Source organism: Streptomyces aurantiogriseus, assembly GCF_014649375.1.
GTDB lineage: Bacteria > Actinomycetota > Actinomycetes > Streptomycetales > Streptomycetaceae > Streptomyces > Streptomyces aurantiogriseus.
In genome coordinates this window covers 1-57,146 of the sequence record NZ_BMSX01000018.1, presented here as the reverse complement: position 1 = coordinate 57,146, position 57,146 = coordinate 1, and the positions used below count along the sequence as shown (strand labels likewise).

Below are 57,146 nucleotides of genomic sequence, written 5' to 3'. Positions count from 1 at the left end.
GTGACGGCGGCGGACGCCGTATCCATCGCCCACTACATCGGCGGCGTGGCGCTGTTCGTCGCCGGTCTCTTCGCCTTCCGGGACCGTGACACGGCCACCGGTACCGCCTACGCGGCCCTCGGCGCCCTCTGGTTCACCTGGGCGGTCTCCGCCGGTTCCCAGGTCTCCGACAACGCCGCCGGGCTCTTCCTGCTCCTGTTCGCCCTCGTGGCGCTCTCCTTGACCCTCGCCGGCGGCGACCAGCTCGGTCAGGGGACCTACGGACTCTTCACCGTCGCGCTGGTCCTGCTCGCCGTCGGCCGCTTCGCCGACAGCGACGGACTCGCCAAGGCCGGCGGCTGGTTCGCCGTCGCCGCGGGCGCGGTGGCCTGGTACGCGGCGACCGCGGCCCTGGCCCACTGGCCCACGGCCCTTCCACGACGCGCTGCCGGCCGGGGGGTGACGGCCACCGGCTGACGCAGCGGCGGGCCGGGGTGATCGGGCGGCCCCGACCCCTGAGAGAGCGACCCCCTGTGCTGGTGGCGCACAGGGGGTCGTTCATGCCCGACGGGCAGTGGAAACAGGGGAATTACTCCACCGTCACCGACTTCGCGAGGTTCCTCGGCTTGTCGATGTCGCGGCCCAGCGCCTTCGCCGTGTAGTACGCGAGCAGCTGGAGCGGGATGCCCATGAGGATCGGGTCGAGCTCGTCCTCGTTCTTCGGGACGACGATCGTCTGGTCGGCCTTCTCCTGCTCCTGGTGGGCGACCGCGAGGATCTTGCCGCTGCGGGCCTTGATCTCCTCCAGGGCGGCGCGGTTCTTCTCCAGCAGGTCGTCGTCGGGGACGATCGCGACCGTCGGCAGGGCCGGCTCGATCAGGGCCAGCGGGCCGTGCTTGAGCTCGGAGGCCGGGTAGGCCTCGGCGTGGATGTAGGAGACCTCCTTGAGCTTCAGGGAGGCCTCACGGGCCACCGGGTAGCCCCGGACACGGCCGATGAAGAGCATCGAGCGGGCCTCGGCGAACTGCTCGGCCAGCTTCTTGATCTCCTCCTCGCCCTTCATGATCTCGGCGATCTGGGCGGGCAGCCGGCGCAGACCCTCGATGATCCGCTTGCCGTCGCGCACGGACAGGTCGCGGGTGCGGCCCAGGTGCAGCGCGAGCAGCGCGAAGGCGACCGTGGTGTTGGTGAAGCACTTGGTCGAGACGACGCAGACCTCGGGGCCGGCGTGCACGTAGATGCCGCCGTCGGCCTCGCGGGCGATCGCCGAGCCGACCACGTTGACCACGCCGAGGACCCGCGCGCCCTTGCGCTTCAGCTCCTGCACGGCGGCCAGCACGTCGTAGGTCTCACCGGACTGGGAGACGGCGATGTACAGGGTGTCGGGGTCGACGACCGCGTTGCGGTAGCGGAACTCGGAGGCGGGCTCGGCGTCGGCGGGGATGCGGGCCAGCTCCTCGATCATCTGGGCGCCGATCATGCCCGCGTGGTACGAGGTGCCGCAGCCGAGGATCTTCACGCGGCGGATCTGGCGCGCCTCGCGGGCGTCCAGGTTGAGGCCGCCGAGGTGCACGGTGGAGAAGCGGTCGTCGATGCGGCCGCGCAGCACGCGGTCCACGGCGTCGGCCTGCTCGTGGATCTCCTTGTGCATGTAGGTGTCGTGGCCGCCCATGTCGTAGGAGGCGGCCTCCCACTCCACGGTGGTGGGCTCGGCGGTGGTGCGGGTGCCCTCGGTGGTGTAGGTGCGGAAGTCGTCGGCCTTGAGGGTGGCCATCTCGCCGTCGTCGAGCGTGACGATCTGGCGGGTGTGGGCGACCAGGGCGGCGATGTCCGAGGCGACGAACATCTCCTTCTCGCCGATGCCGAGGACGACCGGGGAGCCGTTGCGGGCCACGACGATGCGGTCGTTGAAGTCGGCGTGCATGACGGCGATGCCGTAGGTGCCCTCGACGACGCGCAGCGCGTCGCGGACCTTGTCCTCGAGCTTCTCGGCCTGGGAGCGGGCGATGAGGTGGACGAGGACCTCGGTGTCCGTCTCGGACAGGAACTCGACGCCGTCCGCCTCCAGCTTGCGGCGAAGGTCGGAGGCGTTGTCGATGATGCCGTTGTGGACGACGGCGACCTTGAGGTCGGCCGACATGTGCGGGTGGGCGTTGACGTCGGACGGGGCGCCGTGGGTGGCCCAGCGGGTGTGGGCGATGCCCGTGGTGCCCTTGAAGCGGGCCGGGACCTTGGCCTCCAGGTCGCGGACCCGCCCCTTGGCCTTGACCATCTTCAGGCCGGCCGTCTTCGGGGAGGTGACGACGATGCCCGCGGAGTCGTAGCCGCGGTACTCCAGGCGCTGCAGGCCTTCCAGGAGCAGGGGGGCGACGTCACGCTTCCCGATGTATCCGACGATTCCGCACATATACAGGTATCCCTCAGTAGTTCTCGGCGGTCCCCGGCCGGTTTCTCAGCCGTAGACCATGCGGCGCAGTTGCCGGAGCGTGAGCTCCGGCGGGGCCACCGTCCGGTATTTCAGGTCCGCCTCGATCCGTTCGAAGATCTCCGCGTTGACCAGGCCCTGGGCCTGGAGTTCGCGGTGGCGGCGACGGACGTACTCGTCGGTCGTCTCGTCGAAATAGGCGAGCACGTCCTGGATCACCCGCAGCGCCTCGCCCCGGTTCAGGGGCGTGGAGCGCGTCAGATGATCGACAAGTTCCTCGTGCACCCGGTAGATCCTGGGGTACAGGCGCCTGTTTCGCAAGATTGCTGCCCGATTTCGGGCAGAGGTCTGTAAAGACTCTTTGGGCGAACGTTGAATCACTCATGAGTGCCTGTTCGTGAGCCGTCCACTCCTCCGCCCGCGGTTCGTCGCCCGAGGAGACGAGTTTCAGACGCCATGGACACTCCTCGCATGGGCGTACCCGAGAAGCTCGCCGAGCGCATGAGCATGGCCGAGCGGCACGAGTACCTGCGCACCAGATTCTCCCGGCGGACGATGATCAGGGGCGGCGCGGTCACGCTGGGCGCCGTCACCGGTGGCGCGTTCGTGACGGGCGCCACCGCACAGGCCGCGACCGCACCGGCCACGACCAGCACTCTTCCGAGCACCGAGAAGGTCGACGGGGCCCTCGTCGCCCCCTTCGGCCGTCACCTCGCCTTCGGCGCCGACCCGCGCACCGAGATGACGATCTCCTGGCAGGTCCCGGTCGCCGTCGAGAAGCCGTTCGTGCGCATCGGCGCCCACCCCTGGGACCTCTCCCACAGGATTCCGGCCGAGGTCCGTACGCTCCACACCCCCGCCGGTGTCGGCGCGAGCGCCGACCACACCCAGTACTACGTCCACGCCCAGCTCACGCACCTGCGCCCCGGCCGTACGTACTACTACGGCGTCGGCCACGCCGGATTCGACCCGGCCGCCCCGCACCTGCTCGGCACCCTCGGCACCTTCACCACCGCGCCCGCGCACAAGGCGCCGTTCACCTTCACCGCCTTCGGCGACGAGGGCGTCAGCTACCACGGTCTGGCCAACAACAGCCTGCTGCTCGGGCAGAACCCCGCCTTCCACCTCCACGCCGGCGACATCGCGTACGCCGACCCGTCCGGCGCGGGCAAGACCACCGACACCGGCTTCGACTCGCGGGTGTGGGACCAGTTCCTGTACCAGACGGAGTCGGTCGCCAAGCAGGTCCCGTGGATGCCGGCCTACGGCAACCACGACATGGAGGCCTGGTACTCGCCCAACGGCTACGGCGGCGAAGAGGCCCGCTGGAACCTCCCGGACAACGGGCCCGACAAGAAGAACCTGCCGGGCGTGTACTCCTTCGTCTACGGCAACGCGGCGGTCATCTCCCTCGACGCCAACGACGTCTCCTTCGAGATCCCGGCGAACCTGGGCATCTCCGGAGGAACCCAGACCAAGTGGCTGGAGGCGCAGCTCAAGAAGTACCGGGCCGCCCAGGACGTCGACTTCATCGTCGTCTTCTTCCACCACTGCGCCTACTGCACCTCCACCGCCCACGCCTCCGAGGGCGGCGTGCGTCAGGAGTGGGTGCCGCTGTTCGAGAAGTACACCGTTGACCTGGTGATCAACGGCCACAACCACCAGTACGAGCGCACCGATGTGATCAAGGGCAACACGGTCACCAGGAAGCTCCCGATCGGCGGCACGGCGTATCCCGAGAGCGACGGCGTGGTGTACGTCACGGCGGGCGCGGCCGGCCGCAGCCTGTACGCCTTCAGCGCTCCGCTGTCGTACGAGGGCCATGAGAACGAGGTCGAGTCCGTCGCCTCGTTCATCAACACCAAGGACGGCAAGCAGGACGAGACCGTCGCCTGGTCGCGGGTGCGCTACCTCGACTACTCGTTCCTGCGCGTCGACGTCACGCCCGCGCCGAAGGGGCGGCTCGCCACCCTGACGGTGCGGGGCATCGCCGAGACGGGAGAGCAGGTGGACCACTTCACGGTGGCCCGCAGGGCGCGGTGATCCTCACATCCGTTTGAGGACCGCCTGCTTGGCCAAAATGAACTCCTCCTCGGTGAGCACCCCTTCGCGGTGCAGCTCGCCCAGCTCCCGCAGCCGCCGCAGCAGCGCGTCGTGGTCGTCCTCGGCGGGCGGCGCGGCGGTGAGGGGGCGCGCGGTGGCCTCCGGCGGCCGTACGGCGTCCTCGGGGGCCGCGGCCGGGTGCGGGAGGCGGGCCTGGACGGCGGCCGCGACCAGCGCCATCAGGGGGTCCTTCTTGAAGCCCCACAGCTCCACGGCGTTGGGGTCGTACTTCGGCGGGGCCTTGGTGGGCGCGCCCCGCACGGTGAAGCGCAGATGGCCGTTCTCCAGGCCGACCGCCGGGTGCCACTCCACGGCCGTGATCTCGGCGAGGGGGATGGTGCGGGCACCGGCGGCGGCCTTGGCGTCCTCCGTCTTCCAGTTCCACTCCAGCCGGACGTGGTCACCGTCGAAGCTCGCCGTGCCGTCCCCGGCGGACACCGACAGGGGCACGGACGGGCCGGGCAGCAGATAGGCGTCCACCGGGTCGGAGGGGACCTGGTCGAGCAGCAGCGCGTTGCGGACCTCGTCCACGACGTACTCGGCGACGCCGTAGCGGTCGGACTCGACCAGCATCTGGTAGGGGTCGTGCGGCTCGGTCAGCCGGCCGCCGGTCGCGTGCAGCAGCGGGTCCGCACCGTCCCGCAGCCGCAGCCTGAGCCGCCCGGCCTTCTTGCCCTGCTCGAACGAGACCCCCGCCAACGCGCCCAGCGGGACGACGAGTTCGCCGAGGGTCTTGCGGAGCAGGCTGACGTTCTTGTCCCTTCCCGGAGTCAGCCGCAGGGCGTCGCCGTCGAAGACCCAGGTGCCGTCCTTCTGGATGATTTCCGCCATGAGGGGATTGTTCCATCAGCCCTTCGGCCCGGGGTCATGATCAAGACGACGGGCGCCCCCGAGGACCGTACTCGGGGGCGCCCGTCCGTGGAGGATCAGAATCCCGCGAGGGGGTTCTTCAGGGTGCCGATCAGCTGGAGGGCGCCCGACGGGTCCGCCAGGTCGACCATCTGCTTGTTGTTGCGCAACTGGAGCCGGTTGAGGCAGGACAGCGCGAACTCGGGGGCGAACATGTCGTACTGCCGGAACCTGTCGGCGAGTTGGGGTGTCGCCTCCTGGTACTCGCGGGTGACCTCGGCGACCGTGCGCCAGAAGTCGTCCTCCTCCAGGATCCCCTCGGTGGCCAGGTCGGCCGCGAGGAAGCGGAAGAAGCAGTCGAAGACGTCCGTGAAGATCGACAGGAGCTTCGTGTCCTCGGGGACCTCCACGCGGATCCGCTGCACCTCGGGCGGCAGCACCGCGTCCGGGTCCATCACCGCGATCTCCTCGGCGATGTCCTTGTAGATCGCCCGCTGCACGACCCCGTCCTTCAGGACCAGGACGGTGTTCTCGCCGTGCGGCATGAAGACCAGGTCGTAGGCGTAGAAGCTGTGCAGGAGGGGCGTGTAGTAGGCCTGGAGGTAGCGCCGGAGCCAGGCCGTGGGGGCGAGGCCCGACCGCTCGATCAGGGCGCCTGCCACCGACCTGCCCTCGTGGTCCACATGGATCAGGGAGGCCATCGTCGCGAGCGACTCGCCGTCCTGGAGGGAGGGGACCGGGCTCTCCCGCCACAGCGCGGCCAGCATCTTGCGGTACGGCGAGTAGCGGTCCGTGGCCGCCTCGTACTCCAGGTGCCGGTAGCCCACGGCCGCCCGCTCGCGGATGATCGACAGGCCCGTCGACTTCAGCACCGGGTCGTTGTCGATGAGCTGGGCCAGCCAGTCGTTGATCGCCGGGGTCGCCTCCATGTACGCGGCCGAAAGTCCGCGCATGAAGCCCATGTTGAGGACGGACAGGGCCGTCTTCACGTAGTGCTTCCCGGGGTTCGACAGGTTGAAGAACGTCCGGATGGACTGCTGGGCCAGGTACTCGTCGTCGCCTTCGCCCAGGCACACCAGGTTCTGGCGGGCGACCTCGGCGGCGAAGGTGACGGTGAGCTTGTTCCACCACTGCCAGGGGTGGACGGGGATGAGGAGGTAGTCGGCGGGGTCGAGGCCCCGGTCGCGCAGGATCCCGTCGAACCGGTCGACCGTCTCCGCGCCCAGCTCCTGCCGTACGAACGTCTCGTACTCGATCCCGACGCCCGCCGTGAACGCCGCCCGCGACCTGTGCGCGGCCAGCCACACCAGGCGGACCGGGCTCGCGGTCTCCGGCGCGTACGACAGGTACTCGTGGACGCCGAAGCCGAGCCGCCCGTTGTTGGCGACGAAGCAGGGGTGGCCCTCGGTCATGCCGGTCTCGATGGCCTGGAAGCCGCTCCTCGCGAGCTCGGCAGCCGGGACCTGCGGCTTGGCGAGCTTGTAGCAGGTGCCGGAGAGGGTGGAGGAGATCTCCTCCAGGTAGACCGGCAGGATCTCGTCGCTCAGGCCCAGCGCCTTCTTCAGCTCGATGAAGAAGTCCAGGGCGGCGAGCGGGAGCTCGGCCCCGTCACGGGTGCGGGTGATCGAGTCGGCGTCGACCTGCCAGTGGTCGAGGGCGCGGCGGACGGCGGTGAAGCGGTAGGACGTCAGGCCGTCGTCGCTGCGGACGACGTACTGGTCGCCCTGCCGCTCCGGGGTGATCAGCCGCTCGTGGGCGAACTCGGCGAGTGCCTTGCGGACCAGAAGGCGGTTGGCCTGCTCCCAGCGCTCGGGGGAGAGGTGGGCCACGGCGTCGGCGAGGCTCATGCGGCCACCCCCGTCGCGGCGACGAACTGCTCCCGCGTGCAGAAGCTCAGCAACGCCTTCTTCTCCGGCTTCTGGATCTCCCGCTCCGGGACGAAGCCGACGGCCTCGTTGAGGGCGTGGACGGCCTGGTTGGAGACGTCCGGCTCGACGACCACGCGGACGGTGGCGGGGTCGGTGAAGAGGTGCGCCATCACGGCGGTGATGACGGCGCGGGTGAAGCCGTGCACGGGCCGGTCGGTGGGGGCGACCAGGAAGTGCATGCCGACGTCACCGGGCTGCGGCTCGTACAGGCCGACCAGCTCGCGGTGGGCCGGGTCGTAGTACTCCATCAGGAAGGCCGGCTCGCCGTCGTGCAGACCGAGCAGGGCGTGGTGGTGCTCGTCGGCCGCGATCTCCATGTACGCGCGCTCGACGTCCTCCAGTTTCGCTTCCTGCATCATCCAGAAGGCCGCCTTGGGGTGCGTGACCCAGGTGTGCAGCAGCTCGGCGTCCTTGAGGGGGTCGAGGGGGCGCAGGGTGAGGGGGCCGACGGTGGTGGTGGTGCTCATACTGCGAACTCCTGGAACGCGATGGTCTTCTCGACCGGGTAGTACTCGCTGCCGAGCAGCTCACGGATGATGTAGCTGTTGCGGTAGGGGCCCATGCCGAGGTCCGGGCTGGTGATGCTGTGCGTGTGCACGCCGGCGTTCTGCAGGAAGACGCCGCGGCCCGTGGTGTCGATGGCGTAGTTGCGGGCCACGTCGAAGCGGCCGTGCCCGTCGAAGCGGAGGCGGTCGCGGACCGGCTCGAGGAAGGCCGGCGGCTCGTAGTGGTAGCCGGTGGCCAGCACCAGGCCCTCGGTGTCGATCTCGTAGTCCTTGCCCTGCTCGTCCTGGCGGAAGCCGAGCGTGTACTGCCCGTTCTCGTACCGCGCGCTGTGCAGCGTGGAGTTGGTGAGCAGACGGGTGGGCACCGGCCGGTCGCCGCTCTCGACGTTCTTCTGGTAGAGCAGGTCGAAGATCGAGTCGATGAGGTCCGAGTTGATGCCCTTGAACAGGCCCTTCTGCTGCTTCTCCAGCCGGTAGCGGGTCTCCTCGGGCAGGGCGCGGAAGTAGTCGATGTAGTCCGGGGACGTCATCTCCAGGGTCAGTTTGGTGTACTCCAGCGGGAAGAACCGCGGGGAGCGGGTGACCCAGTTGAGCTGGTAGCCGTGGACGTCGATCTCGGCGAGCAGCTCGTGGTAGATCTCGGCGGCGCTCTGGCCGCTGCCGACGATCGTGATGGACTTCTTCGTCCGCAGCTCCGCCTTGCGCTGCATGTACTGCGCGTTGTGGAAGAGGTCGCCGTCCAGGCCCCGGCAGGGCTCCGGGACGAAGGGGACGGTGCCGGTGCCGAGGACCAGGCGAGGGGCGCGGAACTCCTCACCGGCCGCGGTCCTCACGACGTACAGCTCGTCCTCGTACGTCACCTCGGTGACCGTCGTGTTGAACCGGACGCTGCTCAGCTTGTTCGCGGCCCAGCGGCAGTAGTCGTCGTACTCGACCCGCAGCGGGTAGAAGTTCTCGCGGATGTAGAACGAGTACAGCCGGCCCTTCTCCTTCAGGTAGTTGAGGAAGGAGTACGGCGAGGTCGGGTCGGCGAGGGTGACCAGGTCCGACATGAACGGCGTCTGCAGGTGGGCGCCGTCGAGGAACATGCCGGCGTGCCACTCGAAGTCGGGCTTGGAGTCGAGGAAGACGCCGTCGAGTTCGTCGATGGGCTCGGTCAGACAGGCCAGGCCGAGGTTGAAGGGGCCGAGCCCGATGCCCACGAAGTCGTAGGTCTTGTTCGTGGGGTCAGGAAGCGCGGTCAAGGGACTCTCCCAGGTACTGCTCGGCGTGGCCGGCGATCAGGTCGAGGACGGCGGCGATGTCGGCCGTCGTGGTCTCGGGGTTGAGCAGGGTGAACTTCAGGTAGTGGCGGCCGCCCACCTTGGTACCGGCGACCACGGCGTCGCCGGAGGCGAACAGGGCCTTGCGGGCGTAGAGGTTGGCGCGGTCGATCTCGGCCGGATCGGTGACGGCCTGCGGGATGTAGCGGAAGACCAGGGTGGACAGCGACGGCTGCACGACGACGTCGAAGCGCGGGTCGGCGGCCAGCAGCTTCCAGCCCTCGACGGCCAGGTCGCAGACCTCGTCGAAGAGCTGGCCGATGCCGTCGGCGCCCATCACGCGCAGGGTCATCCACAGCTTGAGCGCGTCGAAGCGGCGCGTGGTCTGCAGGGACTTGTCCACCTGGTTGGGGATACGTTCCTGCACCATCCGACGCGGGTTCAGGTACTCGGCGTGGTAGGTGGCGTGGCGCAGCGTGGCCGCGTCCTTGACCAGCACCGCGGACGAACTCACCGGCTGGAAGAAGGACTTGTGGTAGTCGACGGTGACGGAGTCGGCGCGCTCGATGCCGTCGATGCGGTCGCGGTACTTCACCGAGGCGAGCAGGCCGCAGCCGTAGGCGGCGTCGACATGCATCCACGCCCCGAACTGCTCGCACAGCTCGGCGATCTCGGGCAGCGGGTCGATGGAGCCGAAGTCGGTGGTGCCGGCGGTGGCGACGACGGCCATGGGGACCAGGCCGTCCTTCGCGCAGCGCTCCAGCTCGTGGGCGAGGGCGACGGTCTGCATGCGCTTGTCGTGGTCGACGGGGATGGAGACCACGGCGTCCTGGCCCAGCCCCAGCAGTTTCGCCGACTTCTTCACGCTGAAGTGGCTGACCTCGGAGGCGAAGATGCGCAGTTTCGCCAGGGAGTTGCTCTTGGCCTCTTCCCGGGCCAGCAGCAGCGCCTGGAGGTTGGACTGCGAGCCGCCCGAGGTGAACACGCCGTCGGCGGCCGGCCCGAGGCCGATGCGGGCGGCCGTCCAGTCGATCAGTTTGCGCTCGATGAGGGTGCCGCCGGCCGACTGGTCCCAGGTGTCGAGGGAGGAGTTGACGGCGGAGAGGACCGCTTCGCCCAGCACGGCCGGGATGACGACCGGGCAGTTGAGGTGGGCGAGGTAGCGGGGGTGGTGGAAGTAGATCGCGTCGCGGAGGTAGACCTCCTCCAGCTCGTCCAGGACCGCCGTCGTGTCGTGCAGGGGCTTGTCGAGGTCGATCTGCTCGATGCGGGGAGCGAGGGCGTCGACCGTGACGCCGGTGAACGGACGGTCGGTGGCGGCGAGTTTGGCGGCCACCCGCTCGACTCCTTCGGTCACGGAGCGGCGGTACTGCTCCGCGGTCGTGTCATTGAGCAGGTGCGAGCGCATGGTGGGGGTCCTCCGGGGTGGGGACGGGTCCGCTGCGGGACGGACTCAGGGGCGGAACCTCAGATTCAACTTAGGTAAGCCTAACCTAAGCTGCGCGGCTGAAACCCGGCCCCTGCCGTGACTGTGATCACGTCTCAACGGGCTTTGCCTCAGCGGGAATCACTCCTGCTCGCGGAGCTGCTCCTCGCTCAGACCCTGACGCCAGTACCCGACGAAGGTGACCCGGCGTCGATCGATGCCGCGCTCCTGCACGAAGTGCCGGCGCAGCGACTTCACGCACCCCGACTCACCCGCGATCCAGACGTACGGCTGCCGGCCGGCCGGGACCCGGGCTTCGCGCAGGGCGTCGAGAGAGGCCCCCGCATCCAGCCAGGTCACCTCGGCGTCCGCCGCGGTCACCAGGTCCTGCACGTTCCCGGGGTCGTGCACTTCCAGCCACGCCCGGACGCGCTGCCCGGCCGGAAGCGACTCCAGGATCGAGGCGATCGCCGGGAGAGCCGTCTCGTCGCCCCACAGCAGCACCAGGTCGGTGTCCTGCGGCGGGCGGAAACGTATCGCCCGGTTGTCGGCGACGGCCGGCCCGAGGAGCACGACCTGGTCCCCGGCGGCCGCGCGTGAGGCCCATGCGGAGGCGGGCCCGGCGGGGGTGTGCAGCACGAAGTCGATGTCGATCTCCGTGGTGCGCCCGAGGCCGTCCCGCCGCAGCGACCGCAGCGTGTACGACCGCATCACGGCCCGTACGTCGTCCGGGAGTTCACGCCAGGCCTGCCACCAGCCGTCCCCGAGTTCGTACGGAACCTGCGGCTCGGTCTGGCCCGGGTGCGGCAGGAACAGCGACAGGGACTGGTCGTACCCGTCGGAGAAGAAGTGCCGCAGATCCTCCCCGGCGAAGGAGACCCGGACGAGAGACGACCCGAGCCGCCGAGTCCGTACGACCTGAAGGGAGAAGAAACGGAAGGGGGCGTCGACGGCCGTGCTCATGGGTGCTCCTGGAAACGTGGGGAGGGGTGACTCACCTGGGGGCGCGGGGCTGCGTCGATATGCGGCTCCGCCTGTCGGCGCGACCAGCCACAACCGGCCCGCAGCCGCCCACGCACCTCAACCACCCAGGTCGTCAGGCGACCTTCTTCGCCGTCTCCAGAGCCTTCGCGAGGTTCTCGAGAAGCGGCACGCACTTGTCGTACGACAGGATCGGCTCCGGCGACCGGGCGATGACCTGCCCAGCCTTGACGGCGGGCAGCTGCTTCCACGTCGGCTTCGTGATCGCCGCAGGCTGCAGCGCCTGGGACCGGTCGTCCAGCATGATGATGTCCGCCGGGTACTTGTCGACGTTCTCCCAGCTCAGGGACTCGAACCAGCCGCCGCCGGCCTTCTTCGCGCTCTCCGGCGGCTCGACGAAGTTCACGCCGAGGGCCTTGAAGTACTCCAGGTCGATGGAGAGGTTGGTGCCGGAGACGTAGAAGAGCTGGTCGGCCGCGGAACCGGCCAGGACCTTGATGTCGGGCTTGGCCTTGGCGGCCGCGCGCAGCCGGGTGGCCGCGGCCTCGAACCGCTTCTTGGCGTCGGTGACCTTGGTGGCGGCCATGTCGGCACCGAGGGACTCGGCGAGCTCCCACATGCGCTCCAGGGGCGCGGTGAGCTGACGGTCGTAGACGGAGATGCCGACGCTCGGGGCGAGCTTGGCGATCTTGTCCTTGGAGGCCTCGGGGACGTACCAGAGGGCGCCGGCGTTGTCGAACATCGTGGAGATGAGGACGTCGGGGGCGAGCGCCGCGTACTTCTCGACGTTGAACTCGTCCCAGACGTTGCCCAGGATCTCGACCTTGGTGATGTCCATGTCGCCGGCCTGGACGTCGGCCTTGCCGTCGGTGGTCTTGGTCGGGCCGAAAACACCCTTGACCTGGATGCCGTAGTCGTAAAGGGCGGCGGCGACGCCGGTGAACGCGACGATGTTCGCGGGGATCTTGTCGAGCTTCACCGTGGTGCCGCGGTCGTCCTTGAACGTCCACGGGCCGGACTTGGCGGAGGCGCTCGACGTCGATTCCGAGCCACTGCTTTTCGCGTCGTCGTCCCCGCAGGCCGCGAGGACGGCACCGAGACCGAGGGCGCCACCAGCGGCGATGATGCCACGGCGGGTGAGGTGGGTGGCTCTGGTGTGGGACATGAGTGTGGCTGCTTTCGAACGTGCGGATACCGCAGGACAATTCGAAGGTAGGTTAGCCTAACCTCAGATCCTGTCCAGGGGTGGGGGGTGTGATCCACATCCTGTGGGATGTCTGTGACCGTCCCGCTTCGGTCAACTTGCCGGAAGTAAAAGGGAGTTGGCCGTAAATCGCCTCTTGTTCAACCGGCTTCGAGCGCTTAATGGTCCTCACGCGGTCACGGGTGTATGTGCTGACGGGGGGACTTGTGGAGACCAAGGGAACTCTCGGCGGAGCGCTGCCGATGCCGACGCCTCCGAGACGTGCGGTCGGTGTCGACCTCAAGGTGAGCAAGCGGCTGCTGTGGGTCGGAGAGGCGGCCTATCCGCTGCACAACGTCACGCGGGTGCACACCCTCGTGCTCCGGCCGAAGCGGATGGAGGCCCTCACCGACTTCCTGAAGTGGACGGCCCTCACCGTCGTGGCGTCGGTCGTCATCCAGGTGGTCGCCGACGACGACAGCGTGCAGGTAATGCTGTTGCTTCTGGGGGGCGCGCTGGTGGTCTGGCTGTTCGTGCGGATGCTGAAGCTGTGGAGCGCGCCGGACGAACACGTCCTGGCCGTGGAGACGAACAGCGCCTCCACGGCCCTGGTGACGCTGCCCAACCCGGAGCAGCTGCGGCAGCTCGTCCAGTACATCGTCAACGCCATCGAGAACCCGGAGGCCGAGTTCCAGGTCCGGGTGGAGAGCCTGCAGATCAATCCGAAGAACTACCAGTACGGGGACACGGTCAACATGTACGGCGGGCTGGCCAACACGGGGGTCGTGAAGAAGTAGAGGGCGTCGGCCTCAGACGCTGAGGACGGCCCCGTTCTTCAGGAGGCGGTTGCCGCCGCCGTCGCGCCAGTCGGTCTCCACACCGTCCACGAACCCCGAACCGACCACTGTGAAGGCGGAGTTCGCGACGGAGACGCCGTACGCCGGGGAGGCCTGCTGGGCGCCGTCGTCGTCGTTGCCGGCGGTGACGAGGAGGCCGTCGGCGAGAACCTTGGCGGTGGAGTTCACCACCTTCAGCCCGGCGTAACCACCCCCGCCCTGGCCGCCGTTGCGGCCGTCGCGGGTCAGGCGGCAACCGCTGAGCTGGAGGATGCCCCGGCCGTCCTTGTTCTCCACCTTGATGCCGTCGTAGGTGTTGCGGTCGGTGGAGCAGCCGGTGAACTGCATGACCCCCGACCAGTCCTTGAGCAGGAAACCCTCCTTGCCCGACCACTCGGCCCGGCAGTTGGTGAAGGTGGAGTTGCCCGTGCCGGCGATCCACCAGCCGGCGCCGTTGCAGCCGAGGACGTACACGTCCTGGAGGACGGAGTCGGTGCAGTTGTTCAGCGCGATGCCGAAGCTGCCCGTCCACAGTACGGAGACCCGCTCGAAGTGCAGGCAGAACGGCGCCTGCGGCCCCTTCGGGACGGCCGTGTTGTAGGTGGTGTTGATGCCGATGCCGGTGACCTTGCGGACCTGTACGTCCCGCAGCTGGACGTGCTGGATCTGACCGACCGCCCGGATGCCGTCCACCTCCGCGCCCGCGCGGGGCAACGCGCTGCCGTCGATGGTCAGCTGGAAGATCCTCGGCTCCAGCGCCGGACGGGAGTAGCCGCCCTTCAGCTGGTCGAGGATCAGTACGACGGCCTCCCCGGTGAACCCGGGCAGAGGCTTCAGCCCGAACTCGGGATCGGGAGTGCCCCATTCGTTCTCGCCGCCGCCGTGGGTGCCCTGCAGGGTGACGGCCGGTGGTATCCGGATCGGCGCGCTCGTGCGGTACTGGCCGACCGGCAGGTACACGGTGTTGCCCGGCTCGCACGCGTCCAGGGCCTTCTGGATGGCCGCCGTGTCGTCGGTGGTTCCGTCGCCCTTGGCGCCGTAGGCGCGGACGTCGTGCCACCCCAGGTCCGTGGGCGTGGGTGCGGCCTCCTCGGCCGCCGACGCGGTGCCCGCCCCCGAGGCCGCGGCGAGGACGCCCGCCGCGGCCGAGCCCATGAACAGTCTTCGTGTGTGTCCCATGTGTGGAACAACCCCCCTCGTGATGGACGAGGGTTCACTTAAACATGCGTTCGAGCTCTACGTCATCATCCGTCTCGGCTCAGCCCGCAAGCCCCAACTCCCGTGCGATCAACATCCGTTGCACCTCGCTCGTCCCCTCCCCGATCTCCAGGATCTTGGAGTCGCGCCACATACGGGCCACCGGATACTCGTTCATGAAGCCGTAGCCGCCGTGGATCTGGGTGGCGTCGCGGGCGTTGTCGACGGCGATCGTCGACGAGTACAGCTTGGCCAGCGCCGCCTCTTTCTTGAAGGGCTCGCCGGCCACCAGCCGGGAGGCCGCGTCCCGCCAGGCGAGACGGGCGGTGTGGGCCTTCATCTCCATGTCGGCGATCTTGAACTGGATCGCCTGGTTGGCGCCGATCGGCCGGCCGAAGGCGTGGCGCTCGCGCGCGTACTTCACCGACTCGTCGACGCAGCCCTGGGCGAGCCCGGTGGCGAGTGCGGCGATGGCGATACGGCCCTCGTCGAGGATGCGCAGGAACTGGGCGTAGCCGCGGCCCTTCTCGCCGAGCAGGTTCGCCGCCGGCACGCGGACGTCGGCGAACGACAACTCACGGGTGTCCGAGGCGTTCCAGCCCACCTTCGAGTACGGCGCCGCGACCGTGAAGCCCGGGGTGCCCGACGGGACGATGATCGCCGAGATCAGCGGTTTGCCGTCCGGCTTGCGGCCCGTCACCGCCGTGACCGTCACCAGGCCCGTGATGTCCGTGCCCGAGTTGGTGATGAAGCACTTGGTGCCGTTGATCACCCACTCGTTCGTCGTCTCGTCCAGCCGGGCCGTCGTCCGCGTCGCGCCCGCGTCCGAGCCGCCGTCGGGTTCCGTGAGCCCGAAGGCGCCCAGGATCTCGCCGGAACACAGACGGGGAAGCCATTCCCGCTTCTGCTCCGCGGTGCCGAACAGATGGATCGGCATGGCGCCCAGGGAGACGCCGGCCTCCAGGGTGATGGCGACGGAGGAGTCCACCCGGGCCAGCTCCTCCAGCGCGATGCCCAGGGCGAGGTAGTCGCCGCCCATGCCGCCGTACTCCTCCGGGAACGGCAGCCCGAACAGGCCCATGCGGCCCATCTCGCGGACGATCTCGTAGGGGAACTCGTGCCGCTCGTAGAAGTCGCCGATCTTCGGCGCGACGACGTCGTGCGCGAACTCCTCCACCGTGCGGCGGAGTTCCTCCAGCTCAGGGGAGAGTCGGTGGTCCATGACGGTCACTGCTCCTTGTGGGCCTCACGGCCCTCTTGGCCCTCTGGGTCCTCGTGGGACAGGGCACGGACGGTGCGGGACGGGCTGGGCCGGCCCAGCTGACCGGCCATCCACGCGCTGGTGGCGACGAGACGGCCGAGGTCGACCCCGGTGTCGATACCGAGGCCCTGAAGCATCCACACGAGATCCTCGGTGGCGAGGTTGCCGGTGGCGGACTTCGCGAACGGGCAGCCACCGAGGCCGCCCGCGGAGGCGTCGACGGTGGTGACGCCGTGCTGGAGGGCGGCCAGGGTGTTGGCGAGGGCCTGGCCGTAGGTGTCGTGGAAGTGCACGCCGAGCACGGAGGTCGGGACGTGTTCCTCGTTGAGCGCGGCGAGGAGCTGGAGCACATGACCCGGGGTGGCGACCCCGATCGTGTCGCCCAGGCTCAGCTCGTCGCAGCCCATGTCGAGCAGGGCCCGGCACACCCGTACGACCTGGGGGACCGGGACCGCGCCCTCCCAGGGGTCGCCGAAGCACATCGAGAGATAGCCGCGTACGTGCACACCGTCGCCGTCGGCCTTCGCCCGCTCCACCACCGGCTCGAACATGGCCAGCGCCTCGTCCACCGTGCGGTTGAGGTTGGCCTTGGCGAAGGACTCGGTGGCGCTGGCGAACACGGCGACCCGGCGCGCCCCCAGCGCCAGGGCCCGGTCCAGGCCGCGCTCGTTCGGCACGAGCACCGGCAGCTCCACCGGCAGGCCGGAGACGAGCGGGAACAGCTGCTCGGCATCGGCGAGTTGGGGCACCCACTTGGGGTGGACGAAGCTGGTCGCCTCGATCGTCGTCAGGCCGGTGCCGGCGAGCCGGCGGACGAACTCCGCCTTCACCTGCGTCGGCACGGTCACCTTCTCGTTCTGCAGGCCGTCGCGCGCGCCGACCTCGTGGATCCTGACCCGCGTGGGCAGGCCGGCGGCCGGCACGGCCATGGGGAGTCCTCGTCCGGTCATGCCTCCACCTCCTCGTGCGGGGTGACGACGGCCAGGACCTGGTCCATGGCGACCGTCGTGCCCGGCGTGACGTCCAGTTCGGCGACCGTGCCGGCGTGCGGGGCGGAGATGACGTGCTCCATCTTCATCGCCTCCACCACCAGCAGGCTCTGTCCGGCGGCCACCTCGTCACCGACGGCGACCTTCACCACCGTCACCGTCCCCGGCATGGGCGCCGTCAGCGAGTCGGCGCCGGAGTGCGCTGCCCCCGTCAGGGACGCGGCCACCGGGTCGTGGTCGCGCACATGCCAGGCGTCGCCGTCGCGGCCCAGCCAGTCACCGGCCCGCCGGAAGGTGTGGCGGACGCCGTCGAGGGTGACGCAGACACGGTCGTCGGTGACGGTGTGGGCGCCGCGCACCGGGTGAGTGACGGGTTCGAGTCCAGGCACGCGCAGGGGGAAGTCCACCGGCCGGTGCTCCCCGCCCAGCCGCCAGCCGCTCGGCACGGAGAAGGGATCCGTCCAGCCGTCCCCGCGGGGCCTGAGCCCCTCCAGCCGTACGGCGGCGGCGGCCTCGTAGACCTCCTCCGGCACGTCGGTGGGGACCAGCTCGTCCACCACCCGCTCGACCAGCCCCGTGTCCAACTCGCCCGCCACGACCGCCGGATGGGCCAGCAGCCGACGCAGGAACCCGGCGTTGGTCTGCACACCCAGCGTGACCGTCTCCGCGAGGGCGGCCCGGAGTTTCCTGAGCGCGGTCGCCCGGTCGGGGCCGTACGCGATCACCTTGGACAGCATCGGGTCGTACAGGCTGCCGACCTCGGTGCCCTCGCTCAGCCCCGAGTCGGTGCGCACGCCGTCGCCCTGCGGCTCGTCCAGCCTGAGCACGGTCCCGCCGGAGGGCAGGAACCCGCGCGCGGGGTCTTCGGCACAGATGCGCGCCTCGACGGCGTGCCCGGTGAGGGCGATGTCGTCCTGCGTGTACGGCAGCGGCTCACCGGCCGCCACCCGCAGCTGCCACTCCACCAGGTCCAGGCCGGTGACGAGCTCGGTGACCGGGTGCTCCACCTGCAGGCGGGTGTTCATCTCCATGAAGAAGTACGACGTCGGGTCGCCGCCCGGGACGATGAACTCCACCGTGCCCGCGCCCCGGTACCCGCAGGAGCGGGCCGCCTGGACCGCCGCCTCGCCCATCGCGGCCCGGGTGGCCTCGTCGAGGAGCACGCTGGGCGCCTCCTCGATGATCTTCTGGTGCCGGCGCTGGAGGGAGCACTCACGCTCGCCCAGGTGGACCACATGGCCGTGGCCGTCGGCCAGGACCTGGATCTCGATGTGCCGGGGCCGGTCGATCCACCGCTCGACGAGGAGCGTGTCGTCGCCGAAGGAGGCGCGGGCCTCGCGGCGGGCGGCGGCGATCTCGTCCGCCAGCACGGCGGGGTCGCGGACCAGCCGCATGCCCTTGCCGCCGCCGCCGGCGCTCGGCTTGAGCAGCACCGGTGTGCCGATCTCGCGGGCGGCGTCCACGAGTTGGGAGTCGCTGAGCCCACTGCCGCTCGACCCGGGGACGACCGGCACGCCGGCCGTCCGCACGGTCTCCTTGGCGCGGATCTTGTCGCCCATGAGGGAGATCGCCTCGGCCGGCGGCCCGATGAAGACGAGCCCCGCGTCGGCGCACGCGCGCGCGAAGCCGGCGTTCTCCGCGAGGAAGCCATATCCCGGGTGGACGGCCTGGGCGCCGGTGCGGGCGGCGGCCTCCAGCAGCCGCTCGACGGACAGATAGCTCTCGGCGGCCGGCGCGGGGCCGATCCGTACGGCCGTGTCGGCCTCGCGGACATGCCGGGCGTCGGCGTCCGCGTCGGAGAAGACGGCCACCGAGCGCACGCCCAGCGAGCGCAGTGTGCGGATGACACGGACGGCGATCTCGCCCCGGTTGGCCACGAGCACGGTGTCGAACAAGGGTCCCCTCCTCACATCCGGAAGACGCCGAACTGGGGGTCACCCAGAGGCGCGTTGGCACAGGCGGTCAGCGCGAGACCCAGTACCTGGCGGGTCTCCAACGGGTCGATGACGCCGTCGTCCCAGAGGCGGGCGGTGGCGTAGTAGGCGTTCCCCTGGCGCTCGTACTGCGCCCGGATCGGGTCCTTGAAGGTCTCCTCGTCCTCCATGGACCACTCCTGGCCCCGCGCCTCCATCTGGTCCCGCTTGACGGTGGCGAGCACGGAGGCGGCCTGCTCGCCGCCCATGACCGAGATCTTGGCGTTGGGCCACATCCACAGGAAACGCGGCGCGTAGGCCCGCCCGCACATCGAGTAGTTCCCGGCGCCGTACGACCCGCCGACGACGACGGTCAGCTTCGGCACGCGGGTGCAGGCCACGGCGGTCACCATCTTGGCGCCGTGCTTGGCGATGCCACCGGCCTCGTAGTCCTTGCCGACCATGAACCCGGAGATGTTCTGGAGGAAGAGCAGTGGGATCCCGCGCTGGTCGCACAGCTCGATGAAGTGGGCGCCCTTCTGGGCGGACTCGGAGAACAGGATGCCGTTGTTGGCGACGATCCCGACCGGGTGGCCGTGGATCCGGGCGAACCCGGTGACCAGGGTCTGCCCGAACTCGGCCTTGAACTCGGCGAAACGGGAGCCGTCGGTGATGCGGGCGATGATCTCCCGTACGTCGTAGGGGGTACGGGAGTCGACGGGGACGGCGCCGTAGAGCCCGTAGGGGTCGACCTTCGGCTCGACGGCGGGCCGCACCTCCCAGGGAAGCGACGGGCGGGCCGGAAGGGTGGAGACGATGGTCCGCACGATCCGCAGGGCGTGCGCGTCGTCCTCGGCGAGGTGGTCGGTGACACCGGACACGCGCGCGTGGACGTCTCCGCCGCCGAGCTCCTCGGCGGTGACGACCTCGCCGGTGGCGGCCTTCACGAGGGGAGGGCCGCCGAGAAAGATCGTCCCCTGGTTCCGGACGATGACGGCTTCGTCGCTCATGGCCGGCACATACGCCCCGCCGGCGGTGCAGGACCCGAGCACGGCCGCGATCTGCGGGATCCCGGCCCCGGACATCCGGGCCTGGTTGTAGAAGATCCGCCCGAAGTGCTCCCGGTCCGGGAACACCTCGTCCTGCATGGGCAGGAAGGCGCCGCCGGAGTCCACCAGGTAGAGGCACGGCAGCCGGTTCTCGAGGGCGACCTCCTGCGCGCGCAGATGCTTCTTCACGGTCATCGGGTAGTACGTCCCACCCTTGACGGTGGCGTCGTTGGCGACGACGACGCACTCCCGCCCGCCGACCCGCCCGACCCCGGCGATGACGCCGGCGGCCGGGGCCTGCCCGTCGTACATCCCGTCGGCCGCGAGGGGCGCGAGCTCCAGGAAGGGCGACCCGGGGTCGAGGAGGGTGTCCACCCGGTCCCTCGGCAGCAGCTTCCCGCGCGCGGTGTGCCGGGCCCGCGCCTTCTCACCCCCGCCGAGCCGGGCGGCGGCGAGCTTTCCGCGCAGCTCCTCGACGAGCGCGAGGTGGGCTTGCTCGTTGGCCCGCCAGGCCTCCGACGCGGGGTCTGCCGCGCTCGTCAGCTCCGGTGCCTGATCCATCCTTGCGGTCCCCTCGCCCAGTGATCGACTGTTAATGAGCGTTAACCATTTCCTCCAGGTTAACGACCGCTAACCTCCCTGTCTAGAATTGCCTTCATGGCCACCAGAACCGACGCCCTCACCCGCCGCGAACAGATCCTCAAGGAGGCCGCGCGGCTGTTCGCCGAGCGCGGTTTCCACGGCGTCGGCGTGGACGAGATAGGCGCCGCCGTCGGCATCAGCGGCCCCGGTCTCTACCGGCACTTCCCCGGCAAGGACGCGATGCTCGCCGAGCTGCTGGTCGGGATCAGCGGCCAGCTGCTGAACGGCGCGCGGCGTCGCGTGCAGGAGTCCGACGGGGGTGGCCCCGAGGCGCTCCTCGACTCCCTCATCGAGGGCCACATCGACTTCGCCCTCGACGACCGTCCCCTCATCACCCTGCACGACCGCGAGCTGGACCGCCTCCGCGACAGCGACCGCAAGCTGGTGCGGCAGCTGCAGCGGCAGTACGTCGAGCTGTGGGTGGAGGTCGTCCGCGAGGTCTACCCCGACCTGACCGAGCCGACCGCCCGATCGGCGGTGCACTCGGTGTTCGGGCTCCTGAACTCGACGCCGCATCTGGGGCGGGCGGGGGTGTTGCCGGGCCGGGGGGCGACGGCGGAGCTGCTGCACCGGATGGCGCGGGGGGCCTTCGGCTCTGCGGCGGGGGTGTAGGGCCGGCCTGCGGCCGGGCCGGTGTCTCCCATCCGCACCGCCCGTGCGGGTGGCCTTTGTGTGTGTGGGGGGATCGGCGTTGGCGGCTGCGGGCGGTGGGTGTGGCACCCGGCCTGCGGCCGGGTCTGTGTTTCCCATCCGCACCGCCCGTGCGGGTTTCGTTGCCGGGTGCGGGTGGCCCTTGTGGGGGCTCAGCGCCGTTGGCGGCGGAAGGTTCGTCGTGGGGCGGGACTGTGGGCCTCCGGGTGTAGGGCCGTGGTGTCTCGGGGCGGAACTGCGGTCTCTCGGGGCGGGACTGTGGTGCGCCAGGAGGTGCGGGCTGTGGTGCCCCGGAGGCGCAGAGCCGCTGCGATGCCTGGGTATGTGGGGCTGTGGTGCCTTGGGCGCGGGGCTGCGGAGCCCCGGGGGTGCAGGGGGCGGAGGCCCCGCGGGGTCTGGGGTGGAGCCCCAGGGGTGCAGGGGACGGAGCCCCCGCCGGGGTCTGGGACGGAGTTCCCGCCGGGGTCTGGGTGGAGTTCCAGGGGGCGGGCCACTTCTTGTCCGAGTGAGTCGGGCGGGTGGTGGGCGAGTGCCCGGGTTTGGGGCGGAGCCCGGGTGGGGGTCGCTTCTTGTCCGAGTGGGTCGGCCAGGTGGGTGGGCGAGTGGTCGGGGTCTGGGGCGGAGCCCCAGGGGGTGGGTCACTCCTCACCCGAGTGAGTCGGGCGGGTGGGTGGGCCAAGAGGTGCGGTCCGCGGCGGAGCCCCCTTCGGCGTGACGAGCGTTACCACTGGAGCACCCTGGACGCACCCCGTACTCACCGGTACGGTGCTATGAGCAAGCGCTTAGACAGGCCGAGGTACGTGGAGGTGGCGGCGTGCGCCGTACGGTGTTCAACGAGGATCACGAGGCGTTCCGGGAGACCTTGCGCGCCTTCATCGAGGCCGAGGTCGTACCGGTCTACGACGAGTGGTTCGCCGCCGGCCAGGCGCCGCGCGACTTCTACTACAAGCTCGCCGAGCTGGGCGTCTTCGGCATCCGCGTCGACGAGGAGTACGGGGGCGCCGGCATCGACTCGTACAAGTTCGAGGCCGTCCTGTACGAGGAGACCGCCCGCGCGGGTGTCTCCTTCGGCGGCTCCGGCGTCCACGTCCTGCTCGGCCTGCCGTACATCAAGCTGCTCGCCACCGACGAGCAGAAGAAGCGCTACCTGCCGAAGTTCGTCTCCGGCGAGGAGATGTGGGCGATCGCGATGACCGAGCCGGGCACCGGCTCCGACCTCGCGGGCATGAAGACCACCGCCAAGCTCTCCGAGGACGGCACGCACTACGTCCTCAACGGCGCCAAGACCTTCATCACGGGTGGCGTGCACGCCGACCGTATGATCGTCTGCGCCCGCACCTCCGCGCCCACCGCCGAGGACCGCCGTCACGGCATCTCGCTCTTCGTCGTGGACACCAAGGCCGAGGGCTACTCCGTCGGCCGCAAGCTGGACAAGCTCGGCCTGAAGACCTCCGACACCGCCGAGCTGGCCTTCGTCGACGTCAAGGTCCCGGTCGAGGACCTCCTCGGCGAGGAGAACAAGGGCTTCTACTACCTCGGCCACAACCTGGCCTCCGAGCGCTGGGGCATCGCCTTCGGTGCCTACGCGCAGGCCAAGGCCGCCGTCCGGTTCGCCAAGGAGTACGTCCAGCAGCGCACCGTCTTCGGCCAGACCGTCGCGTCCTTCCAGAACACCAAGTTCGAGCTGGCCGCCTGCCAGGCCGAGGTGGACGCGGCCGAGGCCGTCGCCGACCGCGCCACCGAGGCCCTCGACGCCGGTGAGCTGACCCCCGCCGAAGCCGCCAGCGCCAAGCTGTTCTGCACCGAGGTCGCCCACCGCGTCATCGACCGCTGCCTCCAGCTGCACGGCGGCTACGGCTTCATGAACGAGTACCCGATCGCCCGCCTGTACGCGGACAACCGCGTCAACCGGATCTACGGCGGTACCAGCGAGATCATGAAGACGATCATCGCGAAGGACATGGGCCTGTAAGGTCCGCGAAATTACCTGCCAGTAGAAAAGGTGCCATGAACCAGGCACTACACGGTCTCCTCGATCTGCTCGACCTGGAGCAGATCGAGGAGAACATCTTCCGCGGCCAGTCCCGTTCCGCCGTCGTCCCGCGGGTCTTCGGCGGACAGGTCGCGGCCCAGGCGCTCGTCGCCGCCGGGCGGACGGTCCCCGCGGACCGTCCCGCCCACTCCCTCCACGCGTACTTCCTGCGCATGGGAGACCCGGGCGCGCCCATCGTCTACAACGTCGACCGCATGCGCGACGGGCGTTCCTTCACCACCCGCCGCGTCGTCGCGGTCCAGCACGGCAAGCCGATCTTCGCCCTGTCGGCGTCCTTCCAGACGTACGAGGAGGGGATGGACCACCAGGCCCCCATGCCCCCCGCCCCCGACCCGGCGACGCTCCCCACCTCCGAGGACCGCCTGCGCGGCTACGACCACCTCGACCCGGCGGTGGTGGAGCGGTTCCTGGAGGCCCGCCAGGCCGTCGACCTCCGCTACGTCGACGAGCCGCCGTACGGCAGGTTCGGCGAGCCCCGCGAACCACACTCCCAGGTCTGGTTCCGCACCAACGGCAAGCTGGCCGACGACCCGCTCCTGCACGTCGTCCTCGCCACCTACGTCTCCGACATGACGCTCCTGGACTCGATCCTCCTCGCGCACGGCCGCGGCGGCTGGGCGGTCGGCGACGTCGTGGGCGCCTCCCTCGACCACGCGATGTGGTTCCACCGCCCGTTCCGCGCGGACGAGTGGCTGCTGTACGACCAGGAGTCGCCGTCGGCGTACGGCGGCCGGGGCCTTGGTCAGGGGCGCATCTACACCCGGGACGGCCGGCTCGCCATCTCGGTGATCCAGGAGGGTGTGGTCCGGCTCCCCCGGTGACGGGCCGGCGCCGTGGGTCGGCCGAGATGCTGATGTGCGGTAGTGGTACTAGGCTCAATGACTGAAAGCCGCACGCACGGCACGCCCGGCCGACCGGTTCCCGAACAGAGCGGACCAAGGCCACAGCGATCGCCCGCGAGTCATGGCGGATGACCTGGAGGCGTCGGCGGTCGAGCCCGTGCTCCAGATGAACAACATGCGGTGACACTCAAAGACCCTGCCGCGATTTCTTCTTTGCGGCTGCGGCCATCCATTCCCGCGCTTCCTTCCGGGAAACGCGGGAGACGATGGGGTGAAAGGTATTCCCATGCGAGCACAACGCGCGAGGCGTCTCGCCGCGGCGTCCGCCGCCGGGCTGTTGATGGCAGGCGGCATAGCGGCCGGTACAGCGGGCACCGCCACGGCGTCCGCACCCACCTACGACCACAGTCGTTCCTGCGACGACGGTTGGTGGGACGACTGCGACGACCACAACGGTCGTGGCGGCAACGGTGACTACGGCGACCACGACGACAACGGTCGTGGCGGCAACGGTGACTACGGTGACCACGACGACAACGGTCGTGGCGGTAACGGTGACCACGGCGACAACGGTCGTGGCGGTAACGGTGACCACGGCGACAACGGCCGTGGCGGCAACGGTGACCACGGCGGCAACGGTGACCACGGCGGCAACGGCCGTGGCGGCAACGGTGGCCACGACTGACACGGCAACAACAACGGCGCGATGTGCGGTCCCGAACAGGGCCGCGCATCACGCCGTTTCGGTGCGCCGGGTCGTGAACCGGCCTACGCCAGCCCCGCCTCCGCCAGCAGATACGCCGTCATCGGGTCGTAGTGGCGCGGGCTGACCACGTGGTCGTCGAGGGGCACCGTCACCTGCACGGTTCCCTCCGCCTCGGCGATGAACAGCGCCGGGTCGTTGCAGTCGGCGTACCCGACGGAGTCGACGCCGTGCCGGCCGGCGTAGCCCGCCCAGCCGTGGTCGGCGACGACCAGGTCGGGCAGCGGGCGCCCCTCGCGCTCCAGCGCGGTCAGGATCGCCTTCATGGGTTCGCCCGAGTGGGTGTGCCAGAGGGTGGCGCCGTGCTCCAGAACCGCCACGTCCGCGAACTGCATGACGTACCCCTCGTCCGTCTGCAGCCCGTCCGGGATGACGACGATCTCGCAGCCGGCCGCGCGCAGGGCGGCGGCCGTGGCGCGGTGCACGTCGAGCAGACCGCCCGGATGACCGGTGGCGAACAGCACCCGCTGCCGGTCCTCGGCCGCCTTGCGCAGCCGTCCCGCCAGCCGGTCCAGCGCGTCGACGGTCAGCTCGGGGTCGATGGTGTCCTGGCCGTACCGGTACTCGGGGTCGTCGTTGACGCCGACCCGCTCCGCCATCACCGCGAGCACGTCCTGCTCGTCGGTCCAGCGGTCGCCGAGCTCAAGGCCGAGCCAGAAGTTGCGGACACCGTTGGCGAGCTGGCGGTAGTGGGAGAGGTTGTTCTCGCGCGGAGTGGCTACGTCACCCGCGATGCGGGTCTTCACAAGGTGCTCGACGAGCTCGGCGCGGCTGGGTGTCCCGGGTATCGGCATGGTGTCCATTGTGAGGCAGCCGCCAGTGGGAGTCTGCGGTGTCCCGGACGCTGGGACGTGGGTCACTCACCCTGACATGCGCCGTTGAACTCACCGTTGCCGCAGGGCGAACCACAGCTCCATCCGTACGTCCGGGTCATCCAGATCCGTCCCCAACAGGGCCGAGCAGCGCGCGATCCGCTGCCGCACGGTGTTGCGGTGGACACCCAGCGCCACCGCCGTACGGTCCCAACTGCCGTGGAGTGACAGCCACGTGCGCAGGGTGTCGGCGAGGGCCGCGTTCTCCCCGAGGGGCGCGAGGAGCGTACGGGCGTGCGCCTCCGCCTCGCCGGGCGGCAGCAGGTCGGCGAGCGCGGGCCGGGCGCCGTGCCGGACCAGCGGCGTACGGGTCGCCCGGGCCCGGGCCAGGGCACGCCCCGCCTGGGTGTCGGCCGCCGGCCACTCGCCCGGCCCCACGGCCGCGCTGACGCCCAGCGTCCAGCCCGCCTGCGCGACCGGCTCCCGTTCGGCCGGGACGAGCACCCGTACGACCCCGCCCGCGAGGTCCACCAGCGGCGACCCGAGGGCGGCACCCAGCGCGGAGGCGGCGACGGCGTCAGGGAGGTGTGGCGCGGGCCGCCCAGGGCGTGGGGCGCCCGGTGTGGCGTTCGGCTGCTCGAGGCGCCCGGCCGGGGCTGTCACCTCGGGGCGTTCGTGCCGTCGCGCGCCCGGTGCCGCGTCCGGCCGGCCGTGGCGTCCAGGCCCCGGCGGCGGCTCCGGCCGCTCGTCACGTCCCGGCCCCGCCGCCCCCTCCGGCACCCCGTGCACCACACGCCATCGTTCCCCGCCCAGCAGCGGCGCCACCGTCTCCGGCGGCGCCCCCAGCAGCAGCCGTACGAGCGCCGACGAGCGGGCCGCTCCCGTGCCGCTCCGGTGCTCGCCGGTGAGGAGGGAGAGGAGGACGGCGGCGACGGAGGCGATGGTGTGGTCCCCGGGATCGCGCCGGGGCGCGGCCACCCCGAGCACGAAACCCTGCCCGGCACCGAGGGCGTAGGCGGCGAGATGGGCCCCGGCGGCGGTGGTGTCGCTGGCGGTGGCGGAGCCCCGGCCGACGACGACCCGGACGAGCTCCGCCAGCGCCTCCCGCGCCTCGACCGACGGATCCCTGCCCGCCTCCGCGATCTCCGCTCCCTCCGGCCCGTACAGCACCGCCCATCCGCCCACCCGCTGGGCGAGCTGTCGCAGCACCGACGGCACCGGGTCCGGGCGGGAGGCGGCGGAGGCGAGGCTCTGCTGGGCCTCCGTCACCCGGCGCAGCTCGGCGTGGCGGGCCTGGGCCATGAGCTGCCAGACCGCGCGGGCCACCCCCGAGAACGTGGTCTGCGGCGGGACCTCCAGCAGCGGCAGCTCGTACGCGTCGCAGGCGGCGACCAGCGCGCGCGGCACGGTGTCGTGCACCGGCGCCAGCCCGAAGCCGAGCGCCGCACCGCCCGCCGCCACGATCCGGGAGACGTAGTCGTCGAAGTACTCCCCCGGTCTCGACTGCGCTCGACCGGGGGCACCCCCATCCGACCCCGCCGCCTCCGGGATGTGCACCCCCGCCGTCAGCAGCAGCTCGCCGCCCAGCAGATACGGGTACGGGTCGGCCATCTCCGAGGTGTGCGCCCCGTGGATGACCAGGCCGGGGTCGGACGGCCCGGCGATCTGGCGCAGGGCCAGGTCCTCGCGGGCCAGCAGCGCGGCCAGCGGGACCGGCGGTGTGGGCGGAACGGCGGGATCCGGCACGGTGTGCGTTCCTTCCATTCCGTACGGCTCCAGTGGATGAAACGTACACTTCGCAGTCGCTTTCCGGCCACCTAGGGTCGGTCCGGACCGGCAGCCGCGACGGGGGTCCCCCGCGTGAGCGCGTTCGAGCGTGGGGAGGGCGGATGTCCCCGCGAGCCGCTGCCGGCCGACTCCGTCCCCTGTGTCTCCCCGTATCCGCACGACACGCCACCGAGAGTGCGTGAAGGAGGGCCCCACATGGCCGTCGACTACATCGTGATCGTCGTCTATCTGGCCGGCATGCTGGCCATGGGCTGGTGGGGCATGCGCCGCGCCAAGTCGAAGAGCGAGTTCCTCGTCGCGGGCCGCCGCCTCGGGCCCGCCCTGTACTCCGGCACCATGGCCGCCATCGTCCTCGGCGGCGCGTCCACCATCGGCGGCGTGGGCCTCGGCTACCAGTACGGCCTCTCCGGCGCCTGGATGGTCTTCACCATCGGCCTCGGGCTCCTCGCCCTGTCGGTCTTCTTCTCGGCCCGCATCGCCCGCCTGAAGGTCTACACCGTCTCCGAGATGCTCGACCTGCGCTACGGCGGACGGGCCGGCGTCATCTCCGGCGTCGTCATGTGGGCGTACACGCTCATGCTCGCGGTCACCTCGACCATCGCGTACGCCACCATTTTCGACGTCCTCTTCGACATGAACCGGACCCTCGCGATCGTCCTCGGCGGCTCGATCGTCGTCGCCTACTCGACGCTCGGCGGCATGTGGTCGATCACGCTGACGGACATGGTGCAGTTCGTGGTGAAGACGATCGGCGTGCTGCTCCTGCTCCTGCCCATCGCCGTCGTGAAGGCGGGCGGCTTCGGCGAGATGAAGGCGAAGCTCCCCACCGAGTACTTCGACCCGCTGGGCATCGGCGGCGAGACGATCTTCACGTACGTCCTGATCTACACCTTCGGCATGCTGATCGGGCAGGACATCTGGCAGCGCGTCTTCACCGCCCGCAGCGACCGGACCGCGCAGTGGGGCGGCACGGTCGCGGGGACGTACTGTCTCGCCTACGCCCTCGCCGGCGCGGTCATCGGGACGGCGGCCAAGGTGCTCTACCCGAACCTGGCCTCCGCGGACGACGCGTTCGCGACGATCGTCAAGCACGAACTGCCCGTCGGCGTACGGGGCTTGGTGCTGGCGGCCGCCCTCGCGGCCGTGATGTCGACCTCGTCCGGCGCGCTGATCGCCTGCGCGACCGTCGCCAACAACGACATCTGGTCGCGGCTGCGGGGGATCGCCCACCGGCCCGAGGAGGCTCACGACGAGGTGAAGGGCAACCGCGCCTTCATCCTCCTCATGGGCCTCGCGGTGATCGCCACGGCGATCGCGCTCAACAACGTCGTCGAGGCGCTGACCGTCGCCTACAACCTCCTCGTCGGCGGCCTCCTCGTCCCGATCCTCGGCGGACTGCTGTGGCGGCGGGGCACCGCCCAGGGCGCCCTCGCCTCGGTGGCCGTCGGCGGCCTCACCGTCGTCGTCCTGATGGCCACCCACGGCATCCTCGCCAACGAGCCCGTCTACTACGGCCTGCTGTCCTCCCTGGTGGCCTACCTCGCCGTCTCCCTGGCGACCCCGCCCACGGACGCCGCCGTCCTCACCGCCTGGCGCGACCGTCTCGCGGGACGGGAGCCCGAACTCGTGTCCGACCCTGTCCCGGCTCCCCAGTAGAGTCGTACTCAGTAGTACAGAGCAGTACATACGCGACGACGCGTAGGAAAGAAGGCAGTTCATGAGCAGCAACGAGACGCCCCGCGGCCCGGTCGACTCCTCGCGGATCCCGCGCTACGCCGGCCCCGCGACCTTCGCCCGGCTGCCCCGCCTCGACGAGGTCGGCCGCGCCGACGTGGCGGTCGTCGGTGTGCCGTTCGACTCGGGCGTCTCGTACCGGCCGGGCGCCCGCTTCGGCGGCAACGCGATCCGTGAGGCGTCCCGGCTGCTGCGGCCGTACAACCCGGCGCAGGACGCCTCCCCCTTCGCCCTCGCGCAGGTCGCGGACGGCGGCGACATCGCGGTGAACCCGTTCAACATCAACGAGGCCGTGGAGACGGTCGAGGCGGCGGCCGACGAACTGCTGGGCACGGGCGCCCGGCTGATGACCCTCGGCGGCGACCACACCATCGCGCTCCCGCTGCTGCGGTCGGTCGCGAAGAAGCACGGCCCGGTCGCCCTCCTCCACTTCGACGCCCACCTCGACACCTGGGACACGTACTTCGGCGCCGAGTACACGCACGGCACGCCGTTCCGGCGGGCGGTGGAGGAGGGGATCCTCGACACCTCCGCGCTCTCCCACGTCGGCACCCGCGGCCCGCTCTACGGCAAGCAGGACCTGACCGACGACGAGAAGATGGGCTTCGGCATCGTCACCTCCGCGGACATCTACCGCCGGGGCGCCGACGAGGTCGCCGACCAGCTCCGCCAGCGCATCGGCGACCGGCCGCTGTACATCTCCATCGACATCGACTGCCTCGACCCGGCGCACGCGCCTGGCACCGGCACCCCGGAGGCGGGCGGCATGACCTCCCGCGAACTGCTGGAGATCCTGCGGGGCCTGGCGTCCTGCAACCTGGTCTCGGCGGACGTCGTCGAGGTCGCCCCCGCGTACGATCACGCCGAGATCACGTCGGTGGCCGCGTCCCACACGGCGTACGAACTGACCACGATCATGTCCCGTCAGATCGCCGAGGCCCGTAAGGAGATCGAGGGCAAGTGACCCACGACCATGACCTGGTGCTCCGCCCGACGGAGGCGCAGATCTCGGCTGCTCTGAACCCTCCCGCCGGCCGCAACGGCGGAGACCTGGTCGTGGAGACCCTGGCCGGGCTCGGCGCGACGACGGTCTTCGGCCTGCCCGGCCAGCACGCCCTCGGCATGTTCGACGCCCTGCGCCGCTCCGACCTGCGGTACATCGGCCTGCGGGTGGAGAACAACGCGGGCTTCGCGGCGGACGCCTACGGCCGCATCACGGGCGAGGCGGCACCGCTGCTGCTGTCGACGGGCCCGGGCGCGCTGACGTCACTGGCCGCTCTGCAAGAGGCGGCGGCGGCCAGCGCGCCGGTGCTGGCGATCAGCAGCCAGATCCCGACGGCCGGACTGGGCGGCGGCCGCCACGGCTATCTGCACGAACTCCCGGACCAGGCGGCCTCCTTCCGGGGCGTGGTGAAGTCGGTCCACACGGTCCGCACGCAGTCCCAGATCCCGTCCGCGATCGAGGCCGCCTGGAAGTCGGCGCTGACCGCCCCGCACGGCCCGGTGTGGGTGGAGATCCCGCAGGACGTCCTGCTGGCGCAGACCTCGATCCCGGTGGTGACGGGCGGGGACGCCTTCCCGGACGAGCTGCCGCCGCGCCCCGAACTCACCGCCGTGGCAGCCGACCTGCTCTCCCGCGCCGCCCGCCCGGCGATCATCGCGGGCGGGGGAGTGATACGGGCGGACGCGTCGGGCAAGCTGAGGCAGCTGGCCGAAATGCTGCAGGCGCCGGTCGTCACGACCCCCGGCGGCAAGGGCGCGTTCCCCTGGAAGCATCCGCTGTCCCTGCAGTCCTGGATCGAGGACCGCCACACGACGGACTTCCTGGAGGACGCCGACGTACTGCTGGTGGTCGGCTCGGGCCTCGGCGAACTCTCCTCGAACTACCACACCTTCAAACCGCGAGGCCGGGTCATCCAGATCGAGGCCGACCTCGGCAAGCTGGAGTCGAACCACCCGGCGCTGGGCATCCACGCCGATGCGCGGCTGGCGTTGCAGGCGCTGCTGGAGACGGTGGAGGAGCGCAAGGACGCGGAGGCTCCGGAACGCGTCCGCGCGCTGCTCGCGAAGGTCACCGACCGTATCGCCTCCCAGGAACTCACCCTGGAACAGGACGTGCTGGCGTCCGTCCGCAAGGCGCTCCCCGCCGGCTCCCCGTCCTTCTGGGACATGACCATCCTGGCCTACTGGGCCTGGTCGGCCTTCGACGCCAAGGGCCCCAACCACATGCACTCCGCCCAGGGCGCCGGCGGTCTCGGCTACGGCTTCCCCGCGGCCCTGGGCGCGGCGGTCGCCGACCCGACCCGCCCGGTCCTGGCGGTGTCCGGCGACGGCGGCGCCATGTACTCGATCGCCGAGCTGGCCACGGCCCGCCAGTACGACCTGAACGTCACCTGGCTCATCGTCGACGACGGCGGCTACGGCATCCTCCGCGAGTACATGACGGACACCTTCGGCCAGGCCACGGCCACGGAACTGACCCGCCCGGACTATGTGGCGCTGGCGGAGTCGTTCGGGGTACCGGGCGTACAGACGACTCCGCAGACGCTGGAGGCGGACCTGGCGAAGGCGCTGGGGTCGCCGGGGCCGTCGGTGGTCGTCCTCCCGGCGGTGCTGCGGATGTTCGCGCCCACGCATCTGGGGTGAAGGATCTCGGCCCGAGGTGATGGCGGACTGGGCCTCACACAGTGGCGCAGAACCGGTGTCAGCAGAACCAGAAGAAGATCGTGTCGTCCGTGCGGCCCAGCCTCTGTGTGGTCTCCCACTCCTCCGCCTCGAACCGCATCAGCTCGGCCAGTCGGCCCGCGGTCTCCGTGAACTCGGGGGCGAGGCGGTCGAGTACGGCCTCGTACGCCTCCGCGAGCGCGCCCGCCCGCTGTGCGGGCAGGACGCCGATCTGCGGCATGGCGTCACCGGGGTGCGGCAGCCGCAAGGGCGGTCCGCTGAAGATGAAGGAGGCCGGCCGCAGGTCCGACGGCACGCCGTGCCGGGCCAGTTCGCCGTCCAGCGTGTAGAACCACGACGGCCGCGACCACACACCGAGGTCGGTGGTGTCGGAGAAGTGCGGCGCCACCACCTCGTGGAAGGCGTACGTGTACGAGGGGCACAGATTGGCGCTGGGGGTCCCCTCCATCAGCTCCTCCAACGCCCGGCTCACCGGCACGTCCAGGACGATGCCCTGCTCGCGGAGCCGCGCGTCGGTCTTCTCGCACCGCTCCCGCACGATGCCGAGCATCCGCTCCTGCCCCTGCGTCCGTTGCACCGAGGTGAGCAGCCGTATCACGCTCCGCATGTCACCGGTGCTCATCTCCAGGCAGTGGCCCACTGGTTCCTCCCCCTCTTCCCCGTTTCCCCGTGTCCCCGTTCGCTGCGCGAGGCCCTGCCTCCATGATCCAGATGGGGTGGGAGGGCGTACGTGCCGGGGTGGGGGTGGGGGCGGGGCGCCGGACGGGCCGACGGGCCGTACGCCACAGGGGCCCTCCCGGGAGTTTCCGGGAGGGCCCCTGTGCTGACGTGTGGTGCCGTGCCGTGTCCTACCAGATCGCCTCGACCCACTCCGGGTGGTCGATGAACGGGTTCCGGTTCTTCTGGTAGGTGTCGTAGATGACCTGGTTGCGGCGCTCCTCGAAGGCGTCCGGCGGGTCCTCGTCGTTCCACTGCTTCAGGACGGAGAGGCGGCCGTGGTAGGGGACGCTGCCGTTGGTGACGAGGTCGTTGGGCTCGAGGTTGGGCCAGCCGTCGTCGCCCTCGTAGCGGACGGCCATGTAGAGGATCATGCGGGCCACGTCACCCTTGACGGCGTCACGCGGCTCGAAGGAGTTGGAGTCGGTGAGGCTGCCGCCGGAGTTGGTGAAGCTGCTGCCGCCGTTGTCGAAGTCCTTGTTGCCGCGGATGGAGTTGACCGTCACGTCCTCGGGGCGGATGTGGTGCAGGTCGGTGCCGGGGCCGGCCGAGGTGCCGAAGTCGCCGTGCGACTGGGCCCACACGTGCTCACGGTTCCAGTTGCCGCTGTTGCCGCCGTTCAGCGACTTGCTGCGGGAGATGCCGGAGTAGAGGAGCTTGACGTTGCTGCTGTTGTTCGGGTCCTGGTCGGTGACCTTCAGGGCCTCCCAGAGCGCCGAGTACGACAGCTTCGTCTGGGGGCTGATGATCGTGTGCAGGGCCGACTTCAGGCTCGTACCCGTCTTGCCGACCGCGTTCTTGTAGTACGTCGAGTCGTACGCCGTCGTGGTGGCCGCGGCGGGGGTCGCGGTGAGGGCGGGAGCGGTGAGCCCGACCATGACGGCAGCGGTGGCCAGCGCCACCGACTTCCATCGGCGTATGCGTGTCGCCAGCATGTGGGGTTCCGATCTACGCGGGTTGATGGGAGGCGGCAATCGGGAGAGTGACATGGACATGCGGCCATGGCAATGAATCTGACATGTCTATTGGGTGACGCAAAGCGGCAAGTCGGGCGTTGTCTACGCGAGTTGCCTCCGGGTGACGTACCAGAACGGCCCCCGACCGGTGGGTCGGGGGCCGTTGGGCCGTCGGCAGGGCGCCGTCGAGGGAGTGTGCGTCAGCTGACGTCCGACGGGTCCAGGCGGTAGATCGTCGACTCGTTGGTCTGGGATGTGGAGTTACTGCCTGAAGAGGAAGAGGAAGAGGAAGAGGAAGCCGAGCTCGACGACGAGTTGTAGTCGCTCTCCTTCACCGCCGTCCCGTTCTTCTGCACCCACTCCGTCACCTCGGAGCTGATGGTGGAGCCGCCCCCGGGGCCACCCATACCGCCGCCACCGATCTGGATGTAGTGCAGCTCGCCCTTCTTCACCAGTTCCTTCAGCTTGGCCAGCGTCATCGCCTTGTCGCTGCCGGACCAGCCCCACATGGAGATGACCGGCCGGCCGCTGCTGAGGATGAGCTGGGCCGCGCTCTGCGAACTGGACACTGCCAGCAGCCACTTGGCGCCGTCCTGGTGGTCCTTCAGGTACGAGATGAGCTCGCTGCTCGCGCCGCCACCCATGCCGCCGCCTCCGCCGAAGCCGCCCGCACCGCCGGGACCACCGCTGGTTCCGGTACCACCCTGGGCCGCACCGCCACCCTGTGCCGCACCGCCACCCTGTGCCGTACCGCCACCTGCCGCCGTACCGCCGTCACCGGCAGCCCCGTTGGGAGGCGTACCCCCGCCCGTCTGGCCGCCGCCCGGCAGCTCGCCGTTCCCGCCCCCGGGCGCGGTCTGGCCGCCGCCGGCCTCACTGCCGCCGGGGAAGCCACCGGCCTGACCACCTGCCTGACCGTCGGCCTGCCCGTCTGCCTGGCCCCCGGCCTGGTTGCCCGGGCCGCCCTGCTGGCCGCCGCCCGGGAACCCGCCCCGGTTGCCGCCGCCCCCGCCGCCGGGGCCACCCCCGAAGCCGTTCCCCGTCGTGGGACCGGCCGTCGGGTTCGTACCGCCCATGCCGCCGCCCGAACCGGACGGCACCGACCAGGCGTACGCCGCCGGGCCCGCCACCGCCGCGACGATCGCCGCCGCCACGGAGGCGGCCAGCAGCCGCACCCGCTGACCGGAGCGGAAGACGAACAGCCCGGCGATCGCCAGCGCCATGACGACCCCGACGGCCGGCCACAGCCAGGTGTTCCAGCCGGAGGCCCGCCGCAGCAGCACGACCGCCCAGACCGCGGTGACGCCGAGGGCGAGCGGCAGCACCCACGCCCATCGCTTGTCGGTGCGGAACGCGCGCAGCAGCATCGCACCGCCGCCTCCGCACAGCGCCGCGATGCCGGGGGCGAGGGCGGTCGTGTAGTACGGGTGCATGGTGCCCTCGGCCAGGGCGAAGGTCAGGTAGTGCAGGAGCGTCCAGCCGCCCCACAGCAGCAGCGCGGCGCGGGTGAGGTCGGTGCGCGGCGCTCGGCGGCCGCACAGGACGAGGCCGCCGGCCAGGGCGATGCCCGCGAAGGGGATCAGCCAGGAGATCTGGCCGCCGAGGATGTCGTTGAACATACGGCCGATGCCCGCGGTCCCGGAGAAGCCGCCGCCTCCGCCCCCGCCGCCACCGCCGTTGCCGTCGCCGCCGAAGATCCGGCCGAGGCCGTTGTAGCCCATGATCAGGTTCCAGGCGCTGCCGTCGGTCGAACCGCCGATGTAGGGGCGGTCGTCGGCCGGGACGAGCGAGACCGCCGCCGCCCACCAGAAGCTGCTGATCGCCAGCGCCACGCCCGCGAGGAGCAGGTTGACGATCCGCTTCACCAGCTTGGGCTTCGCCGCGTACAGGTAGACCGCGAAGACGGCGGGCAGCGCGATGTACCCCTGGAGCATCTTCGTGTTGAAGGCGAGGCCGAAGCAGGCCGCCGAGCCGAGCAGCGGCAGCACCTTGCCGTTGTACACCGCCCGCAGGGCCAGCGCCGCGCCGCCCACCATCAGGAACACCAGCAGTGTGTCGGGGTTGTTGTCCCGGTTGATGGCCACGGTGATCGGGGTGAGCGCGAGGACCAGGGCGGCGACCGTCGCCGCGCCGTGGCCCCACACCCGCTTCACGGAGGAGTGCAGGATCCAGATCGTCGCCAGGGCGACCAGGATCATCGGCAGCATCATCTGCCATGTCCCGAAGCCGAGGAGGCGGCAGGACAGGCCCATCACCATCAGGGCGAAGGGCGGCTTGTCGACGGTCAGGAAGTTGCCCGCGTCCAACGAGCCGAAGAACCAGGCCTTCCAGCTCTGCGTGCCGCTCAGCACGGCCGCGCTGTAGAAGCTGTTGAGGTTCGAGCCGGAGAGGTTCCAGCCGTAGAGCACCGCCGCCAGGACCAGGATCGCGAGCAGCGCGGGGAGCGACCAGCGCGGGGCCCGGTCCGGCGGAGGCGCCGCGGAGGCCGTCGCCGGCGGCGGCCAGTCGGTGGACGCGGCGGGTGCGGTCGGCGCAGTGCGCGCACCGGCCGCGGTGGACGCGGTGGACACGGTCGTGTGGGGGAGGGGATCGGTGGCTGATGTCACCCTGCGCATGCTGTACGGCCGTTGTGGGTGGCCGCTGTGCCGAAGCTGGCCGCTGGCTGTGAAGAGGCACAGGCCCCGGTAACGCCTTGCCCAGGCCCTGCCCAAGAACCTCGGCGACTCGTACAACCTTTCACCCGAACCTGTGTGTCAACAGGGCATGACTCACCGGACTCCCAGACGAGCGAGACGGACGAGGAGACTCCTCGCCACCGGCCTCACCGCCGGCATCCTCATCACCGGTGTGGCCGCCGCGAGCCCCGCCGCGGCCGTCACCCCGACCGTCAGCTGCACCTCCGCCAAAGCCGGTCTGGCGGCCAAGCTGAAGAAGGACATCACGGCCGCCCTCGCCAACCGCAAGGGCACGATCGCCGTAGGCCTCTACGACCGCAGCACCAACACCACCTGCACCCTGCGCGCCTCCACCGCCTACGACTCGGCCAGCGTCGTCAAGGTCACCGTCCTCGCCGCGCTGCTGTGGGACGCGCAGAAGCACAACCGCGCGCTGACCAGCCGTGAGAAGACCCTCGCCACGGCCATGATCACCAAGTCGGACAACGCCTCCACCTCCACCCTGTGGAGGCAGCTCGGCATGACGAAGATCAAGGGCTTCCTCACCGCCGCCAAGATGACGCAGACCAAGCCGGGCGCGAACGGCTACTGGGGGCTGACCCAGATCACCGTCACCGACGAGCAGAAGCTGCTCAAGCTGCTCACCGCCAGGAACGCGGTCCTCACCGACGGCTCGCGCTCCTACGTCCTCAAGCTGATGGGTCAGGTCGTCGCCTCCCAGCGCTGGGGGACCCCGTACGGCAGGCCGGCCGGTGTCTCCTGGCACGTCAAGAACGGCTGGCTGTCGCGCGCCACGCACGGCTGGCGGGTGCACAGCGTCGGCACCTTCAAGGGCGGCGGCCACGACTACCACATCACCGTCCTCACCCACGGCAACAGCACGATGAACTACGGCATCACGACCATCCAGGGCGTCGCCAAGGTCATCCACCGGGACCTCGCGGCCTCCTGAGTCACCGGGCCGGTCCGGCGGGGGATCCTTAACGGCGTGTCCTACCGGCCGTCACCCGCCCGTCCTACGGTGACCGCCATGCGCCTGCGAACCGTACTCGCCACCCTCACCGCCGGCCTGGCGGCGGCCACCTGCCTCTCCGCCGCCGGGCCCGCGAACGCCCAGCAGAACGGGGCCTGTTCGCCCGCGGTCTCCATAAACGGCTTCTCCGACGTCCTCGACAAGACCACCTACGGCGGCACCTTCGTCGGCAACTTCTCCGCCCTCGCCGTCGACGCCGACGGCTCGCTCGCGGCCCTCTCCGACCGCTCCGCCCTCTTCGACCTCGACGCGAAGACCCTCGCGCCCAAGGCGGTCGTCCCGCTCGCCGACGAGAACGGCGCCGCCCTCGACTCCGAGGGTCTGGTCGTCGACCGCCCCCACTCTCGGCTTCGCTCGAGCGGGGGGACCCCCACCACCACCCTGCTGATCACCTCCGAGACCGAGCCGTCCATACGCCGGTACAGCCCCGCCGGGAAGATCCTCGACCGCCTGCCCGTCCCGGACTCCCTCCGTGTCGCCCCGGCCGGGCGCGCCGTCACCAACGGCACCTTCGAGGGGCTGACCCTCCTGCCCGGCGGCCGCACCCTGCTGGCGTCCATGGAGTACGCGCTGTCCGGCGACACCGCCGGCATCGTCCGCTTCCAGACCTGGAAGCGGACCAAGGACGGCCACTTCTCCCTGGCCGCCCAGTACGCCTACCGCACCGACGCCGGTCTCGGCGTCCCGGAGGTCACCGCCACCCCCGACGGCCGTCTCCTCGTCCTGGAGCGCGGCTTCACCGCCGGCGTCGGCAACACGGTCCGCCTCTACCTGGCCGACCCGCGCCGGGCGACGGACACGAGCGGCATCGACACGCTGACCGGACAGGACGACGTACGCCTGATCAAGAAGACCCTTCTCGCCGACCTCGTGAACTGCCCGTCACTGGGAGCGACCGCCAAGCAGCCCCAGCCGAACCCCCTGCTGGACAACATCGAGGGCATGGCGATCACGGGCCACACCAAGGGCCGCCTGAAGGTGCTGCTGGTGAGCGACGACAACCAGAACGCGGTGCAGACGACGCGGTTCTATGACCTCCGGGTACGCGTCTGACCTTCCCCTCGCCCTCCACTTTGTTGCGGAGGGATGAAATCCGCTTCTGTCCGCGTTGGTGCCTTCTGGAAGATCAGGACGAACGGAAGGCACCGGCGTGGCAGCGCAACAGGGGGAAACGCGAGGCTGGGCGCACAGGCTCGCGGGGTACGCGTGGCGCCACCCGGCGGACGTCGTCCTCGCCCTCGGGTCCTCCCTGGCCGGCATGGCCGTCATGGCGATCGTCCCGCTGATCACCAAGGTGATCATCGACGACGTGATCGGCGACCACAGCCGTGCCATGGCCCCCTGGGCGGGCGCGCTGATCGGTGCGGCCCTGATCGTCTACGTGCTCACCTACGTCCGCCGCTACTACGGCGGCCGTCTCGCCCTCGACGTCCAGCACGACCTGCGGACGGCGATGTTCGACACGATCACCCGGCTCGACGGCCGCCGCCAGGACGAGCTGTCGACCGGGCAGGTCGTCGGCCGGGCGACCAGCGACCTCCAGCTCATCCAGGGGCTGCTCTTCATGCTCCCGATGACCATCGGGAACTTCGCCCTCTTCCTGATCTCCCTCGTGGTCATGGCGTGGCTGTCGCTGCCGCTCACGCTCGTCGCCCTCGCCGTGGCCCCCGCCCTGTGGTGGATCGCCAAGCGCAGCCGGACGAAGCTGCACCCGGCCACCTGGTACGCGCAGGCCCAGGCCGCCGCCGTCGCCGGCGTGGTCGACGGGGCCGTCAGCGGTGTCCGCGTGGTGAAGGGCTTCGGGCAGGAGGAGCAGGAGACCGGGAAGCTGCGGGAGGTCGGGCGGAGGCTCTTCGCGGGCCGCCTGCGCACCATCCGGCTGAACTCCAGGTACACCCCGGCCCTGCAGGCCGTCCCGGCCCTCGGCCAGGTCGCGATGCTCGCGCTCGGCGGCTGGCTCGCCGTGCGCGGGCACATCACGCTCGGCACGTTCGTCGCCTTCTCCACCTACCTCGCGCAGCTCGTCGGCCCGGTCCGCATGCTCGCCCTGGTCCTCACGGTCGCCCAGCAGGCCCGGGCGGGCACCGAACGCGTCCTGGAGCTGATCGACACCGAGCCCTCGATGCGGGACGGCGCCAAGGAACTGCCCGCCGACGCCCCCGCGACCGTCGAGTTCGACGACGTCTCCTTCGGCTACGACCCCGACCACCCCGTCCTCGACGGCCTCAGCTTCGAGATCCGCCCCGGCGAGACCCTCGCCGTCGTCGGCTCCTCCGGCTCCGGCAAGTCGACGATCTCGCTGCTGATGCCCCGCTTCTACGACGTCACCCGGGGCGCCGTCCTGATCGGCGGCCACGACGTCCGCGAGCTCACCCTCGACTCCCTGAGGGCCGCGATCGGCCTGGTCCCCGAGGACTCCTTCCTCTTCTCCGACACCGTCCGCGCCAACATCGCGTACGGCCGTCCCGACGCGACCGACGAGGAGATCGAGGCCGCCGCCCGCGCCGCCCAGGCCGACCGTTTCATCGCCGAGCTGCCCGAGGGCTACGCCACCAAGGTCGGCGAGCACGGCCTGACCCTCTCCGGCGGCCAGCGCCAGCGCATCGCGCTCGCCCGCGCGCTGCTCACCGACCCGCGCCTGCTGGTCCTCGACGACGCGACCTCGGCGGTGGACGCCCGGGTCGAGCACGAGATCCACGAGGCCCTCAAGCACGTCATGGAGGGCCGTACGACCCTCCTCATCGCCCACCGCCGCTCCACCCTCAACCTCGCCGACCGCATCGCCGTCCTCGACGCCGGCCGTCTCGCGGACCTCGGCACCCACGAGGAGCTGCAGCAGCGGTCGGCGCTGTACCGCCGGCTGCTCACCGACCCCGACGAGCTGGGCGGTGTCTCGCCGGGCCACGCCGTCGCCGCCGCACCCCCCGAGGACACCTCGGTACGGGACGAGCTGGACGCGGAGTTCGACGCCGAGCGCGGGGTGACTCCCCGCCTGTGGACCGGTGACCGCGAGCCGAAGGACACCGCGCTCTCCGGTACCCCTGCCACGCCCGAGCTCCTCGCCCAGGTCGAGGCCCTCCCGCCCGCGACCGACACCCCTGACGTCGACGAGTCCCGCGCGGTCACGCCCGAGGAGTCGTACGGCCTGCGTCGCCTCCTGAGCGGCTTCGGGGTCCCGCTCCTGATCAGCCTCGGCCTCGTCGCCGTGGACGCCGGTATGGGTCTTCTCCTCCCGGTGATGATCCGGCACGGCATCGACGACGGCGTCACGCGGATGGCGTTGGGCGCCGTCTGGGCGGCCTCGCTGCTCGCCCTGCTCGCCGTGCTCGTGCAGTGGGTGGCGCAGACCGGCGAGATCCGGATGACCGGCCGTACCGGCGAGCGCGTCCTGTACTCCCTGCGCCTGAAGATCTTCGCCCAGCTCCAGCGGCTCGGACTCGACTACTACGAGCGGGAGTTGACCGGCCGGATCATGACGAGGATGACCACGGACGTCGACGCGCTGTCGACCTTCCTCCAGACCGGCCTGGTCACCGCGTTCGTCTCGGTCGTCACCTTCTTCGGCATCATGGTCGCCCTGCTGGTGATCGACGTCCAGCTCGCCCTCGTCGTCTTCGCGACCCTGCCCCCGCTGATCGTCGCCACGTACTTCTTCCGCCGGGCCAGCGTGAAGGCGTACGAACTCGCCCGTGAGCGGGTGTCGTCGGTCAACGCCGACCTCCAGGAGTCGGTGGCCGGGCTCCGGATCGTGCAGGCCTTCCGGCGCGAGCGGGACGGCGGTTCACGGTTCGCGGAGCGCAGCGACAGCTACCGTCAGGCGCGGATCAGGGGCCAGTGGCTGATCTCGGTGTACTTCCCGTTCGTGCAGTTCCTGTCGTCGGTGGCCGCGGCCGCCGTGCTGGTCGCGGGCGCGGGCCGGATCGACGACGCGACCCTGACGACCGGCGCGCTCGTGGCGTACCTCCTCTACATCGACCTGTTCTTCGCCCCCGTCCAGCAGCTCTCCCAGGTCTTCGACGGCTACCAGCAGGCCACGGTCTCCCTGGGCCGCATCCAGGAGCTGCTGCGCGAGCCGACGTCCACGAAGTCCGCCGACGAGCCGCTCGAAGTCCTCTCGCTGCGCGGCGAGATCGCCTTCGAGGACGTGCACTTCACGTACGGCTCCGCCGACGAACCCGAAGCGGCCCTGACCGGGATCGAGCTGCGCGTCCCCGCCGGCCAGACCGTCGCCTTCGTCGGCGAGACCGGCGCCGGCAAGTCGACCCTGGTCAAGCTGGTGGCCCGCTTCTACGACCCCACCTCCGGCCGGGTGCTGGTCGACGGCACCGACCTGCGCTCCCTCGACCTCACCTCGTACCGCCATCGGCTGGGCGTCGTCCCGCAGGAGGCGTACCTCTTCCCCGGCACCGTCCGCGACGCCATCGCCTACGGCCGTCCCGGCGCCACCGACGCCGAGGTGGAGGCGGCGGCACGGGCGGTCGGCGCGCACGAGATGATCGCCACGCTGGAGGGCGGCTACCTCCACGAGGTCGCCGAGCGCGGCCGCAACCTCTCCGCCGGGCAACGCCAGTTGATCGCCCTGGCCCGGGCCGAGCTGGTCGACCCCGACATCCTCCTCCTCGACGAGGCGACGGCCGCGCTGGACCTGGCCACGGAAGCCCAGGTCAACCAGGCCACCGACCGCCTGGCAGGCCGCCGTACGGCCCACCCGTCGCCCGACCGCCACCCCTCGACGAGCGCTTACGCGCGCACCACCTTGATCGTCGCCCACCGACTGACGACGGCCGCCCGCGCGGACCGGGTGGTGGTCATGGACCACGGCCGGGTCGCCGAGGACGGCACCCACGAGGAGCTGCTGGCGCGCGGCGGGCGGTACGCGGAGCTGTGGCGGACCTTCGTGGGGGAGCCGGTCGGCACCTCGATCTGATCCGGCGGCGCGGCCGACCGCTCCCGCCCTGCTCGCCGCGGGGCGTGCAACCATCCGGGCTACGCCCTGCGTCCGTACACCAGTACGGCGATGTCGGTAGTGCGGGAGGGGCGGGACTGTGGACAGTGGTGCGATACGCCGGCGGTCGGCGGCCGTCCTGGCCGTGCTGATCGCTTCCGTACTGCTCGCGCTCGCGGCACCGGGCACCGCCCAGGCCGCGGCCTCGTCCTGTCCCGGCCGAAAGGTGCGGACGCTGCCGTTCTCCACCGGCACCGTGCACGTCTACAAGAGCGGCGGCAACGTCTGTGCGATCACCTTCCAGAAGAATCCCGGAACGAAGCGGACGATTTCGGTCAGCGTGCAGGCGCGCGGTCACCATGCCGTGCGGAAGGCGCGAAGCCACACCCGCAGCTCCGTCCCGGTGAAGGTCTATGCCGGAAACCGCCCTGTGCGGGTGACGGGCTCGGTGGGGAGCGGCTCGTACCGTTCGGGCTGGATGCTCCTCTGACGTTCCGCCGACATAGGGCTGATTCCCAATCCCCTCTGGTGTGACGGGTGTTGCTCCGATAGCTTCCGGCGCACATCTGTCTCACAGGGAGGGTGCACGCGCATGCGCAAGGCGCTCAGATGGCTGCTGGCGCTCACCGTGCTGATAGGCACGTTGAGTACGGCGAGTGCGGCGACCGCCGCGGAGCCGGGGGCCACGGACATCAAGGACCGGCTTCTCGCGATACCGGGCATGAGCCTGGTCCAGGAGAAGCCGTACCCCGGCTACCGCTACTTCGTCCTGAACTACACCCAGCCGGTCGACCACCGGCACCCGTCCAAGGGCACGTTCCAGCAGCGGATCACCGTGCTGCACAAGGACGTCAGCCGCCCGACGGTCTTCTACACCAGCGGCTACGGCGTCTCCACCACGCCCAGCCGCCGTGAGCCCACCCAGATCGTGGACGGCAACCAGGTCTCCATGGAGTACCGCTTCTTCACCCCGTCCCGCCCCGACCCCGCCGACTGGTCCAAGCTGGACGTCTGGCAGGCCGCGAGCGACCAGCACCGCATCTTCAAGGCTCTGAAGACGGTCTACCCGGAGAACTGGATCTCCACGGGCGGCTCCAAGGGCGGCATGACGGCCACGTACTACGAGCGCTTCTACCCGCGCGACATGGACGGCGTGGTCGCCTACGTCGCCCCCAACGACGTGGTGAACAACGAGGACTCGGCCTACGACCGCTTCTTCGCCACCGTCGGCACCAAGGAGTGCCGCGACCGGCTGAACGCGGTCCAGCGCGAGGCGCTGGTACGCCGCGAACCGCTGGAGAAGAAGTACGAGGCCTACGCGGCGGCGGAGGGCTTCACCTTCGACACCATCGGCAGCCTGGACCGCGCCTACGAGGCCGTCGTCCTCGACTACGTCTGGGGCTTCTGGCAGTACAGCCTGCTCTCGGACTGCGACTCGATCCCGGCGAACGCGGCGACCGCGACCGACGACGAGATCTGGACCTCGATCGACACGATCTCCGGCTTCTCCTTCTACACCGACCAGGGCCTGTCCCCGTACACCCCGTACTACTACCAGGCGGGCACCCAGCTGGGCGCGCCGACGATCCACTTCCCCCACATCGAGAAGAAGTACATCCGCTACGGCTACCAGCCCCCGCGCAACTTCGTCCCCCGGGACATCTCGATGAAGTTCCAGCCGTTCGCCATGCGCGACATCGACACCTGGGTCAAGCACAACGCCCGCCACATGCTCTTCGTCTACGGCCAGAACGACCCGTGGGGCGCGGAGCCGTTCCGCCTCGGCAAGGGCGCCAAGGACTCGTACGTCTTCACGGCGCCCGGGATGAACCACGGGGCGAACGTGGCCGGCCTGGTCACCGACGAGAAGGCGCTGGCCACGGCTCGGATCCTCGAGTGGGCGGGCGTCTCGTCCTCCGCCGTGGCCCAGGCCAAGCCGTTGGCGAAGTTCGACGCGAAGCTGGATGTCCGGGACGTGGAGCGGGAGCCCGCGCTGCGTCCGTAGGAGTGACTCACACCGGCCGCGCGCACCCCACCGGAGGCGCGCCGCCGAGCTGGACGTAGAGGGCTGTGGACGCCGGGCACTCCGGCCGGGCGTCCACGGCGCTCACGACCTTGTACTGCGGCCGCTTCGGGCCCGAGCCGTCGCACGCCGTCTCCCGGACCTGGCCGTCGCCCGCGCCGTACAAGCAGTCGCCGACGATCGTGCGCGGGCCGCCGCCGGCGCCCGGGTCGCCGGGGTGCGGGGGCTGGAGGTTGCGCATACAGGCGTAGCCCCGTGGGATCCGGCCCGTGCCCGCGGCCGGCTGCTCGTCGATGTGCAGGACGAAGTCGGTGGTCGCGGGGCACAGTGGGCCCTCGCCGGCCTTCCCGCCGTGCCGGGCGACGACCCGCGCCGCCGCCCGTTCGCCGCCGCAGGGCACCTCGGTGAAGCTGGTCGTGCCGAAGGAACTGCACTCGTCGATGTCGAGGAACACCGTGCCGAACCCGGTGACCGGGACGGTCGCCGAGACGGACGGCGTCGACCGGGGTGTCGTACGCTCGCCCTCCGCGCCGTCCGAGGCCGACGACTGGCATCCCGTCAGCAGCACGGCGAGCAGCGCGCATGCCGTTCCCGCCCACTGCCTGTCGTGCATCGCATCCCCCACTTGCCCCTGTGCCAGCGTGCGCCCGGCGTCGGGCGCACGCCAGTCGTGCGAGGGGCTTTGCGTGTTCAGCGGGGGAGGGTTCCGGGCGGGGGCGTAGGGCTAGTACGTCAGGCCGTGACCGATCGGGTACAGCACCTGCGTCGGGTCGTCCGGCCGCTGCACGGGGACCGGCAGTGTTCCGCGCGGCCCCACCGTGCCCGCGATCACCCGGGCGGCGGCGCGCAGTTCGACGTCCGTCCAGGAGTAGGTCGCCACGTATGCCTTCACGGTGGGGAGGTGGGCCACGTCGTACGGGTTGCGGATCGCCACCGCCACCACCGGGCGGCCCGTGGCCAGCAGGTGCTCCACCAGCGTCCGCTGCGGGCTGGTGGCGGTGATGTTGTACGTCCCCACCACCACCGCGTCGGCCTCGCCCGCCGCCGCCACGGCCCGGGCGATCGTCGCGGCGGACGGGGCCGTGCCCGTGGACAGGGCGGTCGCCGTGAAGCCCAGCTCGGTGAGGGCGGTGGCGAGGACGGTGGTGGGCGGGCCGGTGGTGCCCGAGGGGGAGACCGGGTCGGCGCCCACGACCAGGATCCTGGCGTGCGTGCGCGGGGAGAGGGGCAGCAGCGGGCCCTCGTTGACGAGCAGGGTCGTCGTCCGCTCGGCGATCCGGTCGGCCGTGGCGAGGTGGGCGCGCGTGCCGACCGTCCGCCCGACGGCGTCCGGGTCGGCGTACGGGTCGGTGAACAGGCCGAGCCCGGCCTTCAGCCGCAGGATCCGCAGGATCGACTCGTCGAGCCGCCGCTCCGTGAGCTCCCCGTCCTGGACGGCCTTCCGTACGGCGTTCCAGGCGACGTCCAGCTTCGGCGGGTTGAGGAGCTGGTCGACACCCGCCTTGAGCGCGAGCACCGGCACCCGGTCGTCCCCGTACTTCGTGCGTACGCCGGCCATGTCGAGGGCGTCGGTGACCACGACCCCGTCGTAGCCCAGGTGTTGGCGCAGCAGGCCGGTGAGGACGGGGTGGGAGAGGGTGGCCGGATCGCCGATGGGGGTCCCCCCGCTCGAGCGGAGCCGAGAGGGGGGGACGTCGAGGGCCGGGACCAGGATGTGCGCGGTCATGATCGAGTCGGCGCCGGCCGCGATCGCCGCCCGGAACGGCACCGCGTCCAGCTCCTCCCACACCTCACGGGTGTGGGTGATGACGGGGAAGCCGTAGTGGCTGTCGACGGCGGTGTCGCCGTGTCCGGGGAAGTGCTTGGCGGTCGCCGCGACCCCGGCCGACCGGTAGCCGCGGATCTCCTCCGCGACCAGCGCGGCCACCGCCTTCGGGTCGGCGCCGAAGGAGCGGACGCCGATGACCGGGTTGGCCGGGTTGACGTTGACGTCGGCGACGGGGGAGTAGTCCTGCCGGATGCCCATCGCCCGCAGCTCGCTGCCCGCGATCCGGCCCAGGGCGCGGGCGTCGGTCCCCGAGCCGCCGGCACCGATCGCCATGGCACCGGGGAACAGGGTGACGGGTTTGCCGACGCGGGCGACGATGCCGTGTTCCTGGTCGGTGGAGATCAGCACCGGCAGGCCGCGCGGCTGCTGGAGGGAGGCCCGCTGGATGCCGTTGGAGAGTTCGGCGATCTGGCGTGGGTCGCGGGTGTTGTGCGCCCAGGTGAAGTAGATGATCCCGCCGACCCGGTAACGGGCGATCAGCTCGGCGGCCGTCCGCACGCCCAGCTCCTTGAGGTTGGCGTCGATGTCGGCCTGGTCGGGGGCGGTCGCCGAGTGACCGTACACCCGGCTGACGAAGACCTGACCGACCTTCTCCTCCAGGCTCATGCGGGAGATCAGGGCGCGCAGACGGTGGTCGTCCGCGTGGGCGTGGGCGGTTCCGCTCGAAGCGAGGGTGGTGGTGAGGCCGGCGGTGGCGGCGAGGACGGTACGTCTGGAGGGCATGTGCGCTCCTTCCGGAGGAGTTCCGGGGCGGTGAACGTGGTCTGCCGGTCAGGGGAAAGCGCACGGTACCTCCGGAGGGGCCGCCATCGGCGCATTGGAGGGGGGCGCGCCGATGGCGGCATGCTGCCGGCCGCGGTACGGCGGAGAGGGTGGTCAGCGATCGCAGCCAGCAGCGAGGGCCGACACCGCACCGAGGAGACTCATCCGACAGCTTGGGCATTGGACGGGCGGCGGGCGGGACGGGTTCCCGGTCGTCGGATATTCCCGGAAGTCGATGCGGGGGTGGAGGGGAGGGGGTGGCGGGGCTGGTGAGGCGGCCGACGGTGGGACAACCCCCGCCTGCCCGCCTGACGTTCACCGGCGTGGGCGGTCGCTTTCGGTCATGGACGGTTGGCGGTCGCTTTCGGCCACGGACGGTTGGCGGCCGTCTTCGGCCACGGCCGACCGGTGGCCGCCGTCCGTTCCCTGCCCGTGGGCCGACACCTTCGGCCACTGCTCCTGGAGCACCCGTACCGCCTCCGCGATCGCCGGCCGCCGTGCCGCGCCGGTGCGCCACAGCGCGTACAGGCGGCGTACGGGCAGCGGGTCGAGGGGGACTTCGACGACGCCCGGCGGCAACGGCCCACGTCCGAGCCTCGGGATGAGGGCGACGCCGAGGCCGGCGGCGACCAGGGCGACGAGGGTCGGGTTCTCCTCGGCCTGGTGGACCAGGTCCGGTTCGTGGCCGGCCGCGCGCAGGGTGCGGACGAGCCAGTCGTGGCAGACGCGGCCCGGCGGCTGGCAGATCCACCGCTCGCCGCCCAGCTCCTCCCGCCGGACGGCCGTCCGCCCCGCGAAGGGATGCTCCTCGGGGACGAGCAGGTCGCACAGGTCGTCGCCGATCACCGCGTGCTCCACGCCCGCCGGGGCCGGCAGCGGTGCGATGTCCCAGTCGTGGGCGACGGCGAGGTCGACGGCGCCCTTGGCGACCAGGTCCACGGAGAGGTGCGGGTCGACCTCGGTGAGGCGGGCGTCCAGAGCGGGGTGCCGGCGGGCGAGGTCGGCCAGGACGGAAGGCAGCAGCCCGCGGGCCGCGGAGGCGAACGCGGCCACGCTCAGCCGCCCGGCCGGCACTCCCCGGCGCTCCTCCAGCTCGGTCTCGGCCTGCTCGACGATGGCGAGCAACTCCTGTGCTCTGGCCGCGAGGTGAAGGGCCTCGTCGGTCAGCCGGACCCCGCGCCCCTCCCGTTCCAGCAGCGCGGTCCGGGTCTCTCGCTCCAGCTTGGCGATCTGCTGGGAGACGGCCGACGGCGTGTAGCCGAGGGCGGCTGCCGCGCCGCCGACGGTGCCGTGGACGGCGACGGCGTGCAGGGCGCGCAGGCGCTGGAGATCGAGCATGAGGATCCCTTCGGCAGCAGTGCCTCCAGCGGGAGCGCTGTGTTTAGCAGTGCTACATCCAACCGTGCAGCAATCATCGCTGGTGCTACACGGTCTGGGGAAGTGATCCTCGTCGCATGCGACCTGCCCACTGTGCCCTCGCCGTCCTCGTCGCCGCCGTCTGGGGCGTGAACTTCACCGTCATCGAGATCGGCCTCGACCACTTCCCGCCCCTGCTCTTCTCGGCCCTGCGCTTCCTGGCGGCGGCCCTGCCCGCGGTGTTCCTCGTGGGCCGCCCGAAGGCGGCCTGGAAATGGATCGTGGCCGTGGGGCTGGTGCTGGGGGTGGCGAAGTTCGGGCTGTTGTTCGTCGGGATGGACGCGGGGATGCCGGCCGGTCTGTCCTCCCTGGTCCTCCAGATCCAGGCGGTCTTCACGGCGGGCATCGCCGCTGTCGTCCTCGGCGAACGCCCCACCCTGGTCCGCCTGTCGGGGATGGCGATCGCCCTCGTCGGCATCGGCGTGGCAGCCGTGGACGAGGGCACCTCGGGCCCCCTCGGCGCCTTCGCCCTGGTCGTCGCCGCGGCGGCCTGCTGGGGCGCGTCCAACGTCCTCACCCGCAGGGCGTCCCCGCCGGACGCCCTGAACTTCATGGTGTGGGTGAGCACGGTCCCGGTCCTGCCCCTGCTCGCCCTCTCCCTCCTGACGGAGGGCCCGTCGAGGGACCTGGCGGCGCTGAGGGAACTGGACTGGCAGGGCGCGGGCACGGTCCTCTACGTCGCCTGGGTCACGACGGTCTTCGGCTTCGGCGCCTGGGGCTGGCTCCTGCGCCGCCATCCGGCGTCCACGGTGGCCCCCTTCTCCCTCCTCGTCCCCGTCTTCGGGATGTCGTCGGCCGCCCTGTTCCTGGGCGAGCCGGTGAGCGGGCTGCGCTGGTGCGCGGCGGCGTTGCTGGTGGGCGGGGTGGCGCTGACGTCGTGGGCGCCGGCGGGGAGGGCGGCCCGTCCGGGGGACGCGGGGAGGGAAGGGAAGGGCCTGCCCACCGGACCGGTCGTCCGCCCCGTGGACACGACGTCCACCCCGTGAACACGCCTTCACCCGTCACGCCCGTCACGGGATCATGAGAGGCATGGCCCTCGTCGACATCCCCGGTTCCAAGTCCATCACCGCTCGTGCCCTGTTCCTGGCGGCGGCCGCCGACGGGGTCACCACCCTTCAGCGGCCTTTGCGTTCCGACGACACCGAGGGCTTCGCCGAGGGGCTGACCCGGCTGGGCTACCGCGTCGGGCGGACCCCGGACGCCTGGCAGGTCGACGGCCGCCCCCAGGGCCCCGCGGTCCCGCAGGCCGACGTCTACTGCCGCGACGGCGCCACCACCGCCCGCTTCCTGCCCACCCTCGCCGCCGCCGGCCACGGCACCTACCGCTTCGACGCCTCCCCCCAGATGCGCCGCCGCCCCCTGCTGCCCCTCACCCGCGCCCTGCGCGACCTGGGCGTCGACCTGCGCCACGAGGAGGCGGAGGGCCATCACCCGCTGACCGTCACGGCGGCCGGTGTCGAGGGCGGGGAGGTGGCGCTGGACGCCGGCCAGTCCTCCCAGTACCTGACCGCCCTGCTCCTGCTCGGCCCACTGACCCGCACGGGCCTGCGCATCACGGTCACCGACCTGGTCTCGGCGCCGTACGTCGAGATCACGATCGCGATGATGCGGGCGTTCGGGGTGGAGGTCACCCGGCAGGGCGACGTCTTCGTCGTCCCGCCGGGCGGCTACCGGGCGACGACGTACGCGATCGAGCCGGACGCCTCGACGGCGAGCTACTTCTTCGCGGCGGCCGCCGTGACGCCGGGCGGCGAGGTCACCGTGCCCGGGCTCGGCGAAGGCGCCCTCCAGGGCGACCTGGGATTCGTGGACGTACTGCGGCGGATGGGCGCGCAGGTGACGGTCGGGGCGGACCGTACGACGGTGAAGGGCACCGGCGAGCTGCGCGGCCTCACCGTCAACATGCGGGACATCTCCGACACCATGCCGACCCTCGCCGCGATCGCCCCCTTCGCCTCCGGCCCCGTACGCATCGAGGACGTGGCCAACACGCGTGTGAAGGAGTGCGACCGCCTGGATGCCTGCGCCGAGAACCTCCGGCGGCTGGGCGTGGAGGTGGCGACGGGCCCCGACTGGATCGAGATCCACCCGGGCCCGCTCGCGCAGGGCGACACGGAGATCAAGTCCTACGGCGACCACCGCATCGTCATGTCCTTCGCGGTGACCGGCCTGCGCGCCCCCGGAATCTCGTTCGACGACCCGGGGTGCGTCCGGAAGACTTTCCCCGGTTTCCACGAGGCGTTCGGGCGGCTGCGGAAGGACATCGTCGGGTGAGCATCAAGCTGGAGGGACCGGTTCTCGAGGGCGCGCTGGTGCGTCTGGAGCCGCTGGAGCACCGGCACGTGGCCGATCTGGCGGTGGCGGCGGAGGAGGACCGGGGCTCGTACGCGTACACGTGGGTGCCGAGGGCCGACGAGGTCGGCGACTACGTCGACGCGCAGCTCGCCCGCGCGGCCACGGGACGCCTCGCGCCGTATGCGCAGATCTCCCTCGCCACGGGCCGGGCGGTCGGCGCCACCTCGTACTGGGAGCCGCGGTCCTGGCGGGACGACGGCCAACTGGACGCCGTCGAGGTCGGTTTCACCTGGCTCGCGCGCTCCGCCCAGGGCACGGGCGTGAACGCCGAGGCCAAGTTCCTCCTCTTCCGGCACGCCTTCGAGGAGTGGGGCGTGTCCCGGGTGGATCTGAAGACGGACGCCCGCAACAGCCGCTCCCGCGCGGCCATCGAGAGCGTGGGCGCCCACTTCGAGGGCGTCCTGCGCAACTGGTCCCGCTCCTGGGCCCCGGGCGAGGACGGCCGGCTCCGTGACTCCGCGATCTTCTCGATCACGGCGGAGGAGTGGCCGGAGCGCCGGGTACGGCTGGAGGAGCGGGTGGCGCGGTTCGTGGCGCGGGTGGTGTGAGGCCGGGCGCTACGGCGACGAGGACGGACGACGGCCTACGGCCATGAACAGGACGTCCGCCGAGGCGTCGCTGATCCAGATGGCCTCGCCGGGATCCCTCCCCTCGATCGCGTAGGCGGTCGTCGACAGCGGCGTGGAGCCGTCGTCGTCCTGGTTCGGCGTGTCGTCGCACGGCGGAACGGTGGCCGCCCCCAATGCCTCGCCGACCGTGAAGCCCGGGCGCTCCAGGGCCGCGTACGTCCGGCCGTCGTACTCGACCACATACGCGCACGACGCCGAGCTCTCGCCTCCGTCGGACGACGTGCAGGCGGCGCTCGCCACGAGCGCGCCCGCCACCACCAGCCTCCCCGCGACTCGCGGCAGCACAGCTTTCATCGGCCGCTTCCTTCCGCTTCCCTTCGGGGACTTCTTCGGACCGTCGACGCCGTGGCGGCCGCATACGTTCGATTCCGGCCTCACCCCGACCGGGCGGCCGCCACCTCCAGTTCCTCCCGCACCGCCGCCAGCACGGGATCCCCCTCCGACCCCGTCCGTACGGCGACGAAGACGTTCCGCGACGGCGGCTCGCCGGCGGCCGGGCGCAGGGCCAGGTCGCGGTGGGCGTAGAGGGAGCGGACCAGACGGGGGACCAGGGCGACGCCCAGACCTGCCTCTACCAGGCCGGCCAGCGCGGCCCAGTCGTTGACGGCGTGCCGGATCTCCGGGGTGAAGCCGGCGGCCGCGCAGACCGAACGGGTCACCGCCCCACAGCAACTGAGGGCGTTGCCGACGACCCACGGCTCCCGGGCCAGCTCGCGCAACGGCACCTCGGCGCGGTCCGCGAGGGGATGGCCGGGCGGGAGGGCGACGTCCATGACGTCGGTGAGCAGGTCCGCCCGCGTGTACCTGCGATCGGTGGACGGCGGCGCCGCCGCGAAGTCGACGGCCACCGCCACGTCGACCTGCCCGGCGTCCAGCGCGGTGAACAGATCCGGCGGTTCCGCTTCCACGACGTCCACCCGGAGGTGGGGCAAACGCTCGCGCAGCCCCCGCAGCGCGGCCGGCAGCAGGCCCAGGATGCCGCTGGAGAAGCAGCCGACGGTGACCGTGCCCCGGCCGCCCTCGTCGTACGCCGCCAGGTCGGCGCGCGCCCGCTCCAACTGTGCGGCGATGACGTCGGCGTGCGCGAGCAGAACCTTGGCCTGGCCGGTGAGGCGTACGCCTCTGCCGTCGCGCTCGGTCAGGGGGACGCCCAGGTCGCGGGCGAGGGCGGCGAGTTGCTGGGAGACCGCCGAGGGGGTGAGATGCAGGGCCTCGGCGGTCCGCGCCAGACTGCCCCGGCGCTGCAGCTCGCGCAGGACGGTGAGGCGACGCAGATCGATGGTGAAGGCCGAGCTTAACGATTCCACGCGTAAAGATTAACTGGACCTGGCCGATGTCTCTTGGAAATCATCGAGCCCATGACGACACGCTCTTACCTCATCCTCCACGGCTGGCAGAACCACCGGCCCAAGGACCACTGGCAGCACTGGCTGGCCGACCGTCTGACCGAGCGGGGCCACACCGTCCTCTACCCCCAACTGCCCGACCCCGACGACCCCGTCCTGGATGTGTGGCTGGACAGCCTGACCCACCACCTCGACGACCTCACCACCCGTGAGGGCGAGCGGATCGTCGTCGCCCACAGCCTCTCCGTCATCCTCTGGCTGCACGCCGTCGCCCGGGCCGTCCCGGGCCTCGACACCGTCGACCGGGTCCTCCTGGTGGCACCCCCCTCCGCCTCCGTCCTCGCCCACCACCCGGAGGTCACCGAATTCGCCCTCCCCCCACTCGACGCCCTCACCCTGCCGACCCCGACCCGCCTGGTCGCCGGCGACGACGACCCGTACTGCCCGGAAGGCGTCCGGTCCGCCTACGGCGACCCCCTGGGCCTGCCGACGGAGCTGCTCCCCGGAGCGGCCCACCTGGACCTGGACGCGGGGTACGGGGCCTGGCCGGCGGTGCTGGAGTGGTGTCTGGACGGGGAGGTGGGTTTGCGGGTGCGGTCGGAGCCGTAGGCCGGTTTCCTGGAGCGAGGCGGCTCGGCTGCCCCGACGCCGCCCGTCCACGCCGACGCCGCCGACGCCGCCCGTCCTCGCCGACGCCGCCGCCCGTCCACGCCGACGCCGCCGACGCCGCCCGTCCTCGCCGACGCGCCGCCCGTCCTCGCCAGCGCCGCCGGCGCCGCCGACGCCGTGCGGGGGAGGCGGCGCCTGTTTCACAGCCCGGCCGCAGCGGTGGTGGTCGGCGACCGGTCGGACTCCGTCGCCGGGGTGGCGCCCGGCGCCCCGGTGCTGTTGTCGGCGCAGCACCCAGGTGCTGACGCCGATTTCGTTACCTGGTCGCAGCCGTGGTCGGCGGCCCCGTCGGACTCCGTCGCCCTCGCCCGCCGGGCGCCCCGGTGCCGCTGCCGGCGCAGCACCCAGGTGCCCACGCTGGTTTTACGGCCCGGCCGCAGCCGTGGTCGGCGACCCGTCCGTCCCCGTTGCGGGGGATGCCGAGGCGTCACCGGGCTTTGCCGCCGGGGGCGATGAGTCCTGCTCCGATGCCGTTCCCCCGCTCGCCGCAGACTCCTCCGTCCCGCCACCGCGCCGCAGTTCAGGCGTGGTCACGCCGACCCCCACCACCGCGAGCAGACACAGCAGGCCGCCCGTGACCAGGGCCGTAGCCGCCGAGGCCCAGCCGGCCACCACGCCGGCGCGGAGGTTGCCGAGGTGGGGGCCCGCCTGGCCGACGATCGTCTCGGCGGCCGTGACCCGGCCGAGCAGGGCGTCCGGGGTGCGGGTCTGGACGATCGTCGTCCGGGACAGGACGGCCACCGCGTCCGCGGCGCCCGCCAGGACCAGCATGCCGAGGCCCACCCAGGCGTTGGTCATCAGCCCGAACAGGGCGAGGGCCACGCCCCAGGTCGCGGACGCGCACAGCATCACCGGGCCCGGGCGGGCCAGCCGGGTGACCGGGCCGGAGAAGGCGGTCGCCGCGACACCGCCCACCGCCAGCGCCGACAGGAACAGGCCCAGCGTGCGCGGATCACCGCCGAAGCGTTCGGCGTTGACCAGAGGGAAGAGGCTGGCCGGCATCGCCAGCACGGTAGCGGCCAGGTCGGTCAGCAGCGCGCCGCGCATCACCCGGTGCCCGGTCAGGAAGCGCAGGCCGTCCAGGACGCCGTGCAGGCCGGGCCGGGACTTCTCACCCTCGGGCGGCAGCGCGGGCAGGCCGAAGGCGCCGTAGAAGGACACACCGAAGCTGAGGGCGTCCAGCAGATAGCAGACGCCGATGCCCCACCACCCGAGCACCACACCGGCGACGGCCGGACCGAGCAGCATCATCGCCTGGCCGGTGACCTGGTTCAGGGCGAGCCCCGCGGCGACCTGGTCCTTGGGCAGCAGCCGCGGCACGAACACCCCCGCCGCCGGCGCCCCGACCGCCCCGAACGACGACTGCGCCGCGACCAGCCCCAGCACGACGGCCACCGGCACGTGCCCGGTGAGGCCCTGCACGGCCAGCAGAAGGGAGCAGGCCGCCTGGCCGATGGTGCCGAGGAGGTAGACACGGCGCCGGTCGACCCGGTCGACCCAGGCCCCGGCGAACAGACCGAAGCCGATCATCGGCAGCGCCTGCGCCAGGCCGACCGCCCCGCTCCAGACCGCGCTGTGGGTCATGTCCCACACCTGGAACATGACGGTGACCATGGTCATGAAGTTGCCGAGCGTGGACACCGTGCGCCCGATCAGCAGCCGCCGGAAGAGAGGGGAGGTACGGAGGGGGCGAACGTCGAGGAAGGTCCGGCCGAGACTCATGACGCCGACGGAGCGGCGGGCGGTGCGGCAAGCGCTGAGGGCTGATTCACGGCGCGGAGGCTAGCCCGCACCCCTGCTGACCCGCGAGTCAATTACGGACGGGGCGATCACCGACTGCCCCGACTCCTCAAGCCGACCCGTCGATCACCGACTGTCCCGACTCCTCAAGCCGACTCGTTGAGCAACCGCCCGAGATGCTCCCGCCCCGCCCCCAACAACCCCTCCAACGGCGCGGCGTCCTCGTACCACCGCTTCTCGTACTCCCAGCACAGCCAGCCGTCCCACCCGTGCCGGGAGAGGACCTCCACGCACTCGGCGAGCGGCAGCACCCCCGCGCCCAGCGCCAGCGGGGTGGTGTCCTCGGCCGAGGCGATGTCCTTGACCTGCACGTACCCGAGATACGGCGCGAGCGCCGCGTACGTCTCCTGCGGCTGCTCGCCGCCCAGCCAGGTGTGCATCACGTCCCACAGCGCGCCCACCTGCCGGTGCCCGACGAGGCCGAGAACGCGCATCGCGGCGGCGCCGGTGCGATGGGAGTCGTGGGTCTCCAGCAGGATGCGGACACCGAGGTCGGCGGCGTACTCGGCGGCGGTCCCGAGCCGCCGGGCGGCGACGGCGTCCGCCTCGGCGGGGGACTGGTCGTCGGAAGCGCCCGGGAAGACGCGGACGAAGGGCGCGCCGAGGTCACGGGCGAGGCCGACGAGCCCGCGCACCTCCGCGATCACGGGCTCGTCCGCGCCCGGCGCGGCCACGCGCGCGTACCCGGCGAGCCCCAGGACCTCGACCCCGGCCGCCTTGAACTCGGCGGCCGCGGCGGCCCGTTGGGCGGGCTCCAGGCCGGGATGCACCGGCTCCTCCGGGTGGGCGCGCAGTTCGACGCCGTGGTAGCCGTGCGCGGAGGCCAGCCGCAGCACGTCGGCGAGCGGCAGACCGGGAACACCGAGGGTGGAGAAGGCAAGCTTCATACCCAGCGACCCTACTCGCCGTCGACCACGACTACCCCTCGGCGGCGGCCCGATGCACGCAGACCTCCGCGCCGGTCTTCGCCGCGGCTGTGGCTGGTCACGGAACTCTTCGGTCCCCAGGGAGAGTTGCTTACGAAGGATCGGTTGCAAAGAAAGCCTTGCAACCAATTCTTTGCATAGCTATCTTTGTACGCATGACCGAGCCGCACGATCCGCAAGTCCACAGTCTCGACGCCCGCTCGCTGCGCGGACTCGCGCATCCGCTGCGTATGCGGCTGCTGAACGCGCTGCGGCGCGGCGGACCGGCCACCGCGTCACAACTGGCGGCGAAGCTGGGCGAGTCCAGTGGTGCCACCAGCTACCACCTCCGTCAGCTCGCTGCGCACGGCTTCGTCGAGGACGCGCCGGAGCACGGCAAGGGGCGGGAGCGGTGGTGGAGGGCGATCCACATGGGCCTGCGCTTCGACGAGGCGCTGCTCAAGGACCGCGACCCCGAGGTGCGCGGGGCCGCCGACCTGTACATGCACGAGGTCGCGAACCAACACACCCGCGAGCTGGCGACCTGGCTCGGCACTCGCGAAGACTGGTCCGAGACGTGGAACCGCTCGTCGGACATGAGCGACTGGACGCTCAGCCTCACGCCCGAGCTCGCCCTCGAACTCATCCACAAGATGCACGAGCTCGTGGAGAGCTACCGCGCGCTGGCCCCCGACGACGGCACCCCGGGCACCGAGCAGGTGCGCGTCCACACGCACGTCATCCCCGTCCACACGGACTGAGAGGCCGCCTGATGCACCCCGAGACCCATCTCGCCCTGCACCACACCCGCGCCGTCGAACTCCGTGCCGAAGCCGACGCATACCGCCTCGCCGCAGCGGCCCGGCGCCCCCGGGACGTTCGTACCCGACTCGGCTGGACCCTGGTGGAGGTCGGCCTGCGGATGGCCGCCTCCCCTCGGGCGGCAGCCGCAGTCACCTCCTCCTAGCGGCCCTGGCGGTCACGACGGCGACCGGCGAACCTGTCCGGTCACAGCACTGGTCGGACACCGTGCCAGGCGTGTCTTCCCGGCGCCCGGGAAGTGCCGGCCGGGCGGAAAAGCCCGAAGCCGGTCGCCGAACCACCCCCGAGGCACCCCGAAGCCGACCCCGAACCCTCGAAGCCGGCCGCCGAATTCCTCCAAGGCAACCCCGAGGCCGCCCCCGGCCTTGTTCCGGCCTACCCCGGAGGCCGCCCCCGGCCTTGTTCCGG

The 57,146-nt window shown here is 71.2% G+C and carries 47 protein-coding genes (1 of these 47 running past the window's edge); 21 read left to right on the top strand and 26 right to left on the bottom strand.

Annotation, left to right across the window (positions count from 1 at the left end; all coding sequences use genetic code 11):
• A protein-coding gene (locus tag IE263_RS32410) for a GPR1/FUN34/YaaH family transporter (protein ID WP_189941423.1) crosses the window boundary here: on the top strand, positions 1-456 show its 3' portion. It extends 108 nt beyond the left edge of the window; the window shows 456 of its 564 coding nt (coding positions 109-564); its start codon lies beyond the left edge, outside the window; its stop codon occupies positions 454-456.
• 112 nt (positions 457-568) lie between these two features.
• On the opposite strand, the gene glmS is transcribed toward IE263_RS32410, so the two are convergent.
• Together glmS and IE263_RS32400 are read right to left on the bottom strand one after the other, a co-directional pair.
• Complete coding sequence (gene glmS, locus IE263_RS32405) at positions 569-2,386, bottom strand: glutamine--fructose-6-phosphate transaminase (isomerizing) (RefSeq protein WP_189941422.1); 1,818 nt, start codon at positions 2,384-2,386, stop codon at positions 569-571.
• 45 nt (positions 2,387-2,431) lie between these two features.
• Positions 2,432-2,689 (bottom strand): hypothetical protein, encoded by a 258-nt coding sequence (locus IE263_RS32400; protein WP_189941421.1) that lies wholly within the window; start codon positions 2,687-2,689, stop codon positions 2,432-2,434.
• Positions 2,690-2,875: 186 nt separating this feature from the next.
• Between IE263_RS32400 and IE263_RS32395 the strand changes: the two genes are divergently transcribed.
• Positions 2,876-4,447 (top strand): purple acid phosphatase family protein, encoded by a 1,572-nt coding sequence (locus IE263_RS32395; protein WP_189941420.1) that lies wholly within the window; start codon positions 2,876-2,878, stop codon positions 4,445-4,447.
• 3 nt (positions 4,448-4,450) lie between these two features.
• Here IE263_RS32395 and IE263_RS32390 read toward each other — a convergent pair whose 3' ends face one another.
• The 7 genes from IE263_RS32390 to IE263_RS32360 all read right to left on the bottom strand — a co-directional run bounded on the left by IE263_RS32390 (position 4,451) and on the right by IE263_RS32360 (position 12,624).
• Complete coding sequence (locus IE263_RS32390; protein WP_189941419.1) at positions 4,451-5,338, bottom strand: DUF4429 domain-containing protein; 888 nt, start codon at positions 5,336-5,338, stop codon at positions 4,451-4,453.
• Positions 5,339-5,433: 95 nt separating this feature from the next.
• Positions 5,434-7,203 (bottom strand): IucA/IucC family protein, encoded by a 1,770-nt coding sequence (locus IE263_RS32385; protein ID WP_189941418.1) that lies wholly within the window; start codon positions 7,201-7,203, stop codon positions 5,434-5,436.
• A complete protein-coding gene (locus IE263_RS32380; protein WP_189941417.1) occupies positions 7,200-7,751 on the bottom strand; it encodes a GNAT family N-acetyltransferase in 552 nt (183 codons plus the stop codon). Before IE263_RS32380 ends, IE263_RS32385 begins: the two co-directional genes overlap by 4 nt.
• Positions 7,748-9,034: a lysine N(6)-hydroxylase/L-ornithine N(5)-oxygenase family protein gene (locus IE263_RS32375; protein WP_189941416.1), complete on the bottom strand. Its 1,287-nt coding sequence runs from the start codon at positions 9,032-9,034 to the stop codon at positions 7,748-7,750. Before IE263_RS32375 ends, IE263_RS32380 begins: the two co-directional genes overlap by 4 nt.
• Complete coding sequence (gene desA / locus IE263_RS32370) at positions 9,018-10,460, bottom strand: lysine decarboxylase DesA (protein ID WP_189941415.1); 1,443 nt, start codon at positions 10,458-10,460, stop codon at positions 9,018-9,020. The genes IE263_RS32375 and desA overlap by 17 nt, the downstream gene beginning before the upstream one ends.
• Before the next feature lie 159 nt (positions 10,461-10,619).
• Positions 10,620-11,441, bottom strand: coding sequence for a siderophore-interacting protein (locus IE263_RS32365; protein WP_189941414.1), 822 nt, complete (start codon positions 11,439-11,441; stop codon positions 10,620-10,622).
• A 133-nt stretch (positions 11,442-11,574) separates the two neighbouring features.
• A complete protein-coding gene (locus tag IE263_RS32360; RefSeq protein WP_189941413.1) occupies positions 11,575-12,624 on the bottom strand; it encodes an ABC transporter substrate-binding protein in 1,050 nt (349 codons plus the stop codon).
• 281 nt (positions 12,625-12,905) lie between these two features.
• Between IE263_RS32360 and IE263_RS32355 the strand changes: the two genes are divergently transcribed.
• Entirely contained in the window at positions 12,906-13,439 is a 534-nt protein-coding gene (locus IE263_RS32355) for a DUF6232 family protein (RefSeq protein WP_189941412.1), read from the top strand.
• Positions 13,440-13,451: 12 nt separating this feature from the next.
• Here IE263_RS32355 and IE263_RS48915 read toward each other — a convergent pair whose 3' ends face one another.
• The 5 genes from IE263_RS48915 to IE263_RS32330 all read right to left on the bottom strand — a co-directional run bounded on the left by IE263_RS48915 (position 13,452) and on the right by IE263_RS32330 (position 20,448).
• Positions 13,452-14,657, bottom strand: coding sequence for a right-handed parallel beta-helix repeat-containing protein (locus IE263_RS48915; RefSeq protein WP_229911291.1), 1,206 nt, complete (start codon positions 14,655-14,657; stop codon positions 13,452-13,454).
• 79 nt (positions 14,658-14,736) lie between these two features.
• Positions 14,737-15,897 (bottom strand): acyl-CoA dehydrogenase family protein, encoded by a 1,161-nt coding sequence (locus tag IE263_RS32345; RefSeq protein WP_189941411.1) that lies wholly within the window; start codon positions 15,895-15,897, stop codon positions 14,737-14,739.
• A gap of 5 nt (positions 15,898-15,902) precedes the next feature.
• A complete protein-coding gene (locus IE263_RS32340; protein WP_189941410.1) occupies positions 15,903-16,886 on the bottom strand; it encodes a hydroxymethylglutaryl-CoA lyase in 984 nt (327 codons plus the stop codon).
• On the bottom strand, positions 16,883-18,820 hold the full coding sequence (locus IE263_RS32335; protein WP_189941409.1) for an acetyl/propionyl/methylcrotonyl-CoA carboxylase subunit alpha: 1,938 nt from the start codon (positions 18,818-18,820) through the stop codon (positions 16,883-16,885). Before IE263_RS32335 ends, IE263_RS32340 begins: the two co-directional genes overlap by 4 nt.
• 11 nt (positions 18,821-18,831) lie before the next feature.
• Complete coding sequence (locus IE263_RS32330) at positions 18,832-20,448, bottom strand: carboxyl transferase domain-containing protein (RefSeq protein ID WP_189941408.1); 1,617 nt, start codon at positions 20,446-20,448, stop codon at positions 18,832-18,834.
• A 96-nt stretch (positions 20,449-20,544) separates the two neighbouring features.
• Between IE263_RS32330 and IE263_RS32325 the strand changes: the two genes are divergently transcribed.
• The 4 genes from IE263_RS32325 to IE263_RS32310 all read left to right on the top strand — a co-directional run bounded on the left by IE263_RS32325 (position 20,545) and on the right by IE263_RS32310 (position 24,760).
• Positions 20,545-21,141 carry an SACE_7040 family transcriptional regulator gene (locus tag IE263_RS32325; RefSeq protein ID WP_189941407.1) on the top strand — a complete coding sequence of 199 codons (597 nt, stop codon included), beginning with the start codon at positions 20,545-20,547 and terminating at the stop codon, positions 21,139-21,141.
• A gap of 853 nt (positions 21,142-21,994) precedes the next feature.
• Positions 21,995-23,152: an acyl-CoA dehydrogenase family protein gene (locus IE263_RS32320; protein ID WP_189941406.1), complete on the top strand. Its 1,158-nt coding sequence runs from the start codon at positions 21,995-21,997 to the stop codon at positions 23,150-23,152.
• A gap of 35 nt (positions 23,153-23,187) precedes the next feature.
• Entirely contained in the window at positions 23,188-24,054 is an 867-nt protein-coding gene (gene tesB, locus IE263_RS32315; RefSeq protein ID WP_189941405.1) for an acyl-CoA thioesterase II, read from the top strand.
• Positions 24,055-24,361: 307 nt separating this feature from the next.
• Complete coding sequence (locus IE263_RS32310) at positions 24,362-24,760, top strand: hypothetical protein (RefSeq protein WP_189941404.1); 399 nt, start codon at positions 24,362-24,364, stop codon at positions 24,758-24,760.
• 83 nt (positions 24,761-24,843) lie between these two features.
• Here IE263_RS32310 and IE263_RS32305 read toward each other — a convergent pair whose 3' ends face one another.
• Positions 24,844-25,632, bottom strand: a complete 789-nt coding sequence (locus tag IE263_RS32305; protein ID WP_189941403.1) for a phosphatase — start codon at positions 25,630-25,632, stop codon at positions 24,844-24,846.
• A 90-nt stretch (positions 25,633-25,722) separates the two neighbouring features.
• A complete protein-coding gene (locus IE263_RS32300; protein WP_189941402.1) occupies positions 25,723-27,414 on the bottom strand; it encodes a helix-turn-helix domain-containing protein in 1,692 nt (563 codons plus the stop codon).
• 219 nt (positions 27,415-27,633) lie between these two features.
• Between IE263_RS32300 and IE263_RS32295 the strand changes: the two genes are divergently transcribed.
• The 3 genes from IE263_RS32295 (at position 27,634) to IE263_RS32285 (ending at position 31,818) form a co-directional block, all read left to right on the top strand.
• Positions 27,634-29,094 (top strand): sodium:solute symporter family protein, encoded by a 1,461-nt coding sequence (locus IE263_RS32295; protein WP_189941401.1) that lies wholly within the window; start codon positions 27,634-27,636, stop codon positions 29,092-29,094.
• Positions 29,095-29,155: 61 nt separating this feature from the next.
• Positions 29,156-30,136, top strand: coding sequence for an agmatinase (gene speB / locus IE263_RS32290; RefSeq protein ID WP_189941400.1), 981 nt, complete (start codon positions 29,156-29,158; stop codon positions 30,134-30,136).
• Complete coding sequence (locus IE263_RS32285; RefSeq protein WP_189941399.1) at positions 30,133-31,818, top strand: thiamine pyrophosphate-binding protein; 1,686 nt, start codon at positions 30,133-30,135, stop codon at positions 31,816-31,818. Before speB ends, IE263_RS32285 begins: the two co-directional genes overlap by 4 nt.
• A 58-nt stretch (positions 31,819-31,876) precedes the next feature.
• Here the strand turns inward: IE263_RS32285 and IE263_RS32280 are convergent, their stop codons facing one another.
• The 3 genes from IE263_RS32280 to IE263_RS32270 all read right to left on the bottom strand — a co-directional run bounded on the left by IE263_RS32280 (position 31,877) and on the right by IE263_RS32270 (position 36,136).
• A complete protein-coding gene (locus IE263_RS32280) occupies positions 31,877-32,497 on the bottom strand; it encodes a DUF7691 family protein (RefSeq protein WP_444545104.1) in 621 nt (206 codons plus the stop codon).
• Between the two features lie 208 nt (positions 32,498-32,705).
• Positions 32,706-33,509, bottom strand: a complete 804-nt coding sequence (locus IE263_RS32275) for an endonuclease I family protein (RefSeq protein WP_189941397.1) — start codon at positions 33,507-33,509, stop codon at positions 32,706-32,708.
• A gap of 221 nt (positions 33,510-33,730) precedes the next feature.
• Positions 33,731-36,136, bottom strand: a complete 2,406-nt coding sequence (locus tag IE263_RS32270) for an ArnT family glycosyltransferase (protein ID WP_229911290.1) — start codon at positions 36,134-36,136, stop codon at positions 33,731-33,733.
• 157 nt (positions 36,137-36,293) lie between these two features.
• Between IE263_RS32270 and IE263_RS32265 the strand changes: the two genes are divergently transcribed.
• From IE263_RS32265 to IE263_RS32245, 5 genes are all read left to right on the top strand, one after another.
• Positions 36,294-37,157 (top strand): serine hydrolase, encoded by an 864-nt coding sequence (locus IE263_RS32265; protein ID WP_189941395.1) that lies wholly within the window; start codon positions 36,294-36,296, stop codon positions 37,155-37,157.
• A 78-nt stretch (positions 37,158-37,235) separates the two neighbouring features.
• Entirely contained in the window at positions 37,236-38,291 is a 1,056-nt protein-coding gene (locus tag IE263_RS32260; RefSeq protein WP_189941394.1) for an esterase-like activity of phytase family protein, read from the top strand.
• Positions 38,292-38,388: 97 nt separating this feature from the next.
• On the top strand, positions 38,389-42,165 hold the full coding sequence (locus IE263_RS32255; RefSeq protein WP_189941393.1) for an ABC transporter ATP-binding protein: 3,777 nt from the start codon (positions 38,389-38,391) through the stop codon (positions 42,163-42,165).
• A gap of 118 nt (positions 42,166-42,283) precedes the next feature.
• Entirely contained in the window at positions 42,284-42,673 is a 390-nt protein-coding gene (locus tag IE263_RS32250; RefSeq protein ID WP_189941392.1) for a hypothetical protein, read from the top strand.
• A gap of 102 nt (positions 42,674-42,775) precedes the next feature.
• A complete protein-coding gene (locus tag IE263_RS32245; protein ID WP_189941391.1) occupies positions 42,776-44,188 on the top strand; it encodes a S28 family serine protease in 1,413 nt (470 codons plus the stop codon).
• Between the two features lie 7 nt (positions 44,189-44,195).
• Here the strand turns inward: IE263_RS32245 and IE263_RS32240 are convergent, their stop codons facing one another.
• The 3 genes from IE263_RS32240 to IE263_RS32230 all read right to left on the bottom strand — a co-directional run bounded on the left by IE263_RS32240 (position 44,196) and on the right by IE263_RS32230 (position 48,134).
• Positions 44,196-44,819 carry a hypothetical protein gene (locus IE263_RS32240; protein ID WP_189941390.1) on the bottom strand — a complete coding sequence of 208 codons (624 nt, stop codon included), beginning with the start codon at positions 44,817-44,819 and terminating at the stop codon, positions 44,196-44,198.
• A 111-nt stretch (positions 44,820-44,930) separates the two neighbouring features.
• Positions 44,931-46,757, bottom strand: a complete 1,827-nt coding sequence (locus IE263_RS32235; RefSeq protein WP_189941389.1) for a glycoside hydrolase family 3 protein — start codon at positions 46,755-46,757, stop codon at positions 44,931-44,933.
• Positions 46,758-47,111: 354 nt separating this feature from the next.
• Positions 47,112-48,134 carry a LysR family transcriptional regulator gene (locus tag IE263_RS32230; protein ID WP_229911289.1) on the bottom strand — a complete coding sequence of 341 codons (1,023 nt, stop codon included), beginning with the start codon at positions 48,132-48,134 and terminating at the stop codon, positions 47,112-47,114.
• Positions 48,135-48,250: 116 nt separating this feature from the next.
• On the opposite strand from IE263_RS32230, the gene IE263_RS32225 reads away from it, so the two are divergent.
• Genes IE263_RS32225 through IE263_RS32215 form a run of 3 tightly spaced genes read left to right on the top strand, consistent with a single transcriptional unit; the run spans position 48,251 to position 51,115 of the window.
• Positions 48,251-49,198, top strand: a complete 948-nt coding sequence (locus IE263_RS32225) for an EamA family transporter (protein WP_229911288.1) — start codon at positions 48,251-48,253, stop codon at positions 49,196-49,198.
• A gap of 43 nt (positions 49,199-49,241) precedes the next feature.
• A complete protein-coding gene (aroA, locus tag IE263_RS32220) occupies positions 49,242-50,486 on the top strand; it encodes a 3-phosphoshikimate 1-carboxyvinyltransferase (RefSeq protein WP_189941388.1) in 1,245 nt (414 codons plus the stop codon).
• Positions 50,483-51,115, top strand: a complete 633-nt coding sequence (locus tag IE263_RS32215) for a GNAT family N-acetyltransferase (RefSeq protein ID WP_189941387.1) — start codon at positions 50,483-50,485, stop codon at positions 51,113-51,115. The genes aroA and IE263_RS32215 overlap by 4 nt, the downstream gene beginning before the upstream one ends.
• A 9-nt stretch (positions 51,116-51,124) precedes the next feature.
• Here the strand turns inward: IE263_RS32215 and IE263_RS32210 are convergent, their stop codons facing one another.
• Both IE263_RS32210 and IE263_RS32205 read right to left on the bottom strand, forming a co-directional pair.
• Positions 51,125-51,490, bottom strand: coding sequence for a DUF6281 family protein (locus tag IE263_RS32210; RefSeq protein WP_189941386.1), 366 nt, complete (start codon positions 51,488-51,490; stop codon positions 51,125-51,127).
• A gap of 80 nt (positions 51,491-51,570) precedes the next feature.
• Complete coding sequence (locus tag IE263_RS32205; RefSeq protein ID WP_189941385.1) at positions 51,571-52,503, bottom strand: LysR family transcriptional regulator; 933 nt, start codon at positions 52,501-52,503, stop codon at positions 51,571-51,573.
• A 51-nt stretch (positions 52,504-52,554) separates the two neighbouring features.
• Here IE263_RS32205 and IE263_RS32200 point away from each other — a divergent pair, with 51 nt between their 5' ends.
• Positions 52,555-53,151, top strand: a complete 597-nt coding sequence (locus IE263_RS32200; protein WP_189941384.1) for an RBBP9/YdeN family alpha/beta hydrolase — start codon at positions 52,555-52,557, stop codon at positions 53,149-53,151.
• A gap of 423 nt (positions 53,152-53,574) precedes the next feature.
• Here the strand turns inward: IE263_RS32200 and IE263_RS32195 are convergent, their stop codons facing one another.
• Both IE263_RS32195 and IE263_RS32190 read right to left on the bottom strand, forming a co-directional pair.
• A complete protein-coding gene (locus IE263_RS32195; RefSeq protein ID WP_189941383.1) occupies positions 53,575-54,933 on the bottom strand; it encodes an MFS transporter in 1,359 nt (452 codons plus the stop codon).
• Positions 54,934-55,097: 164 nt separating this feature from the next.
• Complete coding sequence (locus IE263_RS32190; protein ID WP_189941382.1) at positions 55,098-55,898, bottom strand: sugar phosphate isomerase/epimerase family protein; 801 nt, start codon at positions 55,896-55,898, stop codon at positions 55,098-55,100.
• 194 nt (positions 55,899-56,092) lie between these two features.
• Between IE263_RS32190 and IE263_RS32185 the strand changes: the two genes are divergently transcribed.
• Together IE263_RS32185 and IE263_RS32180 are read left to right on the top strand one after the other, a co-directional pair.
• Positions 56,093-56,677 carry an ArsR/SmtB family transcription factor gene (locus IE263_RS32185; protein ID WP_189941381.1) on the top strand — a complete coding sequence of 195 codons (585 nt, stop codon included), beginning with the start codon at positions 56,093-56,095 and terminating at the stop codon, positions 56,675-56,677.
• An 11-nt stretch (positions 56,678-56,688) separates the two neighbouring features.
• Positions 56,689-56,883: a hypothetical protein gene (locus IE263_RS32180; RefSeq protein WP_189941380.1), complete on the top strand. Its 195-nt coding sequence runs from the start codon at positions 56,689-56,691 to the stop codon at positions 56,881-56,883.
• The last annotated feature ends 263 nt before the right edge of the window (positions 56,884-57,146 follow it).

Excerpts from the sequence above, each read along its gene's own strand:
- IE263_RS32180 (WP_189941380.1), top strand. The coding sequence starts at position 56,689 with ATGCACCCCGAGACCCATCTCGCCCTGCACCACACCCGCGCCGTCGAA.
- IE263_RS32225 (WP_229911288.1), top strand. The coding sequence starts at position 48,251 with ATGCGACCTGCCCACTGTGCCCTCGCCGTCCTCGTCGCCGCCGTCTGG.
- IE263_RS32200 (WP_189941384.1), top strand. The coding sequence starts at position 52,555 with ATGACGACACGCTCTTACCTCATCCTCCACGGCTGGCAGAACCACCGG.
- IE263_RS32275 (WP_189941397.1), bottom strand. The coding sequence starts at position 33,509 with ATGCTGGCGACACGCATACGCCGATGGAAGTCGGTGGCGCTGGCCACC.
- IE263_RS32325 (WP_189941407.1), top strand. The coding sequence starts at position 20,545 with ATGGCCACCAGAACCGACGCCCTCACCCGCCGCGAACAGATCCTCAAG.
- IE263_RS32210 (WP_189941386.1), bottom strand. The coding sequence starts at position 51,490 with ATGAAAGCTGTGCTGCCGCGAGTCGCGGGGAGGCTGGTGGTGGCGGGC.
- IE263_RS32240 (WP_189941390.1), bottom strand. The coding sequence starts at position 44,819 with ATGCACGACAGGCAGTGGGCGGGAACGGCATGCGCGCTGCTCGCCGTG.
- aroA (WP_189941388.1), top strand. The coding sequence starts at position 49,242 with ATGGCCCTCGTCGACATCCCCGGTTCCAAGTCCATCACCGCTCGTGCC.
- IE263_RS32345 (WP_189941411.1), bottom strand. The coding sequence starts at position 15,897 with ATGGACCACCGACTCTCCCCTGAGCTGGAGGAACTCCGCCGCACGGTG.
- IE263_RS32305 (WP_189941403.1), bottom strand. The coding sequence starts at position 25,632 with ATGCCGATACCCGGGACACCCAGCCGCGCCGAGCTCGTCGAGCACCTT.
- IE263_RS32360 (WP_189941413.1), bottom strand. The coding sequence starts at position 12,624 with ATGTCCCACACCAGAGCCACCCACCTCACCCGCCGTGGCATCATCGCC.
- IE263_RS32300 (WP_189941402.1), bottom strand. The coding sequence starts at position 27,414 with ATGGAAGGAACGCACACCGTGCCGGATCCCGCCGTTCCGCCCACACCG.
- IE263_RS32295 (WP_189941401.1), top strand. The coding sequence starts at position 27,634 with ATGGCCGTCGACTACATCGTGATCGTCGTCTATCTGGCCGGCATGCTG.
- IE263_RS32260 (WP_189941394.1), top strand. The coding sequence starts at position 37,236 with ATGCGCCTGCGAACCGTACTCGCCACCCTCACCGCCGGCCTGGCGGCG.
- IE263_RS32385 (WP_189941418.1), bottom strand. The coding sequence starts at position 7,203 with ATGAGCCTCGCCGACGCCGTGGCCCACCTCTCCCCCGAGCGCTGGGAG.
- IE263_RS32235 (WP_189941389.1), bottom strand. The coding sequence starts at position 46,757 with ATGCCCTCCAGACGTACCGTCCTCGCCGCCACCGCCGGCCTCACCACC.
- IE263_RS32245 (WP_189941391.1), top strand. The coding sequence starts at position 42,776 with ATGCGCAAGGCGCTCAGATGGCTGCTGGCGCTCACCGTGCTGATAGGC.
- desA (WP_189941415.1), bottom strand. The coding sequence starts at position 10,460 with ATGCGCTCGCACCTGCTCAATGACACGACCGCGGAGCAGTACCGCCGC.
- IE263_RS32380 (WP_189941417.1), bottom strand. The coding sequence starts at position 7,751 with ATGAGCACCACCACCACCGTCGGCCCCCTCACCCTGCGCCCCCTCGAC.
- speB (WP_189941400.1), top strand. The coding sequence starts at position 29,156 with ATGAGCAGCAACGAGACGCCCCGCGGCCCGGTCGACTCCTCGCGGATC.
- IE263_RS32340 (WP_189941410.1), bottom strand. The coding sequence starts at position 16,886 with ATGACCGGACGAGGACTCCCCATGGCCGTGCCGGCCGCCGGCCTGCCC.
- IE263_RS32195 (WP_189941383.1), bottom strand. The coding sequence starts at position 54,933 with ATGAGTCTCGGCCGGACCTTCCTCGACGTTCGCCCCCTCCGTACCTCC.
- IE263_RS32365 (WP_189941414.1), bottom strand. The coding sequence starts at position 11,441 with ATGAGCACGGCCGTCGACGCCCCCTTCCGTTTCTTCTCCCTTCAGGTC.
- IE263_RS48915 (WP_229911291.1), bottom strand. The coding sequence starts at position 14,657 with ATGGGACACACACGAAGACTGTTCATGGGCTCGGCCGCGGCGGGCGTC.
- IE263_RS32190 (WP_189941382.1), bottom strand. The coding sequence starts at position 55,898 with ATGAAGCTTGCCTTCTCCACCCTCGGTGTTCCCGGTCTGCCGCTCGCC.
- IE263_RS32355 (WP_189941412.1), top strand. The coding sequence starts at position 12,906 with ATGCCGACGCCTCCGAGACGTGCGGTCGGTGTCGACCTCAAGGTGAGC.
- IE263_RS32265 (WP_189941395.1), top strand. The coding sequence starts at position 36,294 with ATGACTCACCGGACTCCCAGACGAGCGAGACGGACGAGGAGACTCCTC.
- glmS (WP_189941422.1), bottom strand. The coding sequence starts at position 2,386 with ATGTGCGGAATCGTCGGATACATCGGGAAGCGTGACGTCGCCCCCCTG.
- IE263_RS32230 (WP_229911289.1), bottom strand. The coding sequence starts at position 48,134 with ATGCTCGATCTCCAGCGCCTGCGCGCCCTGCACGCCGTCGCCGTCCAC.
- IE263_RS32330 (WP_189941408.1), bottom strand. The coding sequence starts at position 20,448 with ATGGATCAGGCACCGGAGCTGACGAGCGCGGCAGACCCCGCGTCGGAG.
- IE263_RS32395 (WP_189941420.1), top strand. The coding sequence starts at position 2,876 with ATGGGCGTACCCGAGAAGCTCGCCGAGCGCATGAGCATGGCCGAGCGG.
- IE263_RS32390 (WP_189941419.1), bottom strand. The coding sequence starts at position 5,338 with ATGGCGGAAATCATCCAGAAGGACGGCACCTGGGTCTTCGACGGCGAC.
- IE263_RS32185 (WP_189941381.1), top strand. The coding sequence starts at position 56,093 with ATGACCGAGCCGCACGATCCGCAAGTCCACAGTCTCGACGCCCGCTCG.
- tesB (WP_189941405.1), top strand. The coding sequence starts at position 23,188 with ATGAACCAGGCACTACACGGTCTCCTCGATCTGCTCGACCTGGAGCAG.
- IE263_RS32310 (WP_189941404.1), top strand. The coding sequence starts at position 24,362 with ATGCGAGCACAACGCGCGAGGCGTCTCGCCGCGGCGTCCGCCGCCGGG.